This is a genomic window from Pseudomonas sp. MCal1 (genome assembly GCF_026341415.1).
Classification (GTDB): domain Bacteria; phylum Pseudomonadota; class Gammaproteobacteria; order Pseudomonadales; family Pseudomonadaceae; genus Aquipseudomonas.
In genome coordinates, this window is sequence record NZ_JAKUMP010000001.1 from 680,185 (window position 1) to 737,855 (window position 57,671).

General features: G+C 59.1%; 44 protein-coding genes, 1 tRNA gene and 1 pseudogene (2 of these 46 only partly in view). 20 read left to right on the forward strand and 26 right to left on the reverse strand.

Features of this window, described 5'->3' with window-relative positions; genetic code table 11:
* On the forward strand, window positions 1–241 hold the final stretch of the coding sequence (locus MKZ87_RS03080; protein WP_085696125.1) for a dienelactone hydrolase family protein. It extends 413 nt beyond the left edge of the window; 241 of the gene's 654 nt are visible here — the last part of the coding sequence; the start codon falls outside the window, past its left edge; its stop codon occupies window positions 239–241.
* Window positions 242–330: 89 nt separating this feature from the next.
* Here MKZ87_RS03080 and MKZ87_RS03085 read toward each other — a convergent pair whose 3' ends face one another.
* From MKZ87_RS03085 to MKZ87_RS03095, 3 genes are all read right to left on the reverse strand, one after another.
* Window positions 331–1,698 (reverse strand): erythromycin esterase family protein, encoded by a 1,368-nt coding sequence (locus MKZ87_RS03085; RefSeq protein ID WP_266200254.1) that lies wholly within the window; start codon window positions 1,696–1,698, stop codon window positions 331–333.
* Window positions 1,699–1,792: 94 nt separating this feature from the next.
* Window positions 1,793–2,272 (reverse strand): GNAT family N-acetyltransferase, encoded by a 480-nt coding sequence (locus MKZ87_RS03090; RefSeq protein ID WP_266200255.1) that lies wholly within the window; start codon window positions 2,270–2,272, stop codon window positions 1,793–1,795.
* A gap of 249 nt (window positions 2,273–2,521) precedes the next feature.
* On the reverse strand, window positions 2,522–3,169 hold the full coding sequence (locus MKZ87_RS03095) for a BON domain-containing protein (protein ID WP_266200256.1): 648 nt from the start codon (window positions 3,167–3,169) through the stop codon (window positions 2,522–2,524).
* A gap of 170 nt (window positions 3,170–3,339) precedes the next feature.
* Between MKZ87_RS03095 and MKZ87_RS03100 the strand changes: the two genes are divergently transcribed.
* On the forward strand, window positions 3,340–5,622 hold the full coding sequence (locus tag MKZ87_RS03100) for a heavy metal translocating P-type ATPase (RefSeq protein WP_266200257.1): 2,283 nt from the start codon (window positions 3,340–3,342) through the stop codon (window positions 5,620–5,622).
* Window positions 5,623–5,665: 43 nt separating this feature from the next.
* Here the strand turns inward: MKZ87_RS03100 and MKZ87_RS03105 are convergent, their stop codons facing one another.
* Window positions 5,666–7,345: an HAD-IIB family hydrolase gene (locus MKZ87_RS03105; RefSeq protein WP_266200258.1), complete on the reverse strand. Its 1,680-nt coding sequence runs from the start codon at window positions 7,343–7,345 to the stop codon at window positions 5,666–5,668.
* Between the two features lie 357 nt (window positions 7,346–7,702).
* On the opposite strand from MKZ87_RS03105, the gene MKZ87_RS03110 reads away from it, so the two are divergent.
* Together MKZ87_RS03110 and MKZ87_RS03115 are read left to right on the forward strand one after the other, a co-directional pair.
* Window positions 7,703–8,188 (forward strand): hypothetical protein, encoded by a 486-nt coding sequence (locus tag MKZ87_RS03110; RefSeq protein WP_085702066.1) that lies wholly within the window; start codon window positions 7,703–7,705, stop codon window positions 8,186–8,188.
* A gap of 74 nt (window positions 8,189–8,262) precedes the next feature.
* On the forward strand, window positions 8,263–10,638 hold the full coding sequence (locus MKZ87_RS03115; RefSeq protein WP_085696451.1) for a phosphoketolase: 2,376 nt from the start codon (window positions 8,263–8,265) through the stop codon (window positions 10,636–10,638).
* A gap of 4 nt (window positions 10,639–10,642) precedes the next feature.
* Here the strand turns inward: MKZ87_RS03115 and MKZ87_RS03120 are convergent, their stop codons facing one another.
* The 4 genes from MKZ87_RS03120 to MKZ87_RS03135 all read right to left on the reverse strand — a co-directional run bounded on the left by MKZ87_RS03120 (window position 10,643) and on the right by MKZ87_RS03135 (window position 13,899).
* Window positions 10,643–11,068 (reverse strand): potassium channel family protein, encoded by a 426-nt coding sequence (locus MKZ87_RS03120; protein WP_085696131.1) that lies wholly within the window; start codon window positions 11,066–11,068, stop codon window positions 10,643–10,645.
* 16 nt (window positions 11,069–11,084) lie between these two features.
* A complete protein-coding gene (ftsH, locus tag MKZ87_RS03125; RefSeq protein WP_227235543.1) occupies window positions 11,085–12,926 on the reverse strand; it encodes an ATP-dependent zinc metalloprotease FtsH in 1,842 nt (613 codons plus the stop codon).
* A 181-nt stretch (window positions 12,927–13,107) separates the two neighbouring features.
* Window positions 13,108–13,338, reverse strand: coding sequence for a hypothetical protein (locus MKZ87_RS03130; RefSeq protein ID WP_085702067.1), 231 nt, complete (start codon window positions 13,336–13,338; stop codon window positions 13,108–13,110).
* Window positions 13,339–13,401: 63 nt separating this feature from the next.
* Window positions 13,402–13,899, reverse strand: a complete 498-nt coding sequence (locus tag MKZ87_RS03135) for a BCAM0308 family protein (protein WP_085702068.1) — start codon at window positions 13,897–13,899, stop codon at window positions 13,402–13,404.
* A gap of 258 nt (window positions 13,900–14,157) precedes the next feature.
* Here MKZ87_RS03135 and groL point away from each other — a divergent pair, with 258 nt between their 5' ends.
* The 8 genes from groL to MKZ87_RS03175 all read left to right on the forward strand — a co-directional run bounded on the left by groL (window position 14,158) and on the right by MKZ87_RS03175 (window position 21,960).
* Window positions 14,158–15,774 carry a chaperonin GroEL gene (gene groL, locus MKZ87_RS03140; protein ID WP_266200260.1) on the forward strand — a complete coding sequence of 539 codons (1,617 nt, stop codon included), beginning with the start codon at window positions 14,158–14,160 and terminating at the stop codon, window positions 15,772–15,774.
* Window positions 15,775–15,841: 67 nt separating this feature from the next.
* The gene (locus tag MKZ87_RS03145; protein ID WP_085702070.1) at window positions 15,842–16,729 is read left to right on the forward strand and encodes a universal stress protein; all 888 of its coding nucleotides are present in this window, start codon (window positions 15,842–15,844) and stop codon (window positions 16,727–16,729) included.
* Between the two features lie 34 nt (window positions 16,730–16,763).
* Complete coding sequence (locus MKZ87_RS03150; protein WP_266200261.1) at window positions 16,764–17,324, forward strand: nitroreductase family protein; 561 nt, start codon at window positions 16,764–16,766, stop codon at window positions 17,322–17,324.
* A gap of 176 nt (window positions 17,325–17,500) precedes the next feature.
* Complete coding sequence (locus tag MKZ87_RS03155; protein ID WP_085702072.1) at window positions 17,501–17,755, forward strand: Lpp/OprI family alanine-zipper lipoprotein; 255 nt, start codon at window positions 17,501–17,503, stop codon at window positions 17,753–17,755.
* A gap of 65 nt (window positions 17,756–17,820) precedes the next feature.
* Window positions 17,821–18,453 (forward strand): ABC transporter ATP-binding protein, encoded by a 633-nt coding sequence (locus MKZ87_RS03160; protein WP_266200262.1) that lies wholly within the window; start codon window positions 17,821–17,823, stop codon window positions 18,451–18,453.
* Window positions 18,450–19,337, forward strand: coding sequence for an efflux RND transporter periplasmic adaptor subunit (locus MKZ87_RS03165; protein WP_085702074.1), 888 nt, complete (start codon window positions 18,450–18,452; stop codon window positions 19,335–19,337). The genes MKZ87_RS03160 and MKZ87_RS03165 overlap by 4 nt, the downstream gene beginning before the upstream one ends.
* On the forward strand, window positions 19,337–20,821 hold the full coding sequence (locus MKZ87_RS03170) for an efflux transporter outer membrane subunit (RefSeq protein ID WP_234205302.1): 1,485 nt from the start codon (window positions 19,337–19,339) through the stop codon (window positions 20,819–20,821). Before MKZ87_RS03165 ends, MKZ87_RS03170 begins: the two co-directional genes overlap by 1 nt.
* Window positions 20,818–21,960 (forward strand): ABC transporter permease, encoded by a 1,143-nt coding sequence (locus tag MKZ87_RS03175; RefSeq protein WP_085702076.1) that lies wholly within the window; start codon window positions 20,818–20,820, stop codon window positions 21,958–21,960. The genes MKZ87_RS03170 and MKZ87_RS03175 overlap by 4 nt, the downstream gene beginning before the upstream one ends.
* A 55-nt stretch (window positions 21,961–22,015) precedes the next feature.
* Here MKZ87_RS03175 and MKZ87_RS03180 read toward each other — a convergent pair whose 3' ends face one another.
* Window positions 22,016–22,504 carry an Hsp20/alpha crystallin family protein gene (locus MKZ87_RS03180; RefSeq protein WP_256574627.1) on the reverse strand — a complete coding sequence of 163 codons (489 nt, stop codon included), beginning with the start codon at window positions 22,502–22,504 and terminating at the stop codon, window positions 22,016–22,018.
* On the opposite strand from MKZ87_RS03180, the gene MKZ87_RS03185 reads away from it, so the two are divergent.
* Window positions 22,427–22,624, forward strand: a complete 198-nt coding sequence (locus tag MKZ87_RS03185) for a hypothetical protein (protein WP_227235645.1) — start codon at window positions 22,427–22,429, stop codon at window positions 22,622–22,624. The genes MKZ87_RS03180 and MKZ87_RS03185 overlap by 78 nt on opposite strands.
* Window positions 22,625–22,633: 9 nt before the next feature.
* On the opposite strand, the gene arcD is transcribed toward MKZ87_RS03185, so the two are convergent.
* The gene (arcD, locus tag MKZ87_RS03190) at window positions 22,634–24,127 is read right to left on the reverse strand and encodes an arginine-ornithine antiporter (RefSeq protein WP_266200263.1); all 1,494 of its coding nucleotides are present in this window, start codon (window positions 24,125–24,127) and stop codon (window positions 22,634–22,636) included.
* A gap of 273 nt (window positions 24,128–24,400) precedes the next feature.
* On the opposite strand from arcD, the gene MKZ87_RS03195 reads away from it, so the two are divergent.
* Both MKZ87_RS03195 and MKZ87_RS03200 read left to right on the forward strand, forming a co-directional pair.
* Window positions 24,401–24,916, forward strand: coding sequence for a cupin domain-containing protein (locus tag MKZ87_RS03195; protein ID WP_085696136.1), 516 nt, complete (start codon window positions 24,401–24,403; stop codon window positions 24,914–24,916).
* 384 nt (window positions 24,917–25,300) lie between these two features.
* Window positions 25,301–28,525 (forward strand): autotransporter domain-containing protein, encoded by a 3,225-nt coding sequence (locus MKZ87_RS03200; protein WP_234205244.1) that lies wholly within the window; start codon window positions 25,301–25,303, stop codon window positions 28,523–28,525.
* 88 nt (window positions 28,526–28,613) lie between these two features.
* On the opposite strand, the gene MKZ87_RS03205 is transcribed toward MKZ87_RS03200, so the two are convergent.
* The 8 genes from MKZ87_RS03205 to MKZ87_RS03240 form a co-directional block, all read right to left on the reverse strand.
* Window positions 28,614–29,033, reverse strand: coding sequence for a DUF6691 family protein (locus MKZ87_RS03205; protein ID WP_085702125.1), 420 nt, complete (start codon window positions 29,031–29,033; stop codon window positions 28,614–28,616).
* 2 nt (window positions 29,034–29,035) lie between these two features.
* Complete coding sequence (locus MKZ87_RS03210; protein WP_234205243.1) at window positions 29,036–29,470, reverse strand: YeeE/YedE family protein; 435 nt, start codon at window positions 29,468–29,470, stop codon at window positions 29,036–29,038.
* Window positions 29,471–29,607: 137 nt separating this feature from the next.
* Window positions 29,608–30,993 (reverse strand): GntP family permease, encoded by a 1,386-nt coding sequence (locus MKZ87_RS03215; protein ID WP_227235535.1) that lies wholly within the window; start codon window positions 30,991–30,993, stop codon window positions 29,608–29,610.
* Window positions 30,994–31,286: 293 nt separating this feature from the next.
* A complete protein-coding gene (locus MKZ87_RS03220; protein WP_227235534.1) occupies window positions 31,287–32,132 on the reverse strand; it encodes an amidohydrolase family protein in 846 nt (281 codons plus the stop codon).
* A 29-nt stretch (window positions 32,133–32,161) separates the two neighbouring features.
* A complete protein-coding gene (locus MKZ87_RS03225; protein ID WP_085702129.1) occupies window positions 32,162–33,451 on the reverse strand; it encodes an MFS transporter in 1,290 nt (429 codons plus the stop codon).
* Window positions 33,452–33,583: 132 nt separating this feature from the next.
* Window positions 33,584–34,315: a GntR family transcriptional regulator gene (locus tag MKZ87_RS03230; RefSeq protein ID WP_085696174.1), complete on the reverse strand. Its 732-nt coding sequence runs from the start codon at window positions 34,313–34,315 to the stop codon at window positions 33,584–33,586.
* 362 nt (window positions 34,316–34,677) lie between these two features.
* Window positions 34,678–35,337, reverse strand: a complete 660-nt coding sequence (locus tag MKZ87_RS03235; RefSeq protein ID WP_085702980.1) for a carbonic anhydrase — start codon at window positions 35,335–35,337, stop codon at window positions 34,678–34,680.
* A gap of 139 nt (window positions 35,338–35,476) precedes the next feature.
* Window positions 35,477–37,264: a thiamine pyrophosphate-requiring protein gene (locus MKZ87_RS03240; protein WP_266200264.1), complete on the reverse strand. Its 1,788-nt coding sequence runs from the start codon at window positions 37,262–37,264 to the stop codon at window positions 35,477–35,479.
* 349 nt (window positions 37,265–37,613) lie between these two features.
* On the opposite strand from MKZ87_RS03240, the gene MKZ87_RS03245 reads away from it, so the two are divergent.
* Complete coding sequence (locus MKZ87_RS03245; RefSeq protein ID WP_085702982.1) at window positions 37,614–40,019, forward strand: glucose/quinate/shikimate family membrane-bound PQQ-dependent dehydrogenase; 2,406 nt, start codon at window positions 37,614–37,616, stop codon at window positions 40,017–40,019.
* A gap of 84 nt (window positions 40,020–40,103) precedes the next feature.
* Window positions 40,104–41,402, forward strand: a complete 1,299-nt coding sequence (locus tag MKZ87_RS03250; RefSeq protein ID WP_266200265.1) for a carbohydrate porin — start codon at window positions 40,104–40,106, stop codon at window positions 41,400–41,402.
* A 267-nt stretch (window positions 41,403–41,669) separates the two neighbouring features.
* Here the strand turns inward: MKZ87_RS03250 and MKZ87_RS03255 are convergent, their stop codons facing one another.
* Window positions 41,670–43,865 (reverse strand): OsmC domain/YcaO domain-containing protein, encoded by a 2,196-nt coding sequence (locus MKZ87_RS03255; protein ID WP_266200267.1) that lies wholly within the window; start codon window positions 43,863–43,865, stop codon window positions 41,670–41,672.
* 179 nt (window positions 43,866–44,044) lie between these two features.
* On the opposite strand from MKZ87_RS03255, the gene MKZ87_RS03260 reads away from it, so the two are divergent.
* Both MKZ87_RS03260 and MKZ87_RS03265 read left to right on the forward strand, forming a co-directional pair.
* Entirely contained in the window at window positions 44,045–46,666 is a 2,622-nt protein-coding gene (locus MKZ87_RS03260; protein ID WP_085696179.1) for an EAL domain-containing protein, read from the forward strand.
* Window positions 46,667–46,765: 99 nt separating this feature from the next.
* Window positions 46,766–48,049, forward strand: coding sequence for an OprD family porin (locus MKZ87_RS03265; protein ID WP_234205239.1), 1,284 nt, complete (start codon window positions 46,766–46,768; stop codon window positions 48,047–48,049).
* A gap of 8 nt (window positions 48,050–48,057) precedes the next feature.
* Here the strand turns inward: MKZ87_RS03265 and MKZ87_RS03270 are convergent.
* The 7 genes from MKZ87_RS03270 to fdnG form a co-directional block, all read right to left on the reverse strand.
* A tRNA-Sec gene (locus MKZ87_RS03270) sits at window positions 48,058–48,153 on the reverse strand.
* 6 nt (window positions 48,154–48,159) lie between these two features.
* Window positions 48,160–50,070, reverse strand: coding sequence for a selenocysteine-specific translation elongation factor (gene selB / locus MKZ87_RS03275; protein ID WP_266200292.1), 1,911 nt, complete (start codon window positions 50,068–50,070; stop codon window positions 48,160–48,162).
* A complete protein-coding gene (gene selA / locus MKZ87_RS03280) occupies window positions 50,067–51,476 on the reverse strand; it encodes an L-seryl-tRNA(Sec) selenium transferase (RefSeq protein WP_234205237.1) in 1,410 nt (469 codons plus the stop codon). Before selA ends, selB begins: the two co-directional genes overlap by 4 nt.
* A gap of 46 nt (window positions 51,477–51,522) precedes the next feature.
* Complete coding sequence (fdhE, locus tag MKZ87_RS03285; RefSeq protein WP_234205235.1) at window positions 51,523–52,449, reverse strand: formate dehydrogenase accessory protein FdhE; 927 nt, start codon at window positions 52,447–52,449, stop codon at window positions 51,523–51,525.
* A 3-nt stretch (window positions 52,450–52,452) separates the two neighbouring features.
* A complete protein-coding gene (locus MKZ87_RS03290) occupies window positions 52,453–53,106 on the reverse strand; it encodes a formate dehydrogenase subunit gamma (protein WP_234205234.1) in 654 nt (217 codons plus the stop codon).
* Window positions 53,103–54,038, reverse strand: coding sequence for a formate dehydrogenase subunit beta (gene fdxH, locus MKZ87_RS03295; protein WP_234205232.1), 936 nt, complete (start codon window positions 54,036–54,038; stop codon window positions 53,103–53,105). The genes MKZ87_RS03290 and fdxH overlap by 4 nt, the downstream gene beginning before the upstream one ends.
* A 14-nt stretch (window positions 54,039–54,052) precedes the next feature.
* Complete coding sequence (gene fdnG / locus MKZ87_RS03300) at window positions 54,053–57,118, reverse strand: formate dehydrogenase-N subunit alpha (RefSeq protein ID WP_234205230.1); 3,066 nt, start codon at window positions 57,116–57,118, stop codon at window positions 54,053–54,055.
* Between the two features lie 444 nt (window positions 57,119–57,562).
* Between fdnG and MKZ87_RS03305 the strand changes: the two are divergent.
* Window positions 57,563–57,671 (forward strand): annotated as a pseudogene (locus MKZ87_RS03305) (IS110 family transposase) (its annotated part continues 28 nt past the right edge of the window); the annotation flags it as partial.

Consider the following 57,671-nt stretch of genomic DNA (forward strand, 5'->3'; position numbering starts at 1 on the left):
TGGGCGAACCGATCTGGCCGGGCCGGCCCTGGCCCGAGTGAAGGCGCCAACGTTGCAGATTGTTGGCGCACAAGACCCAATGACACTGGCCTTGAATCGCCGGAGCTCACAAATCCTGCGGTGTGAGCAACGGCTGGAAGTCGTGGAGGGTGCCACGCATCTTTTTGAAGAGCCTGGCACGCTGGAAGAAGTCGCCAGGCTCGCCGGCGACTGGTTTGAGCAGCACCTGCGGACGACGTAGTGGGTCGTTCTTACTGTCGCAGCAGATTGCCAACACTCAATTGCTCGCGATAGTCGTCAACCATAACGCTGAACATCGTTTCAGGTTCATCACACGCCAAACGGATAGGTTTCATCTTCTGCTTCCAGTCGCTGGTTTTTCGGCAGCGGCAGCGCGGTGACCGGCCTGGTTTGCTCGAACCAGATCATGGCATCGAATTGCTCCGCCAGCATCGACTCGAAGTAGTGACTGAAGCGTTCAGTCTGGGGACGGTAAATCACCCCGATGGCGCGTCCCAGCAAGACCGCGGACAGAGCGCTGCGAAGCTCCTTTTGCTGCGGAGCACGCCAGTCCGTCAATGATGCTGCGACCCCGGCCTTGAGAAATTGATGTTCCCAGCTGTCTGGTCGAGAAGGGCGAATGTCCTTGATCAACATCTCGCCGTCCCAGTCATCGGCCGCTGCGACCTGACCACGGTCGGTGGCCATACCAATCAGGACCACATCACGTCCAAAGGCATTGCGGCACAGTTGGCCGATATTGAACTGCCCCTTCCAGCCCATTTCCGTGGCGGCGGCATTGCCGATATGGGAGTTGTGGGCCCAGACCACAGCCTTGGCCTGCGGCCCCCGATGTTCCAGTACCGCGCGCAACGTATCGAACATGTGTCGGTCTCGCAGGTTCCAGGAGGCTGCCGAACCCCGATAGATCGCGCGGTAATATTGCTCGGCCGCTATCACTACGCGGGCATTCTGCGTCGCATTGAAGAATGCTTCGTTGTTTTGGATAAGCCCCGTCAGTTGGTCCGCAAGCATGGCACTGAGCTGCTCGATCACCGGTTGCTCACAGGGCATCACGCCGCCACGCTCGACGAAATGACCGTACAAAGAAGGATCATCCTGCCATGGGGTCAGACACCCATAGCGCCGACGCGCTTCTTGGGCCAATTTCGGGTCAATCCGATCCAGATAACTCAGTACCTCATGGATGGAGTTGCGCAAGCTGTAGACATCCAGGCCGCGAAACTCGACGCGATGTTCAGGGCTCTGCCGATGGTTGAATTGATGCAGCCAGTGGGCGAAGGCTTTTACTTCGCCGTTTCGCCACATCCAGGTGGGGAAACGGCTGAAAATGTGGCGCGTCCACGCCGTGTGCGCCAGACCTCGGACATACTGATCTACGTGGCCGGCGTCCGGCCAGTCGGCTTCCACTGCGACGATATTAAAACCGTGTCGCTCGATCAGGCTTTGGGTGATGACTGCCCGGGCTCGATAGAAATCGGCGGTCCCATGGCTTGCTTCGCCAATCATCACCACCCTCGCGTCAGCGTAGCGATCAAACAGGTCCCCGAAAGCGGGGGAGTCCAGGTCTGGTAGCGGCTCGGCGTATTGACGCAACACTGGCGGTATGTGCGATGTGTCATGGAAGTGTCGCTGGCCGATTAATTTGTCCAGCAATGTGTGCGTATGAGAGTTCATGAGTGTCGTCCTCCGAATGGCGAGCAACTTGTGGCGGCAAGGCGCTCGGGTCATACCAGAAGTTGATGCGTCGGCTTGAAACTTTGCATAGGCGTTACAGGTACAGGCGATGAATGACCTTATGGGGGTCGAAAGGATCGTCGTGGGTTTCAAAACCCAGACATCTGGCCAACTCACGAAAGGGCGCGTTGCTGGAGGTGCTGACTGAGTACAAGTGGTGGACGCCATTGGCGCGGGCAGCGTCGATCAAGTACTCCAGCAATAACGTTCCCAGACCGAGGCGTTTCCAGCCAGATGCGATGGTCACGGCGCATTCGCACTGGTATTTGCCCGTCGCGGCATAGCGACTGGCGCCGATTTCGATCAAGCGGCCATTCTCGTGGGCCAGCGCGATGCAGGCTTGGGTCTGGTGGGGAGCGTGCTGCTGCCTGAGTAACAGCGCATGCCGGGACTCAGGCGCCGAATGCCGGACCAGAGCGTATTCACGAACTTGATCTGCTTGCGTGACATATCTGATCAACACCGGGCGGCCGTTGCCGAGAATATCAATCCAGGAATTTTCAGGGGCGTTCACCGTTCAGCCCTCCATCGGGCGGTCACTTGACGCGAAGAAATCCCAAACGCTCAAGTTCTTTCTTGCGCTGTTGGCCGTCACCGGACTTGATCTGCATATGGACTTAAAAAAAACAGGTCCACGTAGATGCCAATTTCCTCATTCATGTTGCCCGGCAGCATCAGCATGTCGTGATCACACACGATTCCCCGATGGAGGCGGCGTAGCATGGACAGCCCCGGATATTCAGGGAATTTCCGGGGCCGTGATTCAGGCTATCAATAGCTGGTCTTCCACTTTGCTGACGCCCGGCACCGACCACGCTGCTCGTTCGGCGATTTCACGCTCACGCCAGAAGTGCACTTTGCCTTCGAGTTTTACAACACTGCCTTCGACCTTGATCCGTATGCCCTTGGCATCAACTTCGGCATTGCGCTTGAGGGCTTCTTCGATACTTTGTTGGATATCGACGACCTTCACTCTCGGGCGCAGGGTGATTCGGTTATCCACCCCGACAACGCCTGACAATTTGCGCACCGCACTTTCAGCGACTTCTTTCTGATACTGCCAGTCCACCTGGCCTTCCAGGGTTACCCAGCCTTTTTGCACGACGACCTTGATGTCGCCGGCGGGTGTGTCGGAACGCCACGAGATGATATTGACGGCACGGTTTGCGATGGTGTCATCGTCCGTACCTGCACCCTTATCCAGGCGAACCTGTATTTCTTCAGCCACGGCACGTACTCCTTTGATCGCCTTGACCGCGCGCTCGGCGCTGATTTTTTGAGCGTAGCTTTTCACGTGGCCGGACAGTGTGACGATGCCATTTTCCACGCTGACGCCAATGTGGGCGGCATCGATGTCGGGTTGAAAGTCAAGCTCATCCAAAATGGTATTGCGCAGGGTGATGTCGCTCATGATCTTGTCCTCTTCCAGGTGACTGAAATGCATGGGCCGGCAAAGCCCATGTCTTTTTTCTACGCTGGAGCGATAGAAAGACTTTGAGCTAAATCAAAAAGACCACAACTCCCGGGTGCAGAGCTCCGGTAACAGGCGGGGCTACATTCGGTTCAGAGGCGTGAAGAGCAATGTTCAGTAAATGGCTGGACCCCATGCTTTTGCTGCTTACAACGCTGGCGTTGCTGGCTGGTGTCGTTGCACATCGTGCGCAAGAGAATGATTGGGCATCGTATTGCTGGGCCGCAGGCAGCCTGACGATGGCATTGGTTCTGCTCGTCGAGATTGCCGGGCGATTGGCCCGACGTGAGGCAGGAGTGGATTTGATCGCACTGTTGTCGATCAGCGCCGCCCTGTTTTTCGAGCAGGCTTTGGTCGCAGCAGTGATCGCTCTGATGCTGGCGACCGGTCGCACGCTGGAATTCTTTACCCGTCAACGAGCCGAGCGTGAACTGCGTGCGCTTATCGATCGGGCACCGCGTTTTGCCTGGTTGCAGGAGAAGGGGGGCTTACGCCAGATTCCCGTTGAACAGATTCAGCCAGATCAGACATTGCTGGTACGGCTAGGAGAGGTTGTACCGGTCGATGGTCGCTTGCTCAGCCCGACAGCGATTCTGGACGAGTCGGCACTCAGCGGTGAATCCTTGCCCGTGACCCGAAGAGAAGGTGAGCAGTTGCCCAGCGGAGTCTCCAACGTTGGCGCCCCCATTCTGCTGGTCGCTACGCGAACGGTTGCGCAAAGCACCTACGCTGCCATCGTGCGGCTGGCCGAAGCGGCGCGCCGTTCACGCGCGCCTTTTGTGCGCTTGGCTGACCGCTATGCACTGTTTTTTATCCCGTTGACTTTGTTGGTGGCGGCGCTGGCGTGGCATCTGAGCGGCGACCCCTTGCGAGCGTTGGCGGTGCTGGTGGTGGCCACGCCTTGTCCTCTGATTCTGGCAGTGCCCATTTCGATCATGTCGGGTATATCCCGAGCCGCGCGGCGCGGAATATTGATCAAGGATGGCGCCACCCTGGAAGCGCTGGCCGGGATCAAACAAGTGTTTTTCGACAAAACCGGCACGCTGACCAGTGGACACGCGCGCCTGCAGTCGATCGAAGTCAATGGACTGGCCGATCCGCAGCAATTGCTTGGCCTGGCGGCCTCGCTCGCACAGGCTTCGACGCATCCCATCTCTCAGGCCATTGTCGAGGCAGCGCAACAGCGCAGGGTGTCCCTCAGCCTGCCAACCGAGGTGCAGGAGAGTCCGGGCGAGGGGCTTTGCGGGCGCATCGACGGTAAGCAGGTGCGATTGGGCACACTGTCTTTTGCTCATCAGGACGCTTACGAAACCGATTGGGCTGTCGCCATGCTTCGCCACATGGATTATCTGGCCTGTAGCGGAAGCTTTATCGAAGTGGATGGGAAACTGGCGGGCCTTTTGGTCCTCGCTGACACTGTTCGGCGCGAAACTCCACAAACGCTGCGCCGGTTACGCTGCAAAGGGATCGAGAGAATCGTCATGCTCACCGGTGATCGCCCGGAAACTGCCGAGATAATCGCAATGTCTGCCGGAATCGACGAGCTGCGCGCGGGTTTGACACCCGAGGATAAGGTGCGGGCTGTGCAGGAGGGCTGTTTGCGCAGCCCCACGCTGATGGTCGGTGACGGCATCAATGATGCGCCCGCATTGGCGGCGGCGAACGTTGGTGTGGCAATGGGGGCCAGCGGTGCAACCGCTTCGGCACAAGCCGCGGGCGTAGTTCTGCTGGTCGATCGCCTGGATCGTCTGGTCGAGGCCCTGGACATCGCTCAGCGAACCCGTCATATCGCTGTCGTCGGTGTGCTGGCCGGCATGGGCCTATCGTTGCTGGCCATGGTCGCGGCGGCGCTCGGCTTTCTTGCGCCACTCATCGGCGCTGTGGTGCAGGAGGGCATTGATGTGCTGATTATCCTCAATGCGTTGCGGGCATTGGGGCCACTGTGGGGGCGTCGAAAGGGCATGCTGACTGCAGAGCATATTGATCGGCTGCAGGATGAACACCGGCAACTATCCAGCGTGCTGAGTGACCTGCACCACCTGGCCGCTGACTTCGCCCGGCGCCCGGTTGTACAGGCACGAACCGAACTGCAGGAGCTGGTCGACAGGTTACAAACCTCATTGGCGCACCACGAGCATGATGATGAACAGCTGCTTTACCCGCTTTTAACGCAACGGTTGCCAGGCGAGGACCCGATGTCAGCCATGAGTCACGCCCACCGAGAGATCTTCCGCCTGATCCATTTGCTGGCGCGCATGAGTCGTGATTTCAATGCCGAACCGGCCAGGGCCGATGCCGACGAAATTCAGCATCAATTGATCAGGCTCGATACCCTGGTGCGCCTGCACTTTGACCAAGAGGAGGAGCTGTTCCGTTTCCTTGACTCACGCTGAACGAACGTTGTGGATACCGGCTGAGCGTCTGACTCCGGCCGATTCAGAGGTGATAGCGCGATTGGACGATGCGCCTGATCTGATCCATTGCCTTTTTGGGGACCATGCTTTTGTCCATTTCGATAAGGCGGGTCTTATTGGCAAGCACATCGTCCCGGATCACTTTGCGAAACCAATTGGAGAAATCCCCGGCATCGAGATGCTCGCGAAGGGCGGGTTCTTCAATTTGCGTTAAACAGGATAAAAACTCAGTCAGGTTGGCGGCACTCCGGCCAAGCGCAGGAAAATAGAATGATCGCCATGCACCGACGTCTCCCGCAACGTACTTGCCGCTGTGGCGATGGTGCTTTTGATGCGGCTGCATCTGTTCGATCAGGTAGACCTCGTCGTCTCCGTGCAAGCTCCAGAGACAGGCATGCTCCAGACCTGGCGTCCGCTCGGGAAACCGAGGGGAAGGTCGCTGCATGCGTTTGGCGAATTGCTCGACCAGTTCCCGAGCAGTGCTGCCAAGCGTTACCAGCACGTCGACCCCATCAAGTAGCTCCGGGCAGACCTGGTCGAAGTCGAGGGCTACGATGATTGCACCGATGTCCTTGAGAAAGCCGGGCGGCCAACTTGAACAGTGGGGAAGCATGTAATGCGCTTCGTCGACGATCAACCAGTAGGGGCGACCTGAAGTGCTGCGCAAATGCTGAAGAAAAGGCAGCAGGTCGCCAAACAACTGCACGCGCGCCGAGAGATCCAGGGCAAGGGCATTGACCACCACATTGAGCTGCGCCTGCAAAAGATAGTGCACGGCATCTTCTGTCGTCGGGGGCGCAGTGAGGCCGCCGATGGTCACCGCGTCTTCCAGCGTGAGGTAGTCGCCCTCTGGATCGATGATGCAGAATCCCTGATGAGCCTGGACCATTCTTTCCGTCAGCCAGGTGATGTAACTGGATTTTCCGGCCCCGGAATTGCCAATTACCAACATCACCGATTCTGGAGGCAGCCATAACGGGTGCCCATCGGTGGACTGCCCCAACTGAACCCCGATGCGTTCGACGCCAACCAGCGCGGCATCTTTTTCCAGCAGCATTTCGACCAGCTCACACACTCCTTGACCATGGTCACGCGTCAGGCACAGGTCAGCGCTGGATTTTATGGAGGCTATGGCATTGCTGACCGCTGCGGCACAGCCGCAGATCGACAGAAAGGAATGGTCGTTTTCCGCATCGCCCACTCCGACCACGTTCAATTCGCATATGCCTAAATCTCGTAACGCTGCAACAAGACCGGACGCTTTGTTCACGCCAGGCGGCAGGATCATGATGGCGTCCTTGTTGAAGGTTATCTGCAGTTCAAGCCCCAACTCGTGAATGCTACTGATCACCTCATTTTCGAATGGCTGCCAAGTAGCGATGACCGACTGTCCGATCGACAACGGTGACACCCCTTTGGCGCGCAGGTGACCCACCAGCTCGGTTGAAGCGGGATCTGCAATAAGCTCCTCGGTATCGGTACTCGGGTCGTACAAGAGCGCGCCATTTTCGGCAACCACCCTGTCAAAAAGATCCAGATGCGGAAAATGATGTTTAAGCGCTTGCAATTCCCGGCCTGAAATCAGCAATAACTTGCGACCGCTTTTTTTCACTTCGCTGAGCGATGCGCAGACTTGAGCAGGAACGCTACCGTTTTCGGCAATGGTCCCGTCGTAGTCAACTGCCAAGGCAAGGAAGTGCATGCTCGATCCCCATCAGACTCAATTGAGTGCAAAGGAAGACAACTGGAACGGACTATCGACCGACTCCTTGACTGTATTGAGAGGCAACTTATTGGGGCCAACATTGATTTTTATCAATTTTAAGTCGAGCGTTTGCTGATTGACGTCGGGCCCCATTCGCGTGCAACCACAGTTGTTCAACAGCGTTGCTTTGACTGATCAAAAGCACATGTTTCTTTTGTTATTAATAACCCGAAGTGCTTAAGCCTGCAGATTACTGAACATGAGTAAGCTGCAGGCAGCCAGGTTGATCTAAATCAATAGGCAGCCTGTCATCGGTTCCATGCTCTGGTCACATGCGGAGATTGGCGTCGGGTCATGAACACCAACAAACCAATGGGGATTCACGCGGTGCAAGGCTGGCGGCGGAGCAGGGGAGCAACAGCTGGAAATCTGCGCCGACCGGGCAAAAGGCATTGGATACGTGACGCAACCCACCTGTTGATAATCTTGCTGCTGTTGCCGGTTGGATACTTCACTGCGTATCACTTTGCTGCCCATACGTTGAGGGAGTTGGTGAACGTTTGTACCGCGCGTTTTGAAGTAGAGTTCGAACAGGCCGAAGTAGAGCCTCCGCTCGAAGTTTTATCGCGATCCTTGTGCGAATGTCAGGCAAAAGCGCTGCTCAAAAAAAACGGAGTTGTGCGACTTGCCTTGGTCGACAGCCACTTACTGGCTCCGCAGTCACTTGAGCCTGTAACAGAGCAAGATGCAGAAGCCTGCATCAATGCTCTGTGGAAGCATGATGCTGAATGGACCGGGCGCTTGCCCGTTGTGGGGGTGTTCGCCGAGGGTGACGCTTGATTTATATCAAGTCCCGAGAGCTTCAGCCTTTCAGAATCTGGGAACTGGCGTTGAATGGTCTGGCGGGCAATTTCATGAGCGATTTTCTCAGTGCCGAGCAATTGGAAGGTCTGGATGCTTACTGGCGAGCAGCCAATTATCTGGCCGTCGGGCAGATTTACCTCAAAGACAACCCTTTGCTCAGGGTGCCTCTGCGTCGCAGTGACATCAAATCGCGTCTGTTAGGGCACTGGGGCACGACGCCGGGGTTGAACCTGATTTACACCCATCTCAACCGGCTGATCACCACGTATGACCTGAACATGCTGTTTGTTGCCGGCCCCGGCCATGGCGGGCCGGCGGTCGTTGCGCAAACGTATCTGGAAGGCACTTACACCGAAATTTGTCCAACGGTCGAGCGCAACGCCAATGGCCTGTTGAGTCTGTTTCGGCAGTTTTCCTGGCCGTATGGCCTCTCCAGTCATGTGTCGGCGCAGATTCCCGGCTCCATCCACGAAGGCGGCGAACTGGGTTACAGCCTGGCACACGCCTATGGCGCTGCGTTCGACAACCCGGATCTGATCGTCGCTTGCGTGATCGGCGACGGCGAGGCTGAAACCGGTACGCTGGCCGCCAGCTGGCATTCGAACAAGTTTCTCAATCCCGTGTGTGACGGGGCGGTGCTGCCGATCCTGCACCTCAATGGCTACAAGATCGCCAACCCCACGGTGTTGTCCCGAATCCCCGAGGATGAACTTTCGGCACTGATGCGTGGCTACGGCTACGATCCCTATTTCGTCGAAGGCACTGACTCGGTGCAGGTGCACCAGGCCATGGCGCAAACCCTGGATACGATGCTGTTGAAGATTCGTCGGATCCAGCGTGAGGCGCGTCGACGGCCGGCCCACGCCGTGTCGCAGCGGCCCGTCTGGCCAATGCTGGTATTGCGCACCCCCAAGGGTTGGACAGGGCCCCAGTTTGTCGATGGACACCGGGTTGAAGGCACCTGCCGAGCTCATCAGGTCCCTCTGGCCGACTTCAGTCAGCCGGTTCACCTGCGACAGTTGGAAGAGTGGTTAAGAAGCTATCGTCCCGAAGAACTGTTTGACGCCCAAGGGACTCTGGTGCCGGAAATTGCAGCGCTGGCACCCACTGGGCAGCGGCGCATGAGTGCCAATCCCCACGCCAATGGCGGCCTGTTGCTACGGGCACTGGATCTGCCGCGGTTCGCCGACTATGCCGTGCCGGTCGAAACGCCCGGCAGCGTGCGTGCCGAAGCGACGCGTGTGCTGGGGAAATACTTGCGTGACGTGATGAAAAACAGCCTGGCGACGCATAATTTTCGCCTGTTCGGACCCGATGAAACCGCCTCTAACCGACTTGATGCGGTGTATGAAGTGACCGGCAAAACCTGGCTCGACCCGCTGGATCCTGACGACCTCAACCTGAGCGCTGACGGCCGGGTGATGGAAATACTCAGTGAGCAGGTATGCGAGGGCTGGCTGGAAGGTTATCTGCTGACCGGCCGCCACGGCTTGCTATCTTGCTATGAGGCGTTCATCCATATCGTCGATTCGATGGTCAACCAGCACGCCAAGTGGCTCAAGACCGCTGCCGAAGTACCGTGGCGCAAGCCGGTGGCGTCGCTCAATTTTTTGCTCACCTCCCATGTGTGGCGCCAGGACCACAATGGCTTTTCGCATCAGGACCCGGGGTTCATCGATCTGCTGGCGAACAAGAAGTCCGACATCGCGCGAATCTACCTGCCGCCGGATGCCAATTGCCTGCTGTCGGTGGCCGACCATTGCCTGCGCAGCCGCCATTACATCAACGTCATCGTGGCCGGCAAACAGCCGGAATGGCAGTGGCTGGACATCGACGCGGCGCAGCGCCATTGCCAGGCCGGCATCGGCCGCTGGGCCTGGGCCTGCCGCGATGACGAGACACCGGACGTGGTCATGGCCTGCGCCGGAGACGTACCGACCCTGGAAACCCTCGCAGCCGTGACATTGTTGCGCGACTACGTACCGGACCTGCGAGTGCGGGTGGTGAATGTCGTGGACCTGATGGTGCTTCAACCGTCGTATCAGCACCCTCACGGTTTGTCGGACAGTGCGTTCGACGCGCTGTTTACCGTCAACAAACCGGTGATTTTTGCCTTCCACGGGTACCCGGCGCTGATCCATCGGTTGCTTTATAAGCGCGCTAACCATGACAACTTCCATGTCCGCGGCTTTACGGAGGAGGGCGCGACCACCACCCCGTTCGACATGGCTGTAATCAATGGTCTGGATCGCTATCGATTAATGCTCGATGTGTTCGAGCGCGTACCTCGGCTGCAGGACTTGGTGCATGAGGCGCGGACGCGCTACTGGTCGCAAATGGAGCGGCACAAGCTCCATCTCATCGAGCATGGCGAGGATCTGCCCGAGGTGCGCAACTGGCAATGGACGTCTCCACCGGTCCCGTAAACGGCTACTTACCCTTCCAGTACTTCTGCATTTCGAGAAACAGAAACGAAGCGGTCCACGTAATGAGGACCAGACCGGTCAGCGCTTCAAGGCCGGTCAGGTACTTGAGGTGGCCGACCGGGGAAATATCACCGAAACCGATGGTCGTGTAGGTCGTGAAGGAGAAGTACACGCAGTCCATGAAGGTGCCGTCGAAGTTGCCTGTCAGATAGCCCCACTGGCCGGAATGCTCCATCAGGTAATAAGCCAGCGCAAATGCCCAGACTTCGATGGCATGGGCCAGCAGGCTGCCGAACACGCCAACGACAATTCTGAAGCGGCGCCACATTTTCAGGCGCGGCAACCAATCATTCAGACGCAGCAGGCATTCGTAGTGAATCACCACGGTGACGATCACCACCAACGTGTTGATCAGCGTGACTGCCAGCATTCGCCAGCCTCCCTTGTCAGGACGATGCCGCGTCAGTCCGTGCAGGTTGCGCAGTGCGCTCAAGCGGCCTTAGCGCGGCGAACTCCTCGGGAGTCAGGGTTTCCTTTTGCAGCAAGAGGCGGGCGCCGGCCTCCAGCTCGGGACGCAACCTCTCGAGCAGGGCTTTGGCTCGTTGCCACGCGTCGTCCAGCAGTGCGCGAATAGCGAGGTCGATTTCCCGCGCCGTCTGCTCCGAATAGTCCTTTTCGCCGGATTCGGGCACTCGCTCGCCAAGCCAGGTCGCATTGCGCCGCTCCAGAACCGCTTGGCCGAGTTCGCTACTCATACCAAAACGCGTGACGATTTGACGGGCGATGTCCGTGGCGTGGGCCAGATCATCGGCAGCGCCGGTGGAAATCTCCCCGATCACCAGAAATTCCGCCGCGCGTCCCGCCATCAGCACGACCATCCGGTCCTTGAGCATCTGGCAACTGATAAGAAAGTGGTCTTCGGTCGGTCGCTGCAAGGTGTAGCCCAGCGAGCCGATGGCCCGGGGAACGATCGAGACTTTGTGCACCGGATCCATGGCCGGTAAGTGACTCGCGGCGAGCGCATGGCCCATCTCGTGATAGGCCACTATCTGGCGTTCCTCGGGACGCAAGATGCTGCTCTTGCGCTCGATGCCGGCAACCAGTCGTTCCACGGCGGCGGTGAAGTCGACAAGTTCCACCACGTCCGCGCCGCGGCGGGTCGCAACAATTGCCGCTTCATTCACCAGGTTCGCCAGATCCGCGCCAGTGAATCCTGTAGTGATGTCAGCGATCCTTTCGCTATCGATAGTCGGTGACACGGTGATTTTCTGCAGGTGTACCTTAAGGATCGCTTGTCGGCCTTTGCGGTCCGGTCGGTCGATCAGCACTTGGCGGTCGATCCTTCCAGCGCGTAACAGCGCAGGATCGAGAATCTCAGGTCGGTTCGTCGCAGCCAGTAATACCACGCCTTCGCGAGGGTCGAAGCCGTCCAGTTCCGAGAGCAGTTGATTGAGGGTCTGCTCCTTCTCGTCATTGCCACCGAACGCGCCAACTCCGCGCATTTTGCCCAGCGCATCCAGCTCATCAATGAAGATGATGCAGGGCGCGGCCTGGCGTGCCTGCTCGAACAGATCGTGGACCCGGGCGGCACCGACCCCGACGAACATTTCGACGAACTCAGAACCAGAGATCGAGAAAAACGGCACACCGGCCTCACCCGCGATGGCCTTGGCCACCAGCGTCTTTCCGGTACCGGGCGGGCCGACCAGCAGCGTCCCTTTGGGTATGTGTGCGCCCAGACGGGCATAGCGGGCCTTATCCTTCAAGAACGACACAATTTCCATCAGTTCGAGCTTGGCTTCATCGATCCCGGCAACGTTGTCAAATGTGACGCCTGTATCCCGTTCGACAAACACCTTTGCCCGTGACTTGCCGATACTCATCAACCCTCCAAGGCCCTGCTTTTCGGCGAAACCGCGGAACGCAAAGTGCCAGACCACCGTGATCAGGATCAACGGTAGTAACCAGCCCAACAGCCCGCTGAGCAAGGTGTCTTCATTGGCGCCGCTGAATCTGACCCCCGAATGCGCCAGGTCCGCCGCCAGCGTCGAATCCACCCGGAACGTAGTGAATAGTTCATGGCCGTCGATGGGCTCCAGTAACTTGCCGCTGATCTGGTCTTTCTCGACCCGCAGATCGTTGACTTTCTGGTCGTTCACCAGTTGCAGGAACTGGCTGTACGGAATGCTCTGCACGGCATGACGTTCGGCAAACCAAAACTGCACGAGTGCCAGAACAATGAAGGCGATCAGGAAGTACGAAAGGTTCCACTGGTGGTTGTTTTTCATGGTCTTGTCTCAACGAAGACGGTGGCCACGATGCAAGAGAGCAGGGCACGGTCGCCTTGTTTTTTTCTACACCTGAGTGGCAAAAAATCCTTGAGGAATATCAACAATGCCCGTTCGACGCCCGACTGAACGCCGCTGAAGACCATGCCGCGACCGCCAGGCTTCGTGCAGATCAAGCAGCCTATTGAGCGTGTTTTCTTGCAAGCAGCCATGCTTGCCAAGCCTGCCGGTATTTCTCATCTGCACATTTTTTGGCGATCGAGAACTTGAGCATGGTCTGGGAGGAAAAGGGTTCATCCAGAACGGAGTAGGCTTGATCGGTGAGACGATCAGCTTCAAGAAACAGCGCCTTGCAGTGTTTGATGGCGTCGCTGTCGGCCACATAAGGGTTCGTTGATTCATTGGTGGGCATGGCCGTTGACCTCGAGCAGACAGGTAGTCGAGTCGGGGATGTACAACAACTGCGCTGTCCGGGTTATTCCTCACGGGACCAGCGCACGCTCATGCCATATTCGCTATCGCTGTAGTGGTATTCAGAGTTGCCTTTGAAAGCGCCTTTCAGGGCGTGCCCAAGACGATTGGCAAGGTGAATGCCAGTAGTGGTCACGACCAGCTCATCGGCCGCGTCATCGAGCTTGATGATGCGCTCAAGGGGATGCTCGGCCTTTTCCTTTTCCTCAGTGTGTTTAATCAGCTGGACGATTTCCCCACGGTGCTGGTGCACGTAGCCGCCGGACAGGGTCAGGATACCCGCAGGCCTGTTGTCTTCGATGCGCCGACAGGCTGGACAGATCATTGTTTGCGCACCGTGAACCACGGTGTTTTCCTGGCGTTTCCAGCTCCAGATTCCCGCGGTATACACGGCATCACATTTGGGGCAAACGGCTGGGCCCTCCGTGCGTGGGGCGCTATAAGGGTCATGTGAGACGTTCTTGAACAGTTTGTCTTTTTGGCTTTGCTGAAACTTGTCCATGATGTTCCTCCAGAGATGATCAAAACAACCGGCGCTTGCTGAAGCGCACCTGCTCATTTCGACGCGATCCGGGTTCCAGCAGGTTGATTTTTATCAACTGCGATGCAAGCGCGGAAGGCAGCTCGAACCAATGGTCCGCGTTCAGGCATGAGGCGACAGGAAGACCGGGCTGCGCAGGACTTTGTTGATAAAAGTCAACGTCGTCGGGAGTGGTTAATGGACCCTGCTTGAATGTGGAATCGGCAGGAGAGCGATCCGATGGCTCACAGCAAACTGGTATTTCGCGGCGCCGCCCGCGAGAGGATTCTCAGCGGTGCCACTCAGTTGGCGGATGCCGTGCGCGTGACGCTGGGCCCCAAGTCCAAATCGGTGCTGATTCAGAATAAATGGGGCAATCCAACAGTCTGCAATGACGGTGTAACGATCGCCAGGCGCATCGACCTGCTGGATCCGGAAGAAAATCTCGGTGCGCAAATGTTGCGTCAGGCTGCCGAGCGCACCGGTGACGCGGTGGGGGACGGTACCAGCACTGCAACGGTGCTGGCCCAGGCCATCCTCGCGGACGGTATCCGCAATGTGGTGGCGGGTGCCAGTGCGATCGACCTCAAACGCGGGCTCGATCGCGGACTCGCTTTGGTTGTGAAGTCGTTGAGGACGCTGTCGCGACCAGTGAGTACGCCCAGGGAAAAGGTCCAGGTCGCGACGCTATCCGCGCATAACGATGCGGTCATTGGCCAACTGGTAGCCGATGCCCTGGAGAAGGTTGGTATTGAAGGAGTGGTCAGCGTCGAGGAGTCAAAAACCACTGAAACGGTGGTCGAGGTCATGGAAGGCATGCGCTTCGACCGAGGCTATGTCTCGCCATATTTCGTCACCGATACCGAAAAGATGCAGGTGGAACTCGATGACGCTTACCTGTTGTTTTGCGACCACAAGATTCTGAATCTCAAGGAGTTGCTGCCCCTGATGGAGCTCGTGGCCAAGAGCGGCCAGCCCCTGGTGTTGATCGCGGATGACATAGAAGGGGAGGCGTTGACCACGCTGGTGGTCAATCAGATACGCGGTGTGCTGCGAGCGGTGGCGATCAAAGCTCCGGGCTTCGGTGACCGGCGCAAGGAGATGCTGCAGGACATGGCCGTTCTGACCGCAGGAACGGTGATTTCCAATGACCTGGGCTTTGCCCTCGAACAGATCGAGTTGAGTCAATTGGGCCGGGCGCATCGGGTGGTGGTGCAAAGGGACAGTTCGGCGTTGATCGGGGGGGCTGGCAATCGCGAGGCCATCGAGGCGCGGATGCAGCAAATCCGCGCACAAATGGAGACGACTACCAGCGACTACGACCGTGAAAAGCTACAGGAACGCTTGGCCAGGCTCTCGGGCGGCGTCGCGGTGGTCCGGGTCGGAGCGCCTTCGGAAGCCGAGATGAAAACCCGCAAGGATGCGTTGGATGACGCCATTTCCGCCACTCGTGCAGCCATCGCCGAAGGCATTGTGCCAGGCGCCGGCATGTCTTTGCTCAAGGCCGTCCCGAAGATTGCCGCCGAGGAGATGCAGTATGAGGGGGATGCCCGCACGGGTCTGCAAATCATGCGGCGCGCTTTGGAGGCGCCGGCTAGGGTCATCGCTGAAAACTCGGCAGTGGATGCCGGCGTCGTTGTTGCGAGGATGTTGGCGGAGCCTGGCAACATTGGCTTCGACGCGTCGGTCAATCGCTACGTCGATCTTTACGAGGCCGGAATCATCGACCCATCCAAAGTGGTGCGGATCGCCCTTGAAAATGCAGTGTCAGTGGCCAGCATCCTGCTGCTGACCGAGGCAATATTGACGGATATTCCGGAGAAAGAGTCGCCGATCCCGCCTGGGTTCAGCGAATGAGGTCCGGCAGTGTCGCCGGGCGTTTGAGCAAGGCCGGTCTCGCGACCTGCCTGACGGGAGACAGATCATGAGCCAATATCAACGCCTTTTGCTGATCATCAACCCGCTCCTGCGCCGCTCTCCGGCAATCAACCATGCCGGCGCGCTGGCCAGGGCCAGTGGTGCGACATTGCACATCGTCGCCCTCGTCAAGACACTGGACATTCTGTGGCTACTTGACGAGGGCAGCAGGAAACAGGTTCGGGAAAGCTATCTTCAGAACCAACGCGACTGGTTGAAGTCCCAGGCGGAGAAACTGTCTGGCCGAGGCGTAGCAGTGACCTGCGAAGTCGCTTGGGCGGACGACATAAAACAGGAGATTTCTGATCACGTTACAGAGTTGAATCCCGACTTGCTTATTAAGGAAGTGCAACACGAGTCACTGCTCAAACGTGCATTCTTCACCCCACTGGACTGGTATCTTTTGCGCCAATGCCAAGTGCCGGTGTACCTGCTTGGCGGCGCGGCCCATGCATTACCGCGCAAGGTTGTAGCCGCGGTCGATGTCTCTACGAACGGCTTGGAAAATAATCGGTTGAACGAGCGCATCATCCAGCAGGCCACTGCGCTGGCTATCCAGTGTGATGCCGAATTGCACCTGTTGTATGCCTATGACGTTTCGCAGGAATACCTGGCAGAACTGGGCGATGGCCTGAAAATCGCCGAACTGACTAAAGGCTTGCGCCGTGAGTTTGAAAAGACCTACCTCGACTGGGCCAGTCAGCATGGCGTACCGGCTGATCGCCGGCATTTTGTGGTGGGGCACCCCGTTGCGGCGCTCAGCGAGTTCACAGACGAGCATCAGGTGGATGTAATCGTCATGGGGCGCGTGCAATTCCACGGTCTGGACAAGCTGCTCGGCAGTACCACCGAACACATTCTGTATCAGGTCCCTTGCAACGTTCTGGCTGTGTAGCACCGCGCCGGAGGTCCCTGTAGGAGGAATGCTCATGAACATTGACCAGGCCATTTCTGGCCGTCATTCGACACGTGAATACACGGCGCAGGCTGTCGATGAAGAGGTCATTGTGCGCTTGATCGGTGCCGCCACCTTGGCGCCAAGTGCGATGAACCAACAACCCTGGCGATTCACCGTGGTTCGCGACCAAGCGTTGCTGGATCGAATTTCACGCGAGGCGAAAGCCTGCATGCTCAAGACGCTGGCACCGGGATCACAATCAGAGCGCTTTCACGCGTTGCTCGATGACGAGCACTTTCAGATTTTCTATCACGCACCGGTACTGATCCTGATCTCGGCTGACGCACCCGGGCAATGGGTGGTCGAAGACTGTGCGCTGGCCGCCCAGAACCTGATGCTCAGTGCCTGTGCAGAAGGACTGGGCACTTGCTGGATCGGTTTTGCCCAGCCGTATCTCAATACTCAACAGGGCAAGCAAATGCTGAATCTTCCACAGGCGTGGGTTCCGGTAGCACCGACCATCGTCGGCCATCCGAAAGCCGCGCCGGCGCCTGTTGCCCATCAGGCACCAGAGATTCGCTGGATTGGTTGATGCACCGCTGAGCATTCATCCGGATGAGCGGGCACGCGCACATTATTGCGACGAGTGATTAACCGGCACGCCGGGTTGGCCATTCATTGACAAAAATCACAGTGCCGGCGCAGGGGGGGCGGATACTTTGAGGGGTGCCGGCGTGTTCCCGGCTCACTCAACTGAGGAGAACCACCATGAACAAGCGTTTATCTGTTGTTGTGCTGAGCGTCCTTCTGGCGATGACGGCGGGGTGCAGTCATAAGCATGTGCAAGAAATGAATGCTCGTATCGATTCGGCACAAAGCGCTGCCGCTGCTGCGCAATCCAGAGCCGATGCCGCGTATTCAAAAGCGGAACAGGCGCAGGCCGCGGCCAGTCAGGCACAACGCACCGCCGATGAGGCCAATGAACGCGCCAGCCGAATGCTTGAAAAGGCGAGTCGCAAATAATGACCCCCCACCCGGCCATCGTTGCGAGCGGGTTGTGTAAGTGGTTTGGCGAAGGCAGTACGCGTATGAAAGCGGTCGACCAGGTGGCGCTGGTCGCGCAGTTCGGCGAAATGGTGTTTGTCGTCGGCCCCTCGGGTAGCGGCAAGACCACACTATTGAGCATCCTCTCCGGCATCCTGCGACCCGACTTTGGAACGGTGCTGATTAATGGCCTGGACATCTGGAGCCTGAACAGCGACAGATTGGCCGAGCTGCGCCTGGATCACATCGGGTTCGTGTTCCAGGACTATCACTTGTTTTCGCGGTTGACGGCGGCCGAGAACGTCGCCATCCCCCTGATCCTTAGGCATCACAAATGGAACGATGCGCTTTCGAAGGCCCGCCAGAGTCTGGAGGTGGTGGGCCTGAAGGATCGGGGGAACATCTTGCCCATGAAGCTTTCCGGAGGGGAGCAACAGCGCGTTGCCATTGCCAGAGCCATCGTGGGGGAGCCGCAAATCTTGATAATGGACGAGCCCACGGCATCTCTGGATGGGGACACGGGAAAAATGATCATCGCGTTCGTCAAGGAGAGAGTACTCAATCAGCAACGCTGCATCCTTATTGTCACTCACGATGCACGGATCAACGAGTACGCCGACCGTATCATCTACATGGCTGACGGCCGAATCAGCGAAACCGGGCATGCCATATCGTGAAAAAGTCCCTGCTGTTTACGCTGGCGGTAGTCGGTGTTCTCGGGGGGCTGATCGCCGCCTATCTGCTCGGGCGGACACCGCAGCCGCTGCCGCCCGCCTTCGCACCAGCGAGCAGCAACGATGCCAGCGCGATCTATGCCAATGGCATCATCGAGGGCGAGCAGCCCGGTGGTAGCAATATCGTGATCTATCCGCAGGTGGCCGCGCCGGTAACCCGGGTGTGGGTGCAGGAGGGGCAGACGGTCAAACGCGGGGAGCCGCTGGTCACACTTGACGACGCGGTGCCACGCGCCAATTTTGAACTGGCCCAGGCCAGCCTGGCCACCGCCCGCGACCAGTACAACAAGCGCTTGGCGTCTTACAACATTGATCCGAAATCGATCAGCAAAGATACCCTGGACACCGCGCGCAATTCCGTGACCCAGGCGCAGGCTGCCCTCAAGGCGTCGGCGGCGTTGCTGGCGCAATACCTCATCAAGGCGCCAGCGGACGGTGTGGTGATGACTATTAACAGCGCAGTGGGCAGTTATGTATCGCCCCAGGGGGCCTATGACGTTTACACCCAAGGGTTCGCGCCGCTGCTGGTCATGAGCGCCGATCAGGCGCATCTGGCTGTGCGCTGTTATGTGGACGAGATTCTGATCGCCCGATTACCAGCGCCCGAGCACATGCAGGCGCAGATGCTGATTCACGGCACGGACATCCGTGTGCCGCTGGCCTTCGTGCGGGTGCAGCCCTACGTATCGCCGAAAATCGAGCTGTCCAACCAGCGCCGGGAAAAAGTTGACCTGAGGGTGCTGGCGGTGATTTTTCGCTTCGAGAAGAAAGATCTGCCGAACGTCTACCCGGGGCAGTTGGTGGATGTGTTCATAGGTCAGAAATAATGGAAAGGGTAGACCGGTTACGCCGCACTGGACGCTTCTGCCTTGCACTGAGCCTGTTGCTGGGCAGCGCATGCACGGTCGGCCCGGATTTTTCGCCTCCGGCCACGCCTGTGTCAGAGCGTTATCTGAACGAGCCGCTGCCGGGGACTGTTGCGGCGCAGGGCCAGGTTCAACAGTTCGTGCCCGGCGGTGAGGTCACACCGGACTGGTGGCGTTTTTTCCACTCGACGGCGCTTGATGCACTGGTGCGCCAGGCGATCACCCATAACATGACCGTGCAGGCGGCCGAGGCCAGTTTGCGTCAAAGCCAGAACGCGCTCAGAGCCGGTCACGGGGTCTTCTATCCGCAGCTCGATGCCCGCTTCAGCGCCAGTCGTGAGCGCAGCGCGCCGGTCCAGCAAGGGCTGACGACGGCAGGCTCGATCTTTAACGTGATGATCTTCAGTGGCACGATCAGCTACACCCTCGATGTCTTTGGCGGCGAGCGACGTGCCGTGGAGGGCTTGCAAGCCCAGGTCGATCGCCAGACCTGGCTGACTCAGGCGGCCTATCTCACGCTAACGGCCAATGTCGTCAATACGGCCATTGCCCGGGCAGCCTATACCGCGCAGATCGAGGCCACGGAACAATTGATCGGTTTGCAGCGCCAGCAGCTGCAGTCCACCCAGGTTCAGGTGCGCAGCGGAACGGTGCCTTATTCGGCGACATTGAGCCTGCAGAGCCTGATCGCGACTAACGAGGCCTCGTTACCGGCGCTCAAACAGAAAGTCAGTCAAAGCGAGCACTTGCTGGCCACGCTCGAAGGCGTGATGCCTGCAGAACTCAAACTTCCCGACATTCGCTTGACAGCACTTTCGTTACCGCACGATCTGCCGGTCAGTCTGCCTTCCGACCTAGTGCGCCAGCGTCCGGATATCCTCACCGCCGAGGCGCAATTGCATCAGGCCAGCGCGCAAATCGGTGTCGCCACGGCGGCTATGTTTCCCAGCTTCAGCTTGAGCGGTACCTACGGGGCGGCTGGGTCGTACACCGGTTCACTGTTTGCCGGTGCCGGACGATTCTGGAACTTCGGGCCGTCGATCGATATTCCGCTGTTTCAGGGAGGGCGCCTGTGGTACAGCCGCCAGTCGGCAATTGACGCCTATCAGCAAGCAGCGGCGAACTACCGACAAGTGGTGCTGGAGTCTTTCGCGCAGGTGGCGGATGTGCTCAGGGCAATAGAGCTCGATGCGCAAACGTTACAGAAGCAGGCCGAGGCGCAGGCCGCTGCCCGAGAGGCCTTGAGATTATTACAGGCCAACTATCGCTCGGGTTTGGTGACCTATCTGGATCTGCTCGTGGCCAACGTGCAGTTGCATCAGGTCGATATTGCTTACCTTCAAGCATTGGCGCAGCGGCATCAGGACACGGTTGCGTTGTTCGTGGCGCTGGGCGGTGGCTGGTGGAACCGGCCCGATACTGGCATTAGCGGAAACTGGCCATGAAATACAGTGGAATTCTGCGCATCGGGTACAAACTCCTAGTCAATGATCGCGCCAAATTCTCGGCGTTACTGGTGGGTATCACCTTCTCAGTGTTCCTGATGATGCAAATGACCGCCATGTTCGCTGGCATCCTGAACCGCGCCTATTCGACGGTCACCAATGTCGGAGCACCGATGTGGATCATCGATCCGGCGGTCAACACCCCGACGATTGCCATCCCGTTGCCGGACTACCTGCTGGACGCAGTGCGCAGCATGCAGCAGGTGGAATACGCCGTCCCGGTATTCATTGGCAGCGCCCAGGTGCGCCTGGAAAATGGCACATATCAAGGGGTTAGCGTGATTGGTCTGGACGACACCAGCCTGCTCGGTCGTCCGGCCCTGGAGCAGGGCGCCATCGAGGATATCTACGCCGAAAACGCGTTCATCGTGGTTCACGATGCTGAATTCGCAAAACTGGGCAACCCTGCCATCGGTACCTCGTTCGAGCTCAACGACCACCGGGGCATCATCGTCGGCATCGCCAGGGTTCTGGTCGGTGGATTGACCGGAGTGCCGACGCTTTACACAACCTACCGGCGTGCCATCGAATACATCCCTACGACACGCTTCACCGTGTCATACATCTTGCTCAAGCCCAGAAGCCGGCAAGGTGAGGCAGCCATCAAGCAGCAAGTGGCGCGGTTGGGCTACATCGCCCTGACTAGGGATGAGTTCAACCGGCGTATTGCCGACTTCTACATCTATCAGACCGGTGTCGGGACCAATATTCTGATGATGACAGTCATCAGTTTTCTGGTCGGCCTGTCGATTTCCGGTCAGACGTTCTACAGTTTCATTCTGGAAAACCTGGATAAGTTTGCCGCTTTGAAAGCCATCGGCGCCAAGAACCGGGAGATGGTCTACATGATCTTCTTCATGGCCATGTTCACCGCGATGACCGGTTATGGTCTGGGCATCGGACTGGTGACTCTGATGATCGTCATCGCACGAACCTATCTTCCCAACTACGCTGCGATCGTTACTTTCTGGAATCTGGGACTGGCGTTTGGTCTGGTGCTGTTGATTGCCGGGTTTTCCAGCTACCTGGGCATTCGCAAGGTGCTGAAGATCGAGCCGTTCGACATTTTCAGAGGCTGAGGCCCAAGAAAAAGCCCCTTGCCAGTTTTCCGGCAAGGGGCATACATCTGCGGATTCATTCGCCCTTGATCGGCACGACCTTGTCCGCTTTCATCGCTTCGGGCTTTTTCGGCAGCGAGATGCTTAATACGCCTTTGCTGAAGTGCGCATCGATCTTCTCGGCGTCGACCCCTTTGGGCAGGTTGAACACACGCTCGAAGGAACCATAGTGACGCTCGCTCAAGTAATAGCCCTTGCGTTTTTCTTCCTTGTCCTCTTTCTTTTCGCCCTTGATGATCAGGCTGCCGTTGGACAGTTTGATTTCGATGTTCTTCTGGTCCATGCCGGGCAGTTCGGCCGTGATTTCGAAGCTTTTATCCTTTTCGGTGATATCCACGGCCGGCATGCTGGGGGAGAAGACGTCACGCGAGAAGAACGGTTCTACATCAAACAGCCCGCGGCTGAAGGGTGACATCAATGATCCACGGTGAAAATCCTCGAACAGGTGATCAACCTGCTGCCGCAGCTTTTCGAGTGGGCGCCAGATATCGGTCGTCACGGGCACCTGACTGGATTTTGCTTCCGCATGTTCCTGCATCTTTTTCAAGGAATTGCTCATTTTCGGTACTCCTCTCGGATTGAAGGCGCAGCGTCGGACGTCCTGTCGGCGAACCGCGCAGACTGAAAGAACTCCTTACAGCGTCAACGTCCCGGACCACAGCATCCAGCCCGCATAGGCCGCTGCGATCCAGATGATGATCAGCAAACCTGTCTCGGGACCGCCAAGAGGCTGACCCTCACGGGCTTTCAGTGTGCCCAGGTAGATCAGTGAGCCAGGGGCGTAGAGCAACGCGCTGAGCAGCAAGTATTTGGGGCCTGCGGCGTACAGCAACCAGACGCAATACAGCGTGGCGACCAGCGCGAAGGCCAGGTCTCGCACTTGCAAGGCGCGATGACCGGCGTAGGTTTCGCCCTGCCAGGTCATTTTCAATGCATACAGACTGCTGAGCAGGTAGGGCAGCAGGATCATCGAGGTGGCAAGAGAAATCAGTGCCAGGTAACTGGCGCTCGAGTAAAGCGTCAACAGCAAAAACAGCTGGATGCATCCGTTGGTCAGCCACAAGGCGTGGGCAGGCACGCCCCGGGCGGACTCCTTACCAAGCGACGGTGGCATGACCTTTTCTTTCGCCGGTGTGAACACCGATTCAGCCGCCAGCAGTGTCCAGGCGAGTAGGGCGCCACCGACCGAAACAATCAAACCGATGCTGATCAGCACGGCACCCCATGGTCCGACGGCGGCCTGCAGTACGCCGGCCATCGAAGGATTTTTAAGGGCGGCCAGTTCCGGTTGTTTGAGTATGCCCAGTGACAGCAGGGAAACCGCGATCAACAACAATAAGGTGATGATAAAACCGATGACAGTGGCGCGTCCGACATCGGCGCGCTCTGCCGCGCGGGCAGAAAACACATTGGCGCCTTCGATGCCGATAAACACCCAAACCGTCACCAGCATTGTGCTTTTGACCTGGTCGAGAGTGCTGCCCAGCCCCGGTGTTCCCCAGAAGTCCATGGCGAACGTGTCGCGCCGGAACGCCGCGATCACGAAGCCGATGAACAGCAACAGCGGCACAATCTTGGCCGCGGTGCTCAAGGCATTGGCACGAGCCGCCGTACGCATGCCCCGCAAGATCATCCAGTGCAAGGACCAGAGCACTACTGACGCGCCGGCAATCGCTGCTTTGTTATTGCCTTCACCAAATGCTGGAAAGAAGTAACTGAGCGCGGCAAACAGAATCACCAGATAGCTGACGTTGCCGATCCAGGCACTGATCCAGTAGCCCCAGGCAGAGTTGAAACTGAGAAAGTCACCACCGAGTGCCCGAGCATAGGCAAACACACCGTTATCCAATGCCGGCTGGCGGTTGGACAGGGACTGATAGACCAGTGCCAGCGATAGCATGCCGCCGCCGGTGATCAGCCAGCCAATGAGGATCGCCCCGGCCCCGGCGCTGGCCGCCATGTTTTGAGGAAGGCTGAAAATCCCGCTGCCGATCATCGATCCCACCACCAGAGCGACCAGAAGGCTCAGAGTGAGTCGCTTGGGCTCGGTTTTGGGTAAGCTGCCGGCCAGTGGGGGATGTTGGGCGGGGGTAGCGCCCGGTTGGATGTCTTGTAGTTGAGTAGCCATGACGTACCTCCACGAGACGGAATGGTCGGCATTGACCGCGAACGTCGAGGATTAATTTCGTCGAGAAGCGCGCATGTGTGTTTGATTAAAATCAACTGCAGGGAAAAAGCTGAGGGCGTCGGTTTCACAAGCTGCGGCCGCATAGTTTTGAGCCAAAGGAGGGCAGATGTGACAGCAAATCCTCCTGCTCCAGGAGCGCTTATAGTTAGCTCAAGTAAATAGATGTTTAGTTGAGCTATACACGAAGCACATCGAAAATGACTGGGAAAGCCTATGAAACTAAGTCATATGACCGCCAAGGACGTGATCACTGCTCTGGATCTGGAGCCGCACGTTGAAGGCGGTTTTTTTCGCAGAACCTATCAGGCCGACCACCGGGACATGCTCGAAACTATCGGCGGACCGCGGTATCTGATGACGTCGATTTACTACTTGCTGACCGAGGAATCGCCGGTGGGCCAGTTTCATTTCAATCATTCCGACATCCTGCATTATTTCCATCTGGGCGACGCCATCGAATACAGCCTGATTCATGCAGACGGTTCACTACAGACATTGGTGATGGGTAGTGACGTTCTGGCTGGACAGCAACTGCAGTTCCACGTACCGGGCGGTATCTGGAAAGCATCCAGATTGCTGAATGGCGAGAATGGATTCGGGTTGATCAGCGAAGCGGTTTCACCAGGATTTGATTTCGCCGATATGGAAATGGGGAACCGGCAGAAACTCACAACGCAGTATCCACAGCATCGAGCGCTGATTGAAAAACTGACGCGTGACGGGGATTGAGCGCAGCATATTTCAAATAGAGCAATCTGCGAGCATCAAGGATCAGGCCATTTGAGAGCGCCGCAGGAGGTAGAAATGGTGTGCGCAATCAGGCTAGCGTTGTAATATTTTGTTACGTGTAATGTATATTATGTTAAAGAAGATGTTTTGATACCTCGGTAGAAACCTATTCGGTCAAACAAGGCGCCGCTCTGGGCGATAGTGATGTCCGGAGCATCCTTTAGAGCGGCGCTCTGCGCTTTCACCTCTTCCCCGCTGCCATTCAGATTCACGCAAGTCACCTCTAACTACGGCTTAAAGACTCATTCTGCGCAGTCGATATCGTACGAGTCGCCAGAATGGGCAGCATCGCGCGCGCTCCGCCTCTGAATCAGGTTTCTCTGCATGTATTCAACGCAAAAGCTTGTCTGCAAAACAACGGTACTGAACGGTCGGTACGTTTCATTCAGGGTTTCCAGATTTTTTGTGTTCATGGCACTCGCCATTTGCAGCCTGCTGTTTGATTCATCTTCGGCGTACGCGTTATCGGCCAGCTGCACGACGCTCAACGGTTTGAGCGGTTCGGGTAGCTTTTCTCGCTCCTTTCCTGCTGGTTCCTTTTCTGCCGGCGAGAGCGTCTCGGTCACGTTCAGTGACAACGGCGGCAACGTCGGCAACAGCAATCCGTCGTCCGCCGATAACGTGATCCTGCGCAACCCGACCACCTTCTCGCCCTACTTCGACTACCGCAGCAACACCGGCAGTGCAGGTAGTCATGCGGGCAGTGCTTCGGCTGCAAATCTGACCAACGGGCTGTTCATCAGCACCAAGGTCGGCACCTACCTGAGCACGGTGACCATCAACTGTGGTGCGGCGGTTTCCAGCGATGCCACCCTGTCGAACCTGATCCCTTCAGCCGGTACCTTGTCGCCTTCATTTTCATCGGGCACCAGTACCTACAATGTCGCGGTCGCGAGCAACGTATCTTCAATCACCTTCACGCCGACGGCCTCCGACAGTAACGCTACGATCACGATCAACGGAATGAGTGTGGGCTCGGGTGCTACATCGCCAGCAATCAGCCTGAACACGGGGTCGAACACGATCAGCGTATTGGGTACTGCCCAGGACGGGAGTACCACGCACCTGTACACCATCACGGTCACTCGGGCCGTCGCTGCGCCGGATGCGAGCAATGTCTCCGCGACCGTGGCTTCCAACAGTTCCGGCAATCCGATCACTTTGGCCCTCTCAGGCGGCACTGCGACGTCGGTTGCCGTTGCATCCGCCCCTTTACACGGGCTTGCCACCGCCAGCGGCACCTCCATCAGCTATACGCCGGCATCAGGTTACTCAGGCCCAGATAGCTTCACCTACACCGCCAGTAACTTGTCGGGCACCTCCTCCCCCGCGACGGTCACGCTAACGGTGACGGCGCCGACACTGGTGTTGACCCCGGCCGCTGGTGCGTTGCCTGCCGGTCAGGTGGGAACGGCCTACAGTCAATCATTCAGCTCGACCGGGGGCTCGGCGCCGTATAGCTATACAAGCTCCGGAGTTCCCGCAGGGCTGACTCTCGATGCAGCCAGTGGCGTTCTGAGTGGTACGCCCGCCAGTCCTGGCAGCTACAACCTCTCTGTCAGCGTGACGGATCAACATGGCGCCGTCGGCAATGCCAATTACACGCTGAGTATTGCCGGTGGGCCAGTGCCTGTGGCCAACCCGGTTTCCGCCGCCATCGCTGCCAATAGCAGCGGCAGCATTGCGCTGTCTCTGGCGGGGGGAACAGCCACGTCGGTAGCGGTTGTCACTGCACCAATGCACGGCAGTGCGATGGCCCGAGGTCTGACGATCACCTATACGCCAGTCGCCGGGTTCTCCGGGACGGACAGCTTCACCTACACCGCCAGTAATGCCTCAGGCACCTCGCCGGCAGCGACGGTCAATCTGACGATTTCAGCCCCTACCCTGATCGTTTCCCCCGCCGCCGGATCGCTGCCAGCGGCAACAATCGGTGCCCGTTACTCACAAGCATTGAGCGTAAGCGGTGGCGGCAGCCCCTATCGTTTCAGCGCCACCGGTCTGCCGTCGGGCCTGAACATCGATGCCTCCTCCGGGACAATTTCCGGCACACCTTCGGAAGCAGGCTCGGCGACCATTGCCGTGCAAATCACGGACGCCACCGGTGCGACGCTCAATGTCGCTTACAGCCTGAGCATCGGCGGCACGTTGCCAAGCGGCGCCGACCGCAGCGCATCCTTGTACGCCGGGCAGGCAGTCACCGTGAACCTGGCGGATGGCATCAGCGGCGGGCCATTCACCGGCGCGGCATTGGTGGACACGCCTTCCAAAGCCATGGGACAGACGACGCTCAGCGGGACGAGTCTGACATTTGTGGCTGCCGCACAAGCTTCAGGCGCTGCGATCATCCGTTACACCCTCAGCAATCGCTGGGGCGCGTCGCAACCCATCACCCTGACGCTGCAAGTGGCCGGACGTTCCGACCCGAGCAAAGACCAGGAAGTGATCGGCATGCTCGGCGCCCAAGCGCAAAGTGCCGCACGTTTTGCCCGCGCGCAGATCGACAACTTCAACGACCGCCTCGAACGACTGCACGACAAAGAGAACCGTCGTGGCAGCAGCTTCAACTTGCAACTCGGCTTGCCGCAATCGCGCCAGTCACGTACCGGCAATACCAGCGCCTCGGAGATGTACCAGGCGCTGTCGTCACTCAGTGGCAGCGATCGCACAGCCTCCCCACAATTGTCCGCAGCTCCCGGCTCAAACAGCGGATTGCTGGGAGATGAGAACCTGTCGTTCTGGAGTGGTGGCTACGTCAACGTCAGTGATACCCGCCGAGACGACGTGAAGCTCGACAGTACCATGGTCGGCATGAGCGCCGGCGTCGACTATCGCTTCTTTGATGCCTTCACCGCCGGCATCGGTTTCGGGTATGGCCGGGACTCCAGCGATATCGGTTCCCAAGGCAGCCACAGCAAAGGAGACTCCTTCAGCGGTGCAATCTACGGCAGTTTCCACCCGGGTCGCGTATTCATCGACGGTTTACTCGGGTACAGCAACCTGTCGTTCGACAGTCGCCGCTATGTGACCGATAACGGCGGATACGCCAAGGGCTCGCGTGACGGCGATCAGATCTTCGGCTCGCTCAGCTCGGGTTATGAATTCAGGGAAGACACCTGGCGTATCGCACCTTATGGCCGTGTCGACGTGTCATCGACGAAGCTCGATGGATTTCGCGAATCCGGCAGCGGCGCGCTCGACCTGGCATACGCGGCACAACGCATGAGCGTGTTGTCCGGAACCGGTGGTTTGCGGGGGCAATATGGCTTGTCGCTGAAGCCGACGGAACTGACGCTGCGTGGTCGCCTCGAATACAGCCACACCTTCAGCGGTGACAGCACGGCGCGCATGGGGTACGCCGACATCAGTGACGCCACCTATGGCGTATCCACCCAGGGACAAAGCGAAAACCTGATGACCGTCGCGCTGGGAGCTGACTTCTCACTGCCAGGAGGCTTGACGACAGGCGTGACCTATCAAGGGTCATACGGATTGGGGGACGACTCCAGATCTCATGCGCTGATGCTCAGACTCGGAACGCGATTCTGATATCAGGGAGCGGCGTCTCAATAGAACACTCGGCTGGTGCAGGTATCTGACAGCGTTTCCGTCATTTACGTCCATGGTTATCACCTGATCAACACACGCGTCGGCTTTCTAATACAGAGAACAAATACATACCGGCCAACATAGCCAACACGAAAATGATTATTTGCCAGTGCCCCGTCAGCAGAGTAGCTACAGCCGGCCCAGGGCAAATCCCCGCAATTCCCCAACCAACACCGAACACTAGACTGCCGCCAATCAAGCGGGGATCCAGCTCTCGCTTTACGGGTAACTGCATGCGGGCACCCAGCAAGGATTGCTTGTTCTTGCGCGCCCAATTCAGGGGAATAACCGCCACTGCAATGGCCCCTCCCATCACCAGAGCAAGTGACGGATCCCAAGCCCCGGCGACATCAAGAAAAGCCAATACCTTGGCAGGGTTCGCCATGCCTGCCAGGAGTAGACCTAAGCCAAAGATCAACCCTGCAAAAAATGCGCTCAACTTGATCATCTTCAAGCTCCCAAAACATGACGAATGACGTACACCGTTGCGAAGCCGGCGGTCATAAAACACACCGTTGCCACGATGGAGCGAGGAGACAACCGGGAAATCCCGCACACGCCGTGACCACTCGTACAGCCCGAGCCGTAACGGGTTCCCACGCCGACGAGCAGCCCCGCAATAATCAGGGCCGGCCACTCTGTCTTGATCTCTATTTCCGGCAAAACGGTCAACGCTCCCCACAACAAGGGCGCAAGTAAAAGACCAAGAAGAAACAACGCCTTTTCGCTCCAGCCTTCACTATCAAATTGCATCACGCTACCTAGCAAGCCGCTGATGCCCGCGATACGACCATTAGCGAGAACGAACAAGCTGGTCGCCAGCCCTATCAAGGCGCCGCCGCCTAATGACGTCCAGGGTGTGAAGTTGATCCAATCGATGTGCATTTTGTATCTCCTGTACACAAGTGCTGGTTAAGCCTGAGCCCGAAGAGCAAGTGTCTGCTCCTGTGGTAGAGGAGCCTGTGCCTGACCCCTCGACTGACTCGCTCGGGCACGGTTGCTATCTGCGAACAGATCCTGACTCAAGTCACCGTGACAGCCGCATTCAACATCAACACCACAATCAAACCGACCACGGCTACGATGGATTGAACCACCGAAATGGTTTTGGTGGCTTCGCCCATAGTCATGCCAAAGGATTCCTTCACCATCCAGAAGCCCGCATGGTTCGCATAGTTGAAGAACAGCGAGCCACAGCCTATGGACAAGGCTAGCAGCGGCAGGTTGAGGCTGGGATCAGCACCTGCAAGCGGCGCCAGCAAACCCGCAGCACCAACGATACCTACAGTGGCTGAACCGGTAGATACCGAGAGCAGCATGGCGATCAACCAACCCAGGATCAGCGGAGGGAACGCAGACTGCTGGGTCAGGTGCACAATGGCATCGCCTACCTTGGCGCTGGTCAGCAGTTCCTGAAAGGCACCACCGCCGGCGATGATCATGATGATTGAAGCGATGGGCTTGAGGCTCTTGCCCAGGGATTCGCGCAGTTGCCCTGCATCGCCACCTCGCGCGAGTACCAGACTCGCCCCTGCGAACAGAACGCCCAGAAGCATGGCTATCAGGGGATTGCCCAAGAAACTGGCCATCTTCAGGATTGCATTGCCCTTGGGTAATAGCATCTCGGCGACGGCATGAATCAGCATCAGGATCGCCGGTAGCAAGGCTGCCAGCACGCCAAGCCATACGCTGGTGCTTGGTTGATCGTCGGCTTTTTCAGCCAGGGTGAACTGATCCAGCAAAACCTGATCCGGCCGGGTGCTCATACGCGGCGAAATGAATGCGCCATAAAGCGGGCCGCCCAAAATCATTGCAGGAATTGCGGCAAGGAAGCCATAGAGCATTGTGGGCCCAACCGAGGTTTTGAGCGCGGCGATGGCCGTCAAGGGGCCAGGGTGCGGCGGTACCATCCCGTGCATGGCTGCAAGTGCCGCAATCACCGGAACACCCACATACACATACGCTGAACCTTTGAAGCGAGCCTGGCTTTCCAGTTTTCGCGCCACGCTGAATATCAGCGGCAGCATGATCACCAGGCCTACCTCGAAAAACATGGGAATACCAATTACAAATGCAACCATCATCATGGCCCAAGGGATCATCCGATCCGATGTCCGCTTGAGGATGACCTCGGCGATCTGCTCTGTGACACCTGCGTCAGCAAGAATTTTGCCCAGCATCGCTCCAAGCGCGATGACCACCCCTACTGCACCCAGTGTCTTTCCGGCGCCGGTGATCACGTGGGAGACGATGGATTCCGGCTCCATTCCGGTTGCAAAGCCGACGCCCACGGAAACCACCAGCAAGGCCAGGAGCGGGTGCATTTTGAGACGTGACACGATGAGCCCCACCAGCACCAGGACGCTCACCAATGCGGTCAGTAACAGGTCTATATCTAAGGGGGTCATGAAAGGATCTCGGTCGGGCCGACGCAAAAACTGCACTCGGATTTGAAAGAAAAGTTTGAAACCGTAACGCCTGTCGGTGCATGTAATAAGCGAAGCTTCGTTTGGGTGGGTTCAATTTCGATTTCGGATGACATGTTCATGGAATCTGCTCTTTTGTAATTGGAATCAGCTGCTACACAAAACGTCCCGATGAGGCACGGCAGGTTTTAATGCAACGTCGCACGTCGAACGTTCTGTAGGTATTGATTTAAATGGGAGAGATGAATGGGCATTTGCGAATGCAGGCGCAAGTTTCAGCTTTTGCCTTTCGCAAAACCGAACAACCTTCGAGGGGCTTGCACCAGAAGCGAATAGCTAACCTGCGGCGAACACTCCAGGGCTTTTAACTGATCGACTACGGTGCGAAAACCGATGCTTTGCTCATGCTGCGTATGCGGCCAGTCGCTACCCCACACCAACTGGCGAACGCCAAAACTTTGTTCCAGCAGCGGTAATGCCACTCGAGCGAAATTGATGTTCTGTTGCGGCGTACCTCCCAAACGATAGATTCCCGATACCTTCATCCAGATCGAACCTTTTGACCCCAACTCCAGTAACTCGCAAAAACCGGGCTGATCGACGCCCGAATTGGCATCCGGCCGGCCAAAGTGATCGATCACCAACTTCAAACCGAACGGGGCCAATTGATGAATCAGCCCAGGCAGATCCTTTACCTCCCGATGCAATTCGACATGCCAGTCAAGATCAGCAATGTGGCTGAAAAACGCTCTCCAGGCACTGTTACGAAAATCAGGTAACGCCTTGCCCATCAGGTTCAAGCGAACGCCGACCGCGCCCAGGCGATCCATGTCATTCAACATGGCGCGACTGACGCCTGGCTCCAGCACAACCACGCCTCGCAACTGATCCGGCGCTTGCCTCAACGCCGCCAGCAAGTAGCTATTGTCAGTACCGAGAAAGCTCGGTTGCACCAATACGCCATGGCTTAGGCCATGAGCGTGCAAGTGCGTCAGATACTGCTCAAGCGTGGCGTTGTAATCAGGGGTGTAGCGCCGTTCACCGATCAAATTCAGATCACGGCTAAACACATGAGCATGGGAGTCGATGCCGGTGATCGGTGTAGAGCAGGTATCAGTCATAGCATTCATCTAATAGAAGGTAATGGGCATCAGGCCCGCGCACTCTCGTTGCCGTTGATCGCTACTGCCACCGATGTATTTGAAGCTTCGAGGCTGCGTCCACGGGTTTCCGGCAGACAAAGTGCCGCGATCACCGCCACGCCATAGGCAATCCCGGCGTCGATACCAATCGCAGAGCCAAGGGACATGGAGTCGCTCATGTGGCCGACCAGGAACGGGAATACCGCTGACAGCACTCGGCCAAAGTTGTAGCAGAAGCCCACACCGGCACCGCGCACGTCTGCCGGGTATAGCTCGTTGAATAACGCGCCAAGGCTTGCGGGAATACCGGCCGCAAAAAAGCCGAGCGGGAACCCCAGGAACAGCATCTGGGTATTGGTCAGTGGCAGGAACACGTAACACTGCACAGTGACGACACAGCACAACGCGAACAGCACGATGTTTTTACGACGGCCAATGCGGTCGATCAAAAATCCACTGACCACGCATCCGCACCAAAAGGCGAAGATGATCACTGCGAGGTAACCACCAGAGTTCAGCACCGAGAGGTTACGCTCGCTCTTGAGGAACGTCGGCAGCCAGGTCATCACTGCGTGGTAACCACCGTGCGCGCCCAAGCCCAACAGACCACCGAATAGCGTCACGCGAATCAGTTCAGGACGGAAGATACCTGCCAGGGATTTGAAGAAACTTTGCGGGATGGCTTTTTCTTTTTGCAGGCGCTGGAAACTATCAGGCTCCTCAACATTGCGCCGTACCCAGATAATCAGGAACGACGGCAGCAAGCCAACGATAAACATCACACGCCAGGCCATATCCTGCGGCACGAACGAATAAATCAACGCAAACACACCGACCGCCAGGCCCCAACCCACAGCCCAGGCGCTTTGCACCGTACCCATTACCTTGCCACGAAGTCCAGGGTTGATGGTCTCGGCCATCAGCACCGCGCCGGCCGCCCACTCACCGCCAATGCCGAAGCCTTGAAGTGCTTTGACGATCAGCAACTGATGGAAACCAGTGACGAACGCCGACAGAAAGGTGAAGAACGAGAACCACAAGATCATCCATTGCAGCGTGCGTACCCGGCCGTAGCGGTCGGACAATGTCCCCCCTACCCATCCGCCGATGGCCGAAGTAACCAGCGTAACGCCACTGATTAGTCCCGCGTCACCCTTTGTCAGGGCGAATGCGGCGATCAGCGCCGGAATCGCCAAGCCAAACATTTGTACTTCCAGTGCGTCGAGCGACCATCCGCCGAAGCAGGCCCAAAACGTTTTGCGCTCCCGAGGAGTGATTTGGCGATACCAGCTGAACATGATTCTTATCCTTATAAGTGGAACTTAAGGCAGCCGAAAGCGAACCGCTCCGCTACAGGGCCATTTTTGGCAATAAACAGGAAACCAGCGGCGACTTACTCGCCGCTCAACGATTCACTACACAGGTAGGTGCTAGCGGATATCCACGCTGTATCGGAAGTGCTCCGCATGCCCACGGGAACGACGCCACTCCAGTGGTGTGCCGGCGTAATCACGAGCCAATCGCTCGATCACTACCACTGGGCTGCTGACCGGTACCTGCAGCAGTCGAGCATGCACCTCACTCACCGATTCAGCCGTGAGTGTCTCTTCGGCGTAGGCGACGACCTGACCGCAGATTTCTTCGTAGATCGGATATAGCAGTGGGCCTTTCCGGCTGAGGTCAACTTCCAGCAGTGCTTGAAAGCGGTTGCGCGGCAGCCAGATCTCTTCGGCAAGCACGGGCTGAACTTCGAGCAATCGAACACGGACAATGCGGATAACCGGCGCTTCGACCGGTAACCCTAACGCTTGGGCTACAGCTGAAGGCGCGGCTACTGCTTCGATGGACAGAATGCGACTCTCCGGTACCTGGCGTTCGCCGGCAGCGGTTTGAAAACGAAAGAATCGAAACAACGACGATTGAAACTGGGGTCGGCGAACGAAAGTGCCTCGGCCTTGTTGCCGCTCAAGAATTCCCTCGCTGACCAACGAATCGACCGCTTTGCGCACGGTGCCAGTAGACAACTGGTATTCCGCTGACAGTGCGGCCTCAGTGGGAATAGCCTCGCCTGGACGCCAGCGGTTGTTAGCGATCTGTTCAGCCAAGTGGTCACGCAGGCGTTGGTAAAGCGGCAGGCGAGCATCACTGGAAAGAGAATTCATCGACTTTATTCACCTTGTTATCTAGTCATCTATATGAATCTTGGGGCGAGTATTTCGCCAGACAACTGAACTGTCAAGGTGGGCAACGGCATCGCGCTGACGAGTGGAGTCAATAGCCTCAGATAAAGATGACAAGCCCGCTGGTTCAATCACGGGTTAGGTGAGGCAATGCCGATATGGCTAAAAAATGCGTCAAGTGGTTGTCGCGTCGGGGTAAAAAATCCGTCTCGTGAGGAAAATCCGCCCAAGCAGTTTACTGCTCGACGCTGCCGATGACTCCGTTCGCCGGCAGTTCCTTTATCTCGGGCCTGGTACTGCTTGACCAGGACGAAGACATCTCCGTCCTGGCTCGTCCGTCGCTGTTACACGTGATCAACGTTGCGCGCAGCAACGGCAACGGTGGTCGGTGAATCGGAAAGTTTGACGAAACGCCGAGTGGCGCCATCCAGCGCATCGATGCAACCTGCCTCGATGTCATAGACCCAGCCATGCAGATTCAAACTCCCCTGCTCGAGCGCGAGCGCCACCGATGGATGAGTGCGCAGGTTCGCCAATTGTGCAATCACGTTTTCGCGAACGAGGCCATCGAGCTTGTCACGTGGCGTATCGAATTCATGCGCGGCGTTAATCGCTTTCGCCGCATCCGAGTGACGAAGCCAGTTGGCAACGGCCGGAAGATGATCCAGACAGGTGCAGCGTGAAATCGCGCCCATCGCCCCACAATCCGAATGGCCGCAAATCACGATGTCCTTTACGCCGAGCACGGCAACCGCATATTCGACAGTGGCCGAAACCCCACCCGGTTCAGGTCCGTACGACGGCACGATGTTGCCGGCGTTGCGGATCACGAATAGCTCGCCCGGTTCGCGCTGTGTGAGGAGTTCAGGCACTACACGACTGTCCGAGCACGTGACGAACAGCGCCTTGGGGTTCTGTTCTGTCGCGAGCTGCTTGAAAAGCTCGACGCGCTGTGGATACACCTCGCGCTGAAAACGCAGAAAGCCATCAATAATGTCACGCATGGAATCCTCCAAATCAAACTGCCGGATACCGACACGAGCACTCGACATGACCTCGTGCCGCAATGGTGCTCATTATTGCAGACCTCACGCGCATTGGATGTATTCAATCCACGACGGGTGAGGCGGCTCCTGACGGAACTCATTTTTTGCGCGGAAGCACAGCCCCTAACACCTGTTTGGCGGTTTGCACGACAATCCCCGCCTCGTCCGGATCACCCTTGAGCAACGTGGTGGCGAACTTCTTCGCTTGCTCGAGCTTGATGTGCGGGGGAAGCGGTGGAACGTTGGGGTCGGTCTTGAACTCGATCAGCACGGGGACATCCGAAGCCAGCGCCTGCTCCCACGCGGCGGCCACGTCGTCTTCGCGGTCGACGAATATGCCTTTCAGCCCAATGGAGATGGCGAACAGGTGATAAGGAACATCGGGAATGCTCTGCGACGCTTCGAACTTCGGATCCCCCTCCATGACCCGTTGCTCCCAAGTCACCTGATTGAGGTCTTCATTGTTGAAGACGGCGCAGATCCATTTGGGGCTTGCCCACTGCCGCCAATATTTGGCCACGGTGATCAACTCCGCCATATTGCTCATCTGCATCGCGCCATCGCCCACCAGCGCGATCACGGGACGCTCCGGGAACGCGAATTTGGCCGCAATCGCATAAGGCACAGCGGCGCCCATCGAGGCCAGGCCGCCAGACAGGGAACACTTCATGCCGCGCCGCACTTTCAGATCGCGGGCGTACCAGTTGGCGCAAGAGCCGGAATCGCTGGTGATGATCGAAAGTTCCGGCAGACGTGGCGACAGTTCGAAAACCACCCGCTGCGGATTGACGGGATCGGCCTTGGCCATGGCGCGTTTTTCCAGGGTTTTCTCCCAGGAAGCGCGCCAGCCTTCGACCTTTTTGCGCCATTTGCGTGACGTTTTGTGCTCAAGCAATGGCAACACTGCAGCGAGGGTTTCCCCGGCGTCACCTACCAGATTGACCTCCATGGGGTAGCGCAAGCTAAGCATGTCGGGTTGCAAATCGATCTGCACCCCGCGTGCCTGACCTTCCTTTGGCAGAAATTCAGAATACGGAAACCCGGAGCCGATCATCAGCAAGGTGTCGCATTCGGTCATCAACTTGTAGCTGGGTTCGGTGCCCAGCAAACCGATGCTGCCCGTGACCCAGGGCAGTTCGTCCGGCAGTACCGCTTTACCGAGAAGCGCCTTGGCGACACCGGCGCCAAGCTTTTCCGCCACGGCGATGACCTGGTCGGTTGCCTGCAACGCACCGGCCCCCACCAGAATCGCCACTTTTTCGCCTGCATTCAGAACCTCGGCGGCACGTTGCAGATCCGCGTCATAAGGCACGACTTTCGGTTTGGTATAGCCCACCCCGGAATGCACAGTGCCATGGGTTCGTCCCGGAGCTTCATATTCGATGTCCTGCAAGTCGTTGGGCAGGATGATTGCCGTGACGCGCCGCTCACCGACAGCCGTGCGTACCGCCCTGTCGATCAAGTGGCGAACCTGCGCCGGGGCTGACGCCTGTTGCACGAAGGCACCGGCGACATCCTTGAACATCGACAGCAGGTCGAGCTCCTGCTGATAGTGACCACCGAGTGCCGCGCGGGCCTGTTGCCCCACAATCGCCAGCACCGGTACGTGATCCATGCGCGCGTCGTAGAGTCCCGTGATCAGATGTGAGGCACCAGGGCCTGACGTGGCGATACATACCCCCAGCTCGCCGGTGAACTTGGCATGCGCCGAGGCCATGAACGCGGCCATCTCTTCGTGCCGCGCTTGAATGAATTCGATCTTTCCCCGCGCCCGGCTCAGTGCGCCGAAAACGCCGTTGATGCCGTCGCCCGGATACCCAAAAATCCGCGTCACGCCCCACTCGCTCAGTCGCTCGACCAGAAAATCGCCTACAGTCATTGTCATGTCGTTTTCGCCTTCACCCAGTGCATGTAAAGGACTGGACAGTCCGGCGGACGGCGAAGTTCGTGTGGATGTCGAGCCCCTCCATCAAGTGACGCATGGGCTGATTGCAATCCTGCTTGAGGTTGCTCCGGGCATCAGCAGTTATCTGTAGCTGTCACAAATTCCATTTCTGCTGACACAAAGGCGAATTTTTACCGCCCCTTGGACATTGGCGTGGAGTCCGCTGGCTGCGCTTTCGGCACTAGAGCACGCCATTGAGCAGCAAACTACACTTCATTCTGAATTAGTGATTTAACTAGGTAGTTACCTAACTATATAATGCCCCCCTCATTTCAACGGGACATTCAACGTGAAGCAGAGTCAACGCCTCTCGGGCATATCAACATTCATTCTGGTCGGGCTGGGCGTGATCATCGCCCTGCTCGGCCTGGCACTGGCCGCTGGCGGTGTGAAATTGGTCAGCCTGGGAGGCTCTTGGTACTTCCTGGTCGGCGGTCTGGCGATGGCCGTTTCCGGTCTGCTGATCGCCCGCCGCAAGCCTGCCGGCGCCTGGCTGTTTGCGGCGTTCCTGCTGGGGACGGCGATCTGGGCAGTGATCGATGCAGGGCTGGTGTTCTGGCCGGTGTTCTCGCGTCTGTTCATGTTCAGCGCCGTGGGCCTGGTGGTCGCGCTGGTCTACCCGATGCTCAAACGCGCCGATGGCGGCGTCGCGGGTCGCGGTGCTTACGGTGTTGCGGCTGTTCTGGCGGTTGGACTGGCGGTGGCCGCGGGCAACATGTTCGTTACGCACCCGACCGTCGCGCCTACCGGTACTGGCCCGGGCCTGACGCCAGTGGAGCCGGAAAAGGCGCAGAAAGACTGGGCGCACTACGGTAATACCGAGGGCGGCAGTCGCTTCGCTGCGCTGGACCAGATCAATCGCAGCAACGTCGACAAATTGAAAGTCGCGTGGACCTACCACACCGGCGACATCGCCGAAAGCGACGGCAACGGGGCCGAAGACCAGCTGACTCCACTGCAGATCGGCAACAAAGTCTTCATCTGCACCCCGCACAACAACTTGATCGCGCTGGATGCCGACACCGGTAAAGAACTCTGGAAAAACGCGATCAACGCTCAGTCCAAAGTCTGGCAGCGTTGCCGTGGCATGGCCTACTTCGATGCCAGCGCAGCCGTCGCCAAACCGGCCGGTTCGCCTGTCACCGAGCCCCCGGCCGCTTCTGCTGCCAACTGCACCCGTCGTTTGCTGACCAACACCATCGACGCCCGCCTGATCGCAGTCGATGCCGACACCGGCGAGTTCTGCCAGGGTTTCGGCAACAACGGCCAGGTTGATCTGAAGGCCGGTCTGGGCGATGTGCCCGACAGCTACTATCAATTGTCATCCGCGCCGCTGATGGCCGGCACCACCGTGGTGGTTGGCGGTCGTGTGGCCGACAACGTGCAGACCGACATGCCGGGCGGCGTGATCCGTGGTTTCGACGTGATGACCGGTGCCATGCGCTGGGCGTTCGACCCGGGCAATCCGCAGGATAAAAAGGCACCGGCCGATGGCAAAACCTATGTTCGCAGCACGCCGAACAGCTGGGCGCCGATGTCCTATGACCCGGCAACCAACACAATCTTCCTGCCAATGGGCAGTTCGTCCACCGACATCTATGGGGTCGAGCGCAGCAAACTGGATCACACCTACGGCGCCTCGATCCTGGCGCTGGACGCCAACAGCGGCGAAGAAAAGTGGGTCTACCAGACCGTGCACAACGATCTCTGGGACTTCGACCTGCCGATGCAGCCAAGCCTGATCGACTTCACCAAAGACGGCAAAACCGTGCCCGCGGTGGTGATCGGCACCAAGGCCGGACAGATTTACGTGCTCGACCGTGCCACCGGCAAACCGCTGACCGACGTTAAAGAAGTACCGGTCAAGGCGTCGAACATTCCAAACGAACCCTACTCGCCAACCCAGCCGAAATCGGTAGGCATGCCGCAGATCGGTGCCCAGCACCTGACCGAGTCGGACATGTGGGGCGCAACCCCGTACGACCAGTTGCTGTGCCGGATCGATTTCAAGTCGATGCGCTACGACGGTCTGTACACCGCGCCAGGCACTGACAAATCCCTGAGCTTCCCGGGCTCGCTGGGCGGCATGAACTGGGGCAGCATCTCGACTGACCCGGTGCACGGCTTCATCTTCGTCAACGACATGCGCCTGGGGCTGTGGATTCAGATGATCCCGTCGCAGAACAAGGGCCAGGCAACTTCCGGTGGCGAAGCGTTGAACACCGGTATGGGCGCTGTGCCGCTGAAAGGTACGCCGTACGCGGTCAACAAGAACCGCTTCCTGTCGGTCGCCGGCATTCCTTGCCAGGCCCCGCCGTTCGGCACCCTGACCGCCATCGACATGAAAACCCAAAAAGTCGCCTGGCAAGTTCCGGTCGGTACCGTTGAAGACACCGGCCCGCTGGGCATCCGCATGCACCTGCCGATCAAGATCGGTCTGCCAACCCTCGGCGGCACCCTGTCGACCCAGGGCGGCCTGATCTTTATCGCCGGCACCCAGGACTTCTACCTGCGCGCGTACAACAGCGGCAACGGTGAAGAAATCTGGAAAGCCCGCCTGCCGGTCGGCAGCCAGGGCGGCCCGATGACGTATGTGTCGCCGAAAACCGGCAAGCAATACGTGGTCATCACTGCCGGTGGTGCTCGTCAGTCCACCGATCGCGGCGACTACGTCATGGCGTACGCGCTGCCGTAAACCGCAGCGCCCTCCTTTATTTCACTTGTGCGCGGCGCCTTCGGGTGCCGCGTCGTTTTATGTCCTTCGCTCTGGATTTGCGCAATGTCATTGGCTGTTCGCTTTTCTCACGCCGGCGTATTCACCGGCATGCTGTTCGGTCTCACCTGCGGCGCTGCCCTGCCCGCTTTCGCCGATAGCGATTCGAACGTTTTTACCCGCAACACACTGACCGGCGACTGGGGCGGACTGCGCCACCAGTTCGACGAAGACGGCATCAAGTTCACCGGCGACTACACCGGCGAAACCGCCTACAACGCCGACGGTGGCCTGCATCGCTCGGCGCGCTACTCGCAAAACATCAAGCTCGGCGCGCAGTTCGACCTGAGCAAACTGTACGGCGTCGAAAACGCCGGGAAGATCCAGCTGAGCATCAACGACCGACGCGGCAACAGTGCCTCCGAAGATCTGGTCGGCAACCGTTTGCCCATCCAGGAAAACTACGGTGGCCTCTACACGCGCCTGACCGAACTCAGTTACGAACGCAGCCTGTTTACCCCGGCTCTGAACGTCAAACTCGGCTACATGGCCATGGGCAACGACCTCGGCGGTCTCGACAGTGGCATTCTCTGCAACTTCATGAACGCCGGTTTCTGCGGCCATCCGCTAAACATGTCCGGTGGCAGCGGCTGGACCAACTACCCCAACGCCCACCTGGGTGTGCGGGTGAAATACGACCTCTCCCCGGCCTGGCAACTGCGGGTGGCCGCGTTCAATGTCGACCCGCAAAGCAACGGCAATTCCAGCCGTGCCTGGCACCTGGGCCCGAAACACACCACCGGCACCGTGGTGCCGATCGAACTGGTCTACAAGCAGGCGGGCAAACTGCCGGGCGAGTACAAGGTCGGTTATTACTACGACAGCTCCGACGTCAAACGCATCGGCAGTGACAAGGAAGTGTCCGGACGCGGCGGCCATTACGTCCTGATCGACCAGGCCGTCTGGGCCTCGGACGCCTCCGAAGGCCGCAGCCTGCACGCTTTCGGCCAATACTCGGCGGCCAGCGAAGCCGCGTCGCCATTCAGCAAGTGGTACGGCACCGGGCTGGTTCTGTACAAACCGTTCGAAGGCCGCCCGCGTGACACCGTGGCGCTGGGCTACGGCCGCGCAGTGCCGAACCCGCGCAGCCGTGATGTGCAGCAAGACGCGGCGCTGGACAGTGGCGCAGCGTTTCCAAACCTGGACAGCGCCGAGCAATTGATCGAACTCGGTTACGGCTATCAGGCCACGCCTTGGCTGACGCTGCGCCCGAATATGCAGTACATCATCGAGCCGGGCGCGTTTTCCGGGAAGGACATCGACAATGCACTGGTGTTTGGATTGCAGGTGAAAGCCGCGCTCTGATACCGACGTTTACCGACTACAAAAAAAGCACCCGGACAGACTGTGTGAAAACGCACTGAAGGCCAGTGCAACACAAACGCCCCGACTTGGTTGGGGCGTTTGTTTTCGTGCGAGCAACAGACGAAAAAAGGCCGTTCAACCGATCAAAGTCATCAGTTAGCGCGCGCCGGATTGCAGGATTCTCCTTGGATGTAGGCCATAACGAAAAATGCTCCGTATCTTTCGATACGGAGCATTTTCTTTGAGCGCTGCGTGCCGCCAACGGAATCAACCCGCGAAGCTGGCCCGCGCCGCGTGCAATTTCTTGTAGCTCTCGATCAGGCGCAGGTGCCGATCCAGCCCTTCCAGCTTCATGCTGGTCGGCGTCAGGCCGTAGAAGCGCACGCTGGCATTGACCGAGCCGATCGCCGCATCCATGCGCTCGTCGCCGAACATGCGGCGGAAGTTGGCTTCGTAGTCTTCCAGCTCCAGATCCTCGTCCAGCTCCATTTCCAGCACGACGTTGACCGCTTGATAGAACAAGCCGCGCTCGACGGTGTTGTCGTTGTATTGCAGGAAGGCTTCGACCAGATCCTTGGCCTGCTCGTACTTCTGCAAGGCGAGGTAGATCAGCAGGCGCAGTTCGAGAATGGTCAACTTGCCCCATGGCGTGTTGTCGTCGAACTCGATGCCGATCAGCGTGGTGATGTCGGTGTAATCGTCCAGCTCGCTGTGTTCCAGGCCTTTGACGAGGTTGCGCAGGCCGACCTTGCTCAGGTTGTGCAGGTTGAGGATGTCGGCACGGAATTGCAGCGCTTTGTTGGTGTTGTCCCAGATCAGGTCCTCTACCGGATAGATCTCCGAGTAGTCCGGCACCAGAATACGGCAAGCCTTGGCGCCGATGTGCTCGTAGACCGCCATGTAGACTTCCTTGCCCATGTCTTCAAGGATGCCGAACAGCGTCGCGGCCTCTTCGGCGTTGGAGTTTTCGCCATTGCCGGAGAAGTCCCACTCGACGAATTCGAAATCGGCCTTGGCGCTGAAGAAACGCCACGACACCACGCCGCTGGAATCGATGAAGTGCTCGACGAAGTTGTTCGGTTCGGTCACGGCCTGGCCCGAGAAGGTCGGCTGCGGCAGATCGTTGAGGCCTTCAAAGCTGCGGCCCTGCAGCAATTCGGTGAGGCTGCGTTCCAGCGCCACTTCGAAGCTCGGGTGCGCGCCGAACGAGGCGAACACGCCGCCGGTGCGCGGGTTCATCAGCGTCACGCACATCACCGGGAATTCACCACCCAGCGACGCGTCCTTGACCAGCACCGGGAAGCCCTGCTCTTCCAGCGCCTTGATCCCGGCGAGGATGCCCGGATATTTCGCCAGTACCTCTTGCGGTACATCCGGCAGGGCCATTTCCCCTTCGAGGATTTCGCGCTTGACCGCTCGCTCGAAGATTTCCGACAGGCACTGCACCTGCGCTTCGGCCAGGGTGTTGCCGGCGCTCATGCCGTTGCTGAGAAACAGGTTCTCGATCAGGTTCGACGGAAAGTACACGACCTCGTTGTCCGACTGGCGCACGAACGGCAGCGAGCAAATACCACGCTGGGTATTGCCGGAGTTGGTGTCGTACAGGTGCGAGCCGCGCAGTTCGCCGTCGCGGTTGTAAATACCCAGGCAGTACTCGTCGAGAATTTCTGCAGGCAACTCGTCTTTCGCGCCAGGCTTGAACCAGCGCTCGTCCGGGTAATGCACGAACTCGGCATTGGCGATCTCTTCGCCCCAGAACTGATCGTTGTAGAAGAAGTTGCAATTCAGCCGCTCGATGAACTCGCCCAGCGCCGAGGCCAGCGCGCTTTCTTTGGTCGCGCCCTTGCCGTTGGTGAAGCACATCGGCGACTGCGCATCGCGGATGTGCAGCGACCAGACGTTGGGCACGATGTTGCGCCACGAAGCAATTTCGATCTTCATGCCCAGGTCGGCCAGAATCCCCGACATATTGGCGATGGTTTGCTCCAGCGGCAGGTCCTTGCCGGCAATGCGGGTGCCCGCGCCGGACGTTGCAACCGGCATCAACAAGGCCTGGGCATCGGCGTCGAGGTTCTCGACTTCCTCGATCACAAACTCTGGCCCGGCCTGCACAACCTTTTTAACTGTGCAACGGTCGATCGAGCGCAGGATGCCCTGGCGATCCTTCTCGGAGATGTCCGCCGGCAGCTCGACCTGGATCTTGAAGATCTGGTTGTAGCGGTTTTCCGGATCGACAATGTTGTTCTGCGACAGACGAATGTTTTCGGTCGGGATATTGCGGGTGCTGCAGTACAACTTTACGAAGTAAGCCGCGCACAAGGCCGACGACGCCAGGAAATAGTCGAACGGACCCGGTGCAGAGCCATCGCCCTTGTAACGGATCGGTTGATCGGCCACCACCGTGAAGTCATCGAACTTGGCTTCGAGTCGGAGGTTGTCGAGAAAATTGACCTTGATTTCCATGCGGGTTACCAGAATAGCGAGCTAAACAAATTGGCCGCCATTATCCGGTTTTTGAGCGTGAAGTCTTGTGCTTTCGGGTCAAGGACGTCCGAGCGGTCAGACACGATTGGCACAACTTCTGAACATCCCCAGGCTGAAGATGTTCTAGATTGAACAGACACCGGATCAAGGACGAGCAGATGGATATCTCCAGCCATTCGACGCCACTCCCCAACCTTCAGGGCCCTGTCACCCGGCGTCTGGCTGTGGCGGTGGGTGCTCTGTTCATTGCCGGGGTGATGGCGGCAACTGCCGCGTTGCTCGGTATTGCCACTCATCTGGATGAGGAGGACGTCGACGACGTGCGGTTCTATTCGGCGCGAGCGCTGGAAAACCGGATCACCGCATCGAAGAACTACATCAGCAGTTACGCCTACTGGACGACAGCGTATGAACGTTTGGGCGGCACAGTCGACACGAATTGGGCGTACACCGAGCAGAACATGGGCAAGACCCTGTTTACCAACGACGGCTATGACGGTCTGTTCGTGCTGGATCGGGACCGCACCAAATACACCGTCGTTCGCGGGCAATTGCTCGATGCGCAAATGCGCCAGTTTCTTGAGGTTCCGGCGCTCAGCCTGGTGGAACAAGTGCAGAACCAGCCGGACCTGACCAGGCCTGTCAGTACTTATTCATTGTTCGAAGGCTGGCCGGCGCTGGTCACCGCTGCGGCGATCCTTCCCAACGATGAGCGTCCGGTGGGCGATCCACAAAAAACCTCCGTGCTGGTCTTCGTCGACAAGCTGACGCCCACCAAGTTGCGCAAGATCGGCAGCGGGTACGGGCTGAACAATCTGAAGCTGGCACCGGATGGCACCATCGACCCCGGCCAGCCCCGCGTCCCGCTGGACAGTACCGGCTACAGCCTCGTTGCTGATCTGGAGCGACCGGGCCAGCATCTGCTGTGGTCGTTGTTGCCTACCCTCGGCCCCGCTTTGATCGTGTTGATGGCCCTGACCGCGTGGTTCTTTCGCCATGCGCTGCGTTCCTCGCGCTACGTCGACGACAGTTTTGAAGCGATGCAGGCCTCGAATCAGGCACTGCTGGCGTCCAACCGCGCCCTTGAAGCCAGCGAGGAGCGCTTCCGGGCGGTGGCCGAAGCGGCTTCCGACTGGATCTGGGAAGTGGATGAAGCGTTGGCCATCACCTATCTGTCGGCCCGGTTCAGTGCAGTCACCGGCTATGAGCAGGCCCAGTGGATCGGCAAACACATCGGGCACTTGCTGGTCTGCGACACCACGCCACTGGATCTGTGGCTGAAAAAACTCGATGACGGGAGCAACGCCAGCGACCTGCGCTGCACCTACCGTGACCGCAAGGAACAACAGCGCCACTGCCGCCTCTCGGCCAGGCCCATCGTGGAGGGTGCGGCAGTCGTCGGTTATCGCGGCACGGCCAGCGACATCACCGATGAAGTCGCCGCCCATGCGCAGATCCAGCACTTGTCCCTGCATGACGCGCTGACGGGCCTGCCCAACCGCAACAAGCTGTCGCGCTATCTGGACGACGCCCTGTTACTCAAGGAGCACGCCCCGCCTTTGTCGCTGCTGATGATTGACCTGGATAACTTCAAGCCGATCAACGATTCGCTCGGGCATCCGGCAGGCGATGCTGTGTTGCAAGAAGTCGCCAGCCGCTTGCGCGAATGCACGCGCGACCACGATATCGTCGCCCGTCTGGGCGGTGACGAGTTCGTCGTGGTGCTCTGCGGCATGGACACGCATCAGGAGATCGACAAATTCTGCACACGCCTGATCGGCAGCCTGCATCAGCCCATCCTCTTCGAACAGCAACCGTTGCACATCGGCGCCAGTGTCGGAATCGCCCTGAGCCGGCGTCACGGGTACGTTGCCAGCGAGCTGATCCGTTGCGCGGACATTGCGCTGTACCAGGCCAAATCCGAAGGCAAGAACACCTGGTGCTATTTCGAAGCGCACATGAGCGATCAGATCCAGACGCGCCGGCAGATGGAGGATGAACTGCGCCGCGCCCTGACGAACAATCAGTTTGTGCTGCACTACCAGCCCCGATACACGGTCGATGGCAAGAAAATCGTCTCGGTCGAGGCATTGGTGCGCTGGCAGCACCCTGTCAAAGGGTTGCTCGGGCCGGATGTCTTCATTCCGCTGGCCGAACAGACCGACCTGATTGTCCCCTTGGGCCGCTGGGTCCTGCGTGAAGCGTGTGAAACGGCACTGACCTGGCCGGCGGACATTTTGCTGTCGGTCAACCTGTCCCCCGCGCAGTTTGCGATCAGCGATGTGGTCGAAGATGTACGCGAGGTGCTGGTCGGCACTCGCTTCCCGGCCAGCCGACTGGAACTGGAAATCACCGAGAACGTCATGCTCAACGACACCGACGGCGCGTTGACCACCATGAACGCGCTCAAGGAACTGGGCGTGCGCCTGAACATGGATGACTTCGGCACCGGTTATTCATCCCTTGGCTATCTGCGCGCCTACCCGTTCGACGGCATCAAGATCGACAAACGTTTCATTGCTTCCATCAGCACCGGCGCCAATGATCGGGCGGTGGTCCAGGCCATCATTGGCCTGGGTAAAGCGATGGGGCTGACCGTGACTGCCGAAGGCGTTGAAACCGAGGAACAACTGGACATCCTGGGCAAGGATCAATGCAACGAAGTGCAGGGTTATTTCATGAGTCGCCCGATCGACAAGGCGGCCTTCGCCAGTCTTCTGCAGGCATCAAGAGCCACCCCTGTCGAGCCTGCCAGACAGCGAAAAGGCCGGGTGAACTGAGGACGCTGACTCAGCACATCCGCTCAATCGCAGCACGACGGTTTGCTTCAGTATCCGGCGACTTCCCTCACGGCCGGTCACTGACACATGAAAGCTTTCATGCAACCGCGTTTTGCCCTGGCACTCTTGTATTGCGCAATGGCCGACTCGGCATTTGCCAGCGGATTTCTCGACGACGCCAAGGCCGAAGTGCTCAGCCGCAACTTCTACCTGAGCAACGACTACCGCTCGCCCTCACCCACCGGCAAAAACTACAAACAGGAATGGGCTCAGGGGTTTATCGGCACTTTTGCATCCGGTTTCACGGATGGAACCGTCGGATTAGGCCTTGATGCCCACGCTTTTTACGGACTGAAACTTGATGGCGGTAAAGGGCACTCCGGCACGGGGCTGTTGCCGGTGGACAGTGACGGCCGTAGCGCAAGCGACTATTCCAGCGCCGGCGGTGCGCTGAAGCTCAAGGCCTCGAAGACTACCCTCGCCTTCGGTGAAATGACCGTGGAAACGCCGGTGTTCGACACCTCGGACAAACGGCTGCAACCGGAATACGCCACGGGGTTTCTGCTCGACAGCCACGAGATCGAAAACGCGCGCCTTGTCGCCGGGCGCTTCACGGCATTCAAGAACCAGGACAGCTCTTCCGGCAAAGGCGATTTTCAGGGCTACGGCGCCAGCACCCGAGGCGAAAGCATCAGTTTCGTCGGCACCGACCTGTTCAGCGACAGCCCGGTGGGCGGCGCGCTGTATGCGTCGGATCTGAGCGACACCTGGCGCCAGTACTACGTCAACCTGCATTTCAAACAGTCCGGTCTGTTACTCGACGCCAACGTCTACCACACCCGCGATACCGGTCAGGCGCTGGCCGGCGACATCGACAACACTGCATTCAGTTTCTCGGGCAAATACACCTTTGGCGCCCATGCGGTGATGCTCGGCTGGCAACGCATCAATGGCGACACACCGTTCGATTTCGTCGGTGGCGACTCGATCTACCTGGCCAACTCGATCAAATACGCCGACTTCAACGGTGCCCACGAACGCTCCTGGCAAGCGCGTTACGACCTCGATCTCGGCGCCTTCGGCATTCCGGGGCTGAACTTCATGACCCGTTATGTTTCCGGCAGCCACATCGACGGCACCCACGCACCCAAGGGCGGCGCTTATAACCCGTTCGACGCGGACAGCGGGCAATACCAGCCACAGCAAGGGGACGGCGGCAAACACTGGGAGCGCGATATCGATCTGCGCTACATCGTCCAGTCCGGCGCGGCCAAGGATTTGTCAGTGCAGCTGTCCCACGTTTCACACCGGGCCAACAGCGCCCAGGCGGGTGATGACATTGACCGGATCTACGTGGTGATCCAGTACCCGCTGGGTTTTTGAAGGGAAAATGGCGGAAGGCAGCCGGAGTCGAACCTGCCCGGGAACGGATGCCGTCCCCAACCGGGTTTGAAGCCCGGCCGCGCCACCGGGCGCGATTGCCTTCCTTGAACTCAGCTGGCGCCAGAGTTGGCCAGCGCACTGTCGAAGCGGATCTGCCGGCCTTCGCCGACGCGTCGGGTCAGGCCCAGCCGATCGAAGTATTCAAGGATCTGAATACTGCGTTTGCGTCCCAAGCCTAGCGCATCACGGAATGCCGTGACTTCGATTTGCGGATTTTCTTCAGCCAGGCGCAGCAACACCGCCGCCATTTGCAGCAACGTGATGTCGGTGACAAACAGGTCGCGCACCACTTGATGCGTCACGCCAAGGCGCGCCAGTTTGCGCAGCAGCAAACGCACGGTCGCGTCTTCCTGGTCGACGACTTTTGCCATGTCGCGTACCCACGGCGGATCGAAACCGTTTTGTTCGAACAATGGCTGGAGCGCCTGCCACAGGGTTTCGTCGGCGGCACTCAGGCGTACCTGGTGCTCGGGCAAATGCAGCCACGGGCCGCTGGCGACCACTGAACCGGCGCCGAGCAGTTCTTCCAGCAGGCTGATGAACGTTGCACGTTCGACACTCAAACCGCTGAAGCGCCGCAGACGGTCGCGATCCGGCCCCATTTGATCGGGCTCCAGCTCATGAAAGCGTGCCAGTTGCTCCAGCAAGGTGAACTTGAGCATGCCCCAGCGCTGCGCATTGAACAGCATCGGCCCTTGCCGGGTTTCGATCAGGCGGACGTTATCCGGCAATGACCAACGCTCACGCGGACGATTGAACTGACGCTCCAGGCGCTGCGGATCAAGGCCGCTTTCGCTGTATTCCAGCAACGTCGGCAAGGCCTGTTCCAGCTCGGAGTTGATCGCCAGTGCGCGCAGTTGCGCCAGCCGTTCCGGGCTGCGCCGTTGACGGGCTGGCGCGAAGGGATCGAGCACGCGTCCACCGCCGAGCGTTCGCTGGGCACTGGCGTCACGCAGGATCAGCGGGTCACCGTGGACGCCGTGCACCGGGACGTTCGTCAGCAGTTGCGCAAACATGCGCTCGCCGGGCGCCAGGCTCGAGCCTTCCAGCAAGGCGACCCGGGCGATCACGTCCTGCGTGCCCAGATGCAGGTGCACTGGCTGGAAATGCTGGAAAACCCGTTCGCCCGGCAACAACCGGAATTCGATGTCCAGCCGCTGGGTCGGTGCGTACAGCCATTCGGCGAGCAACCATTGGCCGCGATGAATCTGCCCAAGTTCCAGACGATCCGCGCTGATGTTCAGGGCTACGCGCTGGCCGGCGAATGCCTGCTCGGCGGCCTGATTCTGCGCGTGCAGTCCCCTGACCCGCACGGTTTTGCCCGCCGGGCCGAGGCTGAGTTTGTCACCCACGGCGACCGCGCCTGAAAGCGCCGTCCCCGTCACCACGATGCCGGCGCCGGCGACACTGAACGCCCGGTCGATCGCCAGACGAAATCCACCGTCGCGACTGCGTTCTTCGCTTTCTATCTGCAGCAACGTCTGGCGCAACGCGTCGACACCCTCGCCCGTCACGCTGGAAACCGTCAACAGCGGCGCCCCGGCATAGGGGCCAGACGCCAGAAGGCTTTCAACCTGTCGGCGGACTTCTTCCACCCTGCCCGCTTCAACCCGATCGCAATTGGTGATCGCCACCAGCGCCCGGGGGATGCCCAGCAGCTCGACAATCGCCAGATGCTCGCGGGTCTGCGGCATCACTCCGTCATCCGCCGCCACCACCAGCAACACCAGATCGATGCCTTGCGCGCCAGCGAGCATGTTGTGGGTGAATTTCTCGTGACCCGGTACGTCGATGAAACCCGTCAGCCCGGCGCCCGGCGCCAGTTCTGCGTACAGATAACCGAGGTCAATGGTCATCCCGCGTTCGCGTTCCTGCGGGCGGCGGTCGCCGGTTTGCCCGGTGAGCGCTTGCAGCAATGACGTCTTGCCGTGGTCGATGTGCCCTGCCGTGCCGATGATCACGTTTGCAATTGCCCGAGTTGCGCCTGCCACGCCGGTTCATCGTCGAGTTGCCGCAGATCCAGCCACAACGCGTCGTCATCGATGCGCCCGAGCACCGGGATCGGCAAGGCGCGCAACCCGGCTTCCAGGTTCAGCAGGCTACGTCCGCGCAGGCGTTTCGATACCTGCGGGCGCAGGCACAGCGCCGCGCTCGGCAGGCGCGCCACCGGTTGGCTGCCGCTGCCGATCATGCCCAGCGCAAGTTCTGCGGTGACGGTCCAGCCCTCGCCCAACAATTCGGACATGGCCGGTTGCAGGCGTTCGGCCTGGGCCAGAATCTCGGCTTGCGGCCGGGTCAGCAGGCGCAGGCAGGGCAAACGTTCGGCCAGACGATCCGGGTCGCGATAGAGACCGAGCACCGCTTCCAGTGCGGCCAGGGTCAGTTTGTCGGCCCGCAACGCGCGTTTCAGCGGATTCTTCTTGATCTTCGCGATCAACTCCTTGCGCCCGACGATCACCCCCGCCTGCGGGCCGCCGAGCAATTTGTCACCGCTGAAGGTGACGATGTCGGCGCCATCGAGCAGCGCCTGGCGCACCGTCGGTTCCGCCGGCAGGCCCCAGCGAGTCAGATCCAGCAGACTGCCGCTGCCAAGATCTTCCAGCAGTGGCAGATCATGCCGATGGGCCAAAGCAGCCAGTTCGGCGGTCGGGACCCGAGCGGTGAAGCCTTCGATGCTGTAGTTGCTTGCGTGCACGCGCATGATCAGGCCGCTGCGTGGGCTGATGGCGGCTTCGTAATCGCGGGCATGGGTGCGGTTGGTGGTGCCGACTTCGTGCAGACGCACGCCGGCGCGGCTCATGATGTCGGGGATGCGGAACGCGCCGCCGATTTCGATCAGCTCGCCCCTGGAAATGATGCCTTCCTTGCGCGCGCCGAGGCTGTTGAGGGTCAGCAGTACGGCGGCGGCATTGTTGTTGACCACGGTCACGGCTTCGGCGCCGGTCAGTTCGCGGATCAGGCCTTCGATCAGGTCATCGCGGTCGCCGCGCTTGCCGCTGGCCAGGTCGAACTCCAGATTCAACGGATAGCGCGCCGCGAGTTGCACCGCGTCAATGGCTTCTTCAGGCAACAAGGCGCGCCCGAGGTTGGTGTGCAGCACGGTGCCGGTCAGGTTGAACACCCGGCGCACCTGGCTGCGCTGCTTCAACGCCAGACGTTCGGCCACCCTTCCGGCCAGGGCTTCGGGGCTGATTTCAACGGCGGTCAATTGCCCCGCCAGCACGGCTTCGCGCAAGTCATCCAACAACTGGCGAAACCCCGTCAACAGCGCCTCGCGCCCGTAACGCTCGGCCAATGGCTGACACGCGGGATGGCGCAACAGGCTGTCGATGGAAGGTAAACGCAAGGCAAAGACACTGACGGACATCAGGCACTCCGGAAAAAACCGATGCGCCTGAGTGTAGACCCTTGCGTCATTCGTCTCCTGGTGCCAGCAGCAGATTCGGCGCCAGCCGCTGATAACCGTCCTGGGCCAGGCGCATGTCGAGCAGCAGACTGCCCAGATCTGCCGACAGCGCCTCGCCCTCCCCGTCGTTTTCCAGATACAGCAGCTTCAGATAGCTGTTGCAGCCCGGACACACTTCGGCGCGCAACGGCGCCTGATTGGCGGCGTGGCGGTCATCCTCAAGACTCAGGTATTCAAGCCCTTTGCTCTGTTCGCAATACACGCACTTGACCCGCACCACATGCCATTCGCAGGCACACAGCGAACACACCAGATAACGCAGGCCGTTGTGCTTGCCGCGATGGCGGATCACCCCGGCCATGGCCGGCGAACCACAGGCCGGGCACTGGCTGAGGCTGTCGCCGGGTGTCAGTTGCAGATTCGCTGCGCTGAGCAGCCAATGACTCCACGCCGCTTGCAGCGCCGCGCCGAGAAACGGCACCAGTGCCGCGGGCACCAGCGAATATTGGCCGCTGACCAGCGCCACGGCCCAGGCGCGCAACTGGCCGGGGCTGGCAAGGCGCAGCGTGGTCACGGCCTCGACCACAGCAGGTTGCTCGGGGGCGACATAACGCTGCAGCAAGGCTTCGAGATAAAGCTGCCAGGTGTCCTCGCGAATCAATGTGTCGGCGGCGAACGGCGGCATGCCGTGTTGCCGGCAGACTTCCAGCCGCTGTTCATCAAGCGACGCGGTCGAGGGCGGATCATCGAGGATCTGCTGCTGGACTTGGCACAGCCCGGCAATCAACTGCAGGTAGTCGGCCAGCGGATGACCTTCGGCCAAACGTTCAAGACGCCGGGCCCGCAACATGAACAGGTTGTGCGGTGGCAAGTGCAGAAACGGCGGCGAACTGGCCGCCGCTTCGATTTCTCCGGGTTCAAGGATGGTTGGCAACTGTCAGCCCTTTTTCGTGACCGGTCGCTCTGGCGGATCCTGGCTTTCCACCTCGCGATACCAGAGTGCATGGTGTTTCCTGGCCCAGGCGCGACTGACCCAGCCGTGCATCATCGCGTCCACCGAACCCTTGATCCAGATCCCGGCGTAGATGTGCACGATGATGCTCAGGATCAGCACAAACCCCGCCAGTGCGTGCAGCAACATGGCCCAGCGAATCGTGGTGATGCCGAAGTAATGACTGAAATACGCGCGCCAGATCACCAGTCCCGTGAACAGCAATGCGAGCATGCACAGCAGTAAAGTCCAGAACAGCAGTTTTTGCCCGGCGTTGTACTTGCCCACCGGCGGCACGGATTCTTCGTCGTTGACCATTACCCGGTCAATTCGCCGCAGCCACTTCCAGTCGTTGTCGATGAAGAAGTTCGAGCGCCAGAAGCGAAACACCAGGCCGAGGAAAAACACGAACATCAGCACGCCCATGAACGGATGGAGGATCCGCGTCCAAGGCCCGCCTCCGAACAGGTGGGTCAGCCAGAACATCGACGGATGAAACAACGCCAGCCCCGACAGCCCGGCCATGAAGAACAGAATCGCCACCAACCAGTGATTGGTGCGCTGATTGGCGGTGTAGCGCAGGATCGTCTTGTTGCTCATGGCCGGCCCTCCCCGCGTGGGTCGAAGGTGTGCACTGCCGGATCGACGACGTGCACCGAGGTGTCGGGCGGATCGGGATGTTCATCTTCTTCGACCCGGTTCGGGCCGATCCGCACGTAATGGAAGAACCCGGCCAGCACCGCGGCGCCCATGGCCAAAAGGCCCAGCGGTTTGCTGATGCCTTTCCACAAGCCCACCAGCGGACTGATCTCGGGGTTGTCCGGCAGGCCGGCGTAGATTTTCGGCGTGTCGGCGTGGTGCAACACGTACATGACGTGGGTGCCGCCGACGCCTTCCGGGTCATACAGGCCGGCATTGTCGAAGCCACGGCTTTTCAGGTCGACGATGCGCTCGGCGGCGTGGGTCTTCATGTCGTCCTTGGTGCCGAACACGATGGCACCGGTCGGGCAGGTTTTCACACAGGCCGGCTCAAGCCCCACCGCCACCCGGTCCGAACACAGCGTGCATTTGTAGGCCTTGTGATCTTTCTGCGAAATGCGCGGGATGTTGAACGGGCAACCGGTGATGCAATAACCACAGCCGATGCAGTGGTCCTGATCGAAATCGACGATGCCGTTGGCGTGCTTGATGATCGCGCCGGGGCTGGGGCACGCCGCCAGGCAACCGGGCTCGGCGCAGTGCATGCAGCCGTCCTTGCGGATCAGCCATTCGAGATTGCCGGCGTCGGTTTCGTGCTCGGTGAAGCGCATCAGCGTCCATGAATCGGCGCTCAGGTCCTGCGGGTTGTCGTAGGTGCCGTGGTTGTGGCCGACCTCTTCGCGCAACTCGTTCCATTCCGAGCACGCGACCTGACAGGCCTTGCAACCGATGCATTTGGTGGTGTCGATCAGTTTGGCCACCTGTTCCTGGTCGCGTATCGACGGCGCCGGTGTGGTGGTGGCCGAGCGGGCAATGATGTCTTGGCTGGCCATCTAAAGATTCTCCATCAGAGCTTCTCCACGTTGACCAGGAATGACTTGGATTCCGGGGTCTGTGTATTGCCATCGCCGAGGAACGGCACCAGGGTGTTGGTCAGGTAACCGTGACGCGTCAGGCCGGTGAAGCCCCAGTGCAGCGGAATGCCGATCTGGTGCACCACCTGGTTGTTGACCTGCAACGGCCGGATCCTTTTGGTCACCACCGCTACCGCTTCAATGAACCCGCGCTTGCAGGTGACCCGCACCCGGTCGCCGGCAGCGATGCCTTTCTCCTTGGCCAGCACTTCGCCGATTTCCACGAACTGCTCGGGTTGGGCGATCGCGTTCAACTTGCAGTGCTTGCTCCAGAAGTGGAAATGCTCGGTCAGCCGGTAGCTGGTGGCGGCGTACGGGTAATCCTTGGCGACGCCAAGGCTGTCCCACACCGAATCGAAAATCCGTGCCGCAGGGTTGCTGATGGCTTTCTTGTTTTCCGGGTGCAGCGGGTTGATGCCGATCGGGGTTTCGAACGGCTCGTAGTGCTCGGGGAATGGCCCTTCGTTCATCTTGTCGACGGCGAAGAACCGCGCCACGCCTTCGGGGTTCATGATGAACGGGTTCATCCCGGCCTCCGGCGGCACGTCGGCCTTGTAATCCGGCACGTCGGTGCCGCCCCAGGCCTTGCCGTTCCACCACACCAGGCGTTTTTTCGGATCCCACGGTTTGCCGGCGACGTCCGCAGAAGCGCGGTTGTACAGAATCCGCCGGTTGGCCGGCCAGGCCCACGCCCAACCCTGATGCTGATGCATGCCGTAAGGGTCGTTATTGTCACGGCGGGCCATCTGGTTGCCGGCTTCGGTCCAGCTGCCGCAGAAGATCCAGCAGCCGGACGCGGTGCTGCCGTCATCCTTGAGCTGGGCGAACCCGGCCAGTTGCGAATTGCCCTTGATCGTCGCGCCGGTGGCGTCGGTGAAATCCGTGGTGGCGTAGCCGTTGATCTCTTTGGCGATCTCTTCCGGCGAGGGTTCTTCGGCGATCTTGTACGGCCACGACAGCTTCAACAGCGGATCGGCGAATTTGCCGCCCTGGGCCTGATAACGCTCACGCAGGCGCAGGAACAGCGCACTCATGATCTGCACGTCAGTGCGCGCCTCGCCGGGGCCGTCGGCACCTTTCCAGTGCCATTGCAGCCAGCGGCTGCTGTTGACCAGCGAACCGTCCTCTTCAGCAAAACAGGTGGTCGGCAGACGGATCACTTCGGTCTGGATGTCGGCGCTCTTCACATCATTGAACGGCCCGACGTGTTCCCAGAACTGCGAGGTTTCGGTGGCCAACGGGTCCATGACCACAAGCCATTTCAGCTTGGCCAATGCGGCCATCACCCGGTTCTTGTCCGGCAACGCGGCAATCGGGTTGAAGCCCTGACACATGTAGCCATTGACCTTGCCCTGCCCCATCAGGTCGAACACCTTGAGGATGTCGTAGTTGGGGATGTCGAGTTTCGGCAGGTAGTGGTAGGCCCACTGATTCTCGGCGGTGGCATTGGCGCCGTACCAGGCTTTCATCAGGCTGACGTGGAACTTGCTGTAATTCTGCCAGTAGGACAATTGCCCCGGCCGCAGCGGTACTTGCGTGCGTTTCTTGATGTAGGCGTTGTAGTCCTGCTCCATGTCGGTGGGCAGGGTCAGGTAACCCGGCAGCGCGTTGGACAGCAGGCCGAGGTCGGTCAGGCCCTGAATGTTCGAGTGCCCGCGCAACGCGTTGACCCCGCCGCCGGGCATGCCGACGTTGCCCAGCAACAGTTGCACCATTGCTGCGCTGCGGATGATCTGCGAGCCGATCGAATGCTGGGTCCAGCCCAACGCATAAAGGATGGTCATGGTCTTGCCCGGTTGCGAGCAAGTGGCGATTTCCTCCCAGATCTTTTTCATCGCGTCGACCGGCATGCCACAGATCTGGCTCGCGAGGTCGATGTTGTAGCGGCTGTAATGCTGCTTCATCAATTGATAGACGCAGCGCGGGTCCTGCAGGGTCGGGTCGACTTTGACGAAGCCGTCGTCACCCAGCTCGTAACCCCAGGTAGATTTGTCGGTGTAGCTTCGTTTGGCTGCGTCGTAACCGGTGAACAGTCCGTCCTCGAAGCCGAACCCGGCTTTGACGATGAACGACACGTCGGTGTAGTTGCGCACGTATTCGTGCTGGATCTTGTCCTCGGTCAGCAGGTGATTGATCAGCCCGCCCATGAACGCGATGTCGCTGCCGGTGCGAATCGGCGCGTAGTAATCGGCCACGGACGCGGTCCGGGTAAACCTCGGATCGACCACAATCAGCCGCGCGGCGTTGTGCGCCTTGGCTTCGGTCACCCATTTGAAGCCGCAAGGGTGGGCTTCTGCTGCGTTGCCGCCCATCACCAGGATCAGATTCGCGTTGGCGATATCGGTCCAGGTGTTGGTCATGGCTCCACGGCCGTACGTCGGGGCAAGACTTGCCACCGTCGGGCCGTGTCAGACACGCGCCTGGTTATCGAACCCCAGCATGCCGAGACTGCGTACCACCTTGTGGGTGATGTAGCCCGCTTCGTTGGACGCTGCAGACGCCGCGAGGAAACCGGTAGTCAGCCAGCGATTGACCGTCTGCCCCTGGGCGTTCTGCTCGACGAAATTGGCGTCGCGGTCGGCCTTCATCAGGTCGGCGACGCGGTCGAGGGCTTCGTCCCAGGTGATCCGGGTCCATTCGCTGCTGCCGGGCTTGCGCACCTGCGGGTACTGCAGGCGGCCGGGGCTGTGAATGAAGTCCAGAAGGCCCGCGCCTTTCGGGCACAGGGTGCCCCGATTGACCGGGTGGTCGGCGTCGCCCTCGATATGGATGATGTTTTGCGCAACGTTCTTCGCGGCATCGCCCTGGCTGTACATGATCAACCCGCAACCGACCGAGCAATACGGGCAGGTGTTGCGGGTTTCATGGGTGTGGGCAAGCTTGAAGTGGCGCACCTGCTCGGCGAAGGCCAGCGTCGGGGCCATGCCCAACGCGCCCAGGCTAGAGCCTGCAAGGCCGATACCGGCGACCTTGAAGAACTGACGACGGCTGAGATCCATCGTGCACTCCTGATCAGGTGGAACCCGGTACTGGTGCCGGGTCTGTTCTGGACAATCACGGTTGCGGCACTTGAGTGCCGACTTTTTCACTGTAGACAACGTGCGGTTGGCCAGTGTGAAAACCGACCGTCGGCCGTTTGTCGGATCACCACCTCCCTGTGTGCGAGCTTGCTCGCGAAAAGCGGTGTGTCATTCAACATTGATGCTGCCTGACCAGACGCATTCGCGAGCAAGCTCGCTTGTATGCTGGTACTTGAAGGGAGGAGGAGGGACAAGGCTCGATTCTGACTGTTGGCGCAGTACAGATCCGTGGGAGATTTCGCCCCTCCTCCTTTCACCCAAGCGCCGATAAAGAATGCATCTGGCTAGACCGACGATAGGAACAAGCCTGCGCCTCTGGGTGAGCCCTTCAAGTGCTCAAAACCATATCTCGGGGGGTGTTCAATGGCAATGTCGGTTTCTGTTTCCAAGCCAATCGTGGGCGTGGATGTCGCCAAAGATGAGCTGGTGATCTACCAGACCGAACTGGATCTGCTGGAGACGCTTCCCAATA

Coding starts and splice junctions, on each gene's coding strand:
- ftsH (WP_227235543.1), bottom strand. CDS start 12,926: ATGAAAAACAACCACCAGTGGAACCTTTCGTACTTCCTGATCGCCTTC.
- MKZ87_RS03290 (WP_234205234.1), bottom strand. CDS start 53,106: ATGAGCAACAAGACGATCCTGCGCTACACCGCCAATCAGCGCACCAAT.
- MKZ87_RS03115 (WP_085696451.1), top strand. CDS start 8,263: ATGAGCGATTTTCTCAGTGCCGAGCAATTGGAAGGTCTGGATGCTTAC.
- MKZ87_RS03095 (WP_266200256.1), bottom strand. CDS start 3,169: ATGAGCGACATCACCCTGCGCAATACCATTTTGGATGAGCTTGACTTT.
- MKZ87_RS03230 (WP_085696174.1), bottom strand. CDS start 34,315: ATGAATTCTCTTTCCAGTGATGCTCGCCTGCCGCTTTACCAACGCCTG.
- MKZ87_RS03255 (WP_266200267.1), bottom strand. CDS start 43,865: ATGGAAATCAAGGTCAATTTTCTCGACAACCTCCGACTCGAAGCCAAG.
- MKZ87_RS03160 (WP_266200262.1), top strand. CDS start 17,821: ATGAAAGCGGTCGACCAGGTGGCGCTGGTCGCGCAGTTCGGCGAAATG.
- MKZ87_RS03150 (WP_266200261.1), top strand. CDS start 16,764: ATGAACATTGACCAGGCCATTTCTGGCCGTCATTCGACACGTGAATAC.
- MKZ87_RS03120 (WP_085696131.1), bottom strand. CDS start 11,068: ATGCTGGCAGTCACGCTGATCAACACGTTGGTGGTGATCGTCACCGTG.
- MKZ87_RS03240 (WP_266200264.1), bottom strand. CDS start 37,264: ATGACAATGACTGTAGGCGATTTTCTGGTCGAGCGACTGAGCGAGTGG.
- MKZ87_RS03085 (WP_266200254.1), bottom strand. CDS start 1,698: ATGAACTCTCATACGCACACATTGCTGGACAAATTAATCGGCCAGCGA.
- MKZ87_RS03135 (WP_085702068.1), bottom strand. CDS start 13,899: ATGGACAAGTTTCAGCAAAGCCAAAAAGACAAACTGTTCAAGAACGTC.
- MKZ87_RS03175 (WP_085702076.1), top strand. CDS start 20,818: ATGAAATACAGTGGAATTCTGCGCATCGGGTACAAACTCCTAGTCAAT.
- MKZ87_RS03145 (WP_085702070.1), top strand. CDS start 15,842: ATGAGCCAATATCAACGCCTTTTGCTGATCATCAACCCGCTCCTGCGC.
- MKZ87_RS03100 (WP_266200257.1), top strand. CDS start 3,340: ATGTTCAGTAAATGGCTGGACCCCATGCTTTTGCTGCTTACAACGCTG.
- MKZ87_RS03205 (WP_085702125.1), bottom strand. CDS start 29,033: ATGATCAAGTTGAGCGCATTTTTTGCAGGGTTGATCTTTGGCTTAGGT.
- MKZ87_RS03170 (WP_234205302.1), top strand. CDS start 19,337: ATGGAAAGGGTAGACCGGTTACGCCGCACTGGACGCTTCTGCCTTGCA.
- MKZ87_RS03225 (WP_085702129.1), bottom strand. CDS start 33,451: ATGTTCAGCTGGTATCGCCAAATCACTCCTCGGGAGCGCAAAACGTTT.
- MKZ87_RS03265 (WP_234205239.1), top strand. CDS start 46,766: ATGCAACCGCGTTTTGCCCTGGCACTCTTGTATTGCGCAATGGCCGAC.
- selA (WP_234205237.1), bottom strand. CDS start 51,476: ATGTCCGTCAGTGTCTTTGCCTTGCGTTTACCTTCCATCGACAGCCTG.
- MKZ87_RS03195 (WP_085696136.1), top strand. CDS start 24,401: ATGAAACTAAGTCATATGACCGCCAAGGACGTGATCACTGCTCTGGAT.
- MKZ87_RS03130 (WP_085702067.1), bottom strand. CDS start 13,338: ATGCCCACCAATGAATCAACGAACCCTTATGTGGCCGACAGCGACGCC.
- MKZ87_RS03260 (WP_085696179.1), top strand. CDS start 44,045: ATGGATATCTCCAGCCATTCGACGCCACTCCCCAACCTTCAGGGCCCT.
- MKZ87_RS03215 (WP_227235535.1), bottom strand. CDS start 30,993: ATGACCCCCTTAGATATAGACCTGTTACTGACCGCATTGGTGAGCGTC.
- fdxH (WP_234205232.1), bottom strand. CDS start 54,038: ATGGCCAGCCAAGACATCATTGCCCGCTCGGCCACCACCACACCGGCG.
- MKZ87_RS03200 (WP_234205244.1), top strand. CDS start 25,301: ATGTATTCAACGCAAAAGCTTGTCTGCAAAACAACGGTACTGAACGGT.
- MKZ87_RS03210 (WP_234205243.1), bottom strand. CDS start 29,470: ATGCACATCGATTGGATCAACTTCACACCCTGGACGTCATTAGGCGGC.
- MKZ87_RS03220 (WP_227235534.1), bottom strand. CDS start 32,132: ATGACTGATACCTGCTCTACACCGATCACCGGCATCGACTCCCATGCT.
- groL (WP_266200260.1), top strand. CDS start 14,158: ATGGCTCACAGCAAACTGGTATTTCGCGGCGCCGCCCGCGAGAGGATT.
- MKZ87_RS03155 (WP_085702072.1), top strand. CDS start 17,501: ATGAACAAGCGTTTATCTGTTGTTGTGCTGAGCGTCCTTCTGGCGATG.
- MKZ87_RS03105 (WP_266200258.1), bottom strand. CDS start 7,345: ATGCACTTCCTTGCCTTGGCAGTTGACTACGACGGGACCATTGCCGAA.
- MKZ87_RS03110 (WP_085702066.1), top strand. CDS start 7,703: ATGAACACCAACAAACCAATGGGGATTCACGCGGTGCAAGGCTGGCGG.
- MKZ87_RS03250 (WP_266200265.1), top strand. CDS start 40,104: ATGTCATTGGCTGTTCGCTTTTCTCACGCCGGCGTATTCACCGGCATG.
- arcD (WP_266200263.1), bottom strand. CDS start 24,127: ATGGCTACTCAACTACAAGACATCCAACCGGGCGCTACCCCCGCCCAA.
- MKZ87_RS03235 (WP_085702980.1), bottom strand. CDS start 35,337: ATGCGTGACATTATTGATGGCTTTCTGCGTTTTCAGCGCGAGGTGTAT.